This window comes from Pantoea sp. GL120224-02 (assembly GCF_900215395.1).
In the GTDB taxonomy this organism is placed as follows: Bacteria; Pseudomonadota; Gammaproteobacteria; order Enterobacterales; family Enterobacteriaceae; genus Pantoea; species Pantoea communis.
Genome location: NZ_OBEC01000005.1, coordinates 227,643 through 285,313, shown reverse-complemented (window position 1 = coordinate 285,313; position 57,671 = coordinate 227,643). Strand labels below are relative to the sequence as shown.

General features: G+C 54.4%; 46 protein-coding genes and 1 riboswitch (2 of these 47 cut by a window edge). Of the genes, 19 read left to right on the top strand and 27 right to left on the bottom strand.

The features are described 5' to 3' along the window. From murF to ilvI, 9 genes are all read right to left on the bottom strand, one after another. Positions 1 to 846, bottom strand: partial view of a UDP-N-acetylmuramoyl-tripeptide--D-alanyl-D-alanine ligase gene (murF, locus tag CRO33_RS12390; RefSeq protein WP_097118337.1) — the 5' portion only. The gene continues 516 nt to the left of window position 1, outside the view; 846 of the gene's 1,362 nt are visible here — the first part of the coding sequence; the start codon lies at positions 844 to 846; the stop codon falls past the left edge of the window. Then, on the bottom strand, positions 843 to 2,330 hold the full coding sequence (murE, locus tag CRO33_RS12385; RefSeq protein ID WP_097118336.1) for a UDP-N-acetylmuramoyl-L-alanyl-D-glutamate--2,6-diaminopimelate ligase: 1,488 nt from the start codon (positions 2,328 to 2,330) through the stop codon (positions 843 to 845). Before murE ends, murF begins: the two co-directional genes overlap by 4 nt. Then, positions 2,317 to 4,083, bottom strand: coding sequence for a peptidoglycan glycosyltransferase FtsI (locus CRO33_RS12380; protein WP_058960906.1), 1,767 nt, complete (start codon positions 4,081 to 4,083; stop codon positions 2,317 to 2,319). Before CRO33_RS12380 ends, murE begins: the two co-directional genes overlap by 14 nt. 20 nt (positions 4,084 to 4,103) lie before the next feature. After that, positions 4,104 to 4,424 (bottom strand): cell division protein FtsL, encoded by a 321-nt coding sequence (gene ftsL, locus CRO33_RS12375; RefSeq protein WP_034825986.1) that lies wholly within the window; start codon positions 4,422 to 4,424, stop codon positions 4,104 to 4,106. Continuing rightward, on the bottom strand, positions 4,421 to 5,362 hold the full coding sequence (rsmH, locus tag CRO33_RS12370; RefSeq protein ID WP_034825988.1) for a 16S rRNA (cytosine(1402)-N(4))-methyltransferase RsmH: 942 nt from the start codon (positions 5,360 to 5,362) through the stop codon (positions 4,421 to 4,423). The genes ftsL and rsmH overlap by 4 nt, the downstream gene beginning before the upstream one ends. A gap of 2 nt (positions 5,363 to 5,364) precedes the next feature. Continuing rightward, a complete protein-coding gene (gene mraZ, locus CRO33_RS12365; RefSeq protein WP_038649082.1) occupies positions 5,365 to 5,823 on the bottom strand; it encodes a division/cell wall cluster transcriptional repressor MraZ in 459 nt (152 codons plus the stop codon). A gap of 492 nt (positions 5,824 to 6,315) precedes the next feature. Next, a complete protein-coding gene (cra, locus tag CRO33_RS12360) occupies positions 6,316 to 7,326 on the bottom strand; it encodes a catabolite repressor/activator (protein WP_097118335.1) in 1,011 nt (336 codons plus the stop codon). 198 nt (positions 7,327 to 7,524) lie between these two features. Then, positions 7,525 to 8,016, bottom strand: a complete 492-nt coding sequence (gene ilvN / locus CRO33_RS12355; protein WP_034825997.1) for an acetolactate synthase small subunit — start codon at positions 8,014 to 8,016, stop codon at positions 7,525 to 7,527. A 2-nt stretch (positions 8,017 to 8,018) separates the two neighbouring features. After that, positions 8,019 to 9,743, bottom strand: a complete 1,725-nt coding sequence (gene ilvI / locus CRO33_RS12350; protein WP_034825999.1) for an acetolactate synthase 3 large subunit — start codon at positions 9,741 to 9,743, stop codon at positions 8,019 to 8,021. 732 nt (positions 9,744 to 10,475) lie between these two features. Between ilvI and leuL the strand changes: the two genes are divergently transcribed. The 5 genes from leuL to leuD all read left to right on the top strand — a co-directional run bounded on the left by leuL (position 10,476) and on the right by leuD (position 15,334). Next, positions 10,476 to 10,559, top strand: a complete 84-nt coding sequence (leuL, locus tag CRO33_RS24965; protein WP_101749442.1) for a leu operon leader peptide — start codon at positions 10,476 to 10,478, stop codon at positions 10,557 to 10,559. A gap of 98 nt (positions 10,560 to 10,657) precedes the next feature. Continuing rightward, positions 10,658 to 12,220, top strand: a complete 1,563-nt coding sequence (leuA, locus tag CRO33_RS12345) for a 2-isopropylmalate synthase (RefSeq protein ID WP_097118334.1) — start codon at positions 10,658 to 10,660, stop codon at positions 12,218 to 12,220. A 2-nt stretch (positions 12,221 to 12,222) separates the two neighbouring features. Next, positions 12,223 to 13,314 (top strand): 3-isopropylmalate dehydrogenase, encoded by a 1,092-nt coding sequence (leuB, locus tag CRO33_RS12340; RefSeq protein WP_097118333.1) that lies wholly within the window; start codon positions 12,223 to 12,225, stop codon positions 13,312 to 13,314. A 4-nt stretch (positions 13,315 to 13,318) separates the two neighbouring features. After that, positions 13,319 to 14,725, top strand: coding sequence for a 3-isopropylmalate dehydratase large subunit (gene leuC, locus CRO33_RS12335; protein ID WP_034826009.1), 1,407 nt, complete (start codon positions 13,319 to 13,321; stop codon positions 14,723 to 14,725). 3 nt (positions 14,726 to 14,728) lie between these two features. After that, positions 14,729 to 15,334 carry a 3-isopropylmalate dehydratase small subunit gene (gene leuD / locus CRO33_RS12330; protein ID WP_038649091.1) on the top strand — a complete coding sequence of 202 codons (606 nt, stop codon included), beginning with the start codon at positions 14,729 to 14,731 and terminating at the stop codon, positions 15,332 to 15,334. A gap of 83 nt (positions 15,335 to 15,417) precedes the next feature. Here leuD and CRO33_RS12325 read toward each other — a convergent pair whose 3' ends face one another. Continuing rightward, positions 15,418 to 16,599 (bottom strand): MFS transporter, encoded by a 1,182-nt coding sequence (locus CRO33_RS12325; RefSeq protein ID WP_097118332.1) that lies wholly within the window; start codon positions 16,597 to 16,599, stop codon positions 15,418 to 15,420. Between the two features lie 253 nt (positions 16,600 to 16,852). On the opposite strand from CRO33_RS12325, the gene sgrR reads away from it, so the two are divergent. The 4 genes from sgrR (at position 16,853) to thiQ (ending at position 21,949) form a co-directional block, all read left to right on the top strand. Next, positions 16,853 to 18,514 (top strand): HTH-type transcriptional regulator SgrR, encoded by a 1,662-nt coding sequence (gene sgrR, locus CRO33_RS12315; protein ID WP_097118330.1) that lies wholly within the window; start codon positions 16,853 to 16,855, stop codon positions 18,512 to 18,514. Between the two features lie 35 nt (positions 18,515 to 18,549). After that, positions 18,550 to 18,644: riboswitch (TPP riboswitch) on the top strand. Between the two features lie 47 nt (positions 18,645 to 18,691). Continuing rightward, a complete protein-coding gene (gene thiB / locus CRO33_RS12310; RefSeq protein ID WP_097118329.1) occupies positions 18,692 to 19,678 on the top strand; it encodes a thiamine ABC transporter substrate binding subunit in 987 nt (328 codons plus the stop codon). After that, positions 19,678 to 21,264 carry a thiamine/thiamine pyrophosphate ABC transporter permease ThiP gene (gene thiP / locus CRO33_RS12305; protein ID WP_097118328.1) on the top strand — a complete coding sequence of 529 codons (1,587 nt, stop codon included), beginning with the start codon at positions 19,678 to 19,680 and terminating at the stop codon, positions 21,262 to 21,264. Before thiB ends, thiP begins: the two co-directional genes overlap by 1 nt. Then, positions 21,248 to 21,949 (top strand): thiamine ABC transporter ATP-binding protein ThiQ, encoded by a 702-nt coding sequence (gene thiQ, locus CRO33_RS12300; RefSeq protein ID WP_097118327.1) that lies wholly within the window; start codon positions 21,248 to 21,250, stop codon positions 21,947 to 21,949. The genes thiP and thiQ overlap by 17 nt, the downstream gene beginning before the upstream one ends. Here the strand turns inward: thiQ and CRO33_RS12295 are convergent. After that, the gene (locus CRO33_RS12295; protein ID WP_097118326.1) at positions 21,946 to 22,710 is read right to left on the bottom strand and encodes a DedA family protein; all 765 of its coding nucleotides are present in this window, start codon (positions 22,708 to 22,710) and stop codon (positions 21,946 to 21,948) included. The two genes, thiQ and CRO33_RS12295, sit on opposite strands and share 4 nt — an antisense overlap. Before the next feature lie 166 nt (positions 22,711 to 22,876). Between CRO33_RS12295 and polB the strand changes: the two genes are divergently transcribed. The 3 genes from polB to rluA all read left to right on the top strand — a co-directional run bounded on the left by polB (position 22,877) and on the right by rluA (position 28,976). Further along, positions 22,877 to 25,237, top strand: coding sequence for a DNA polymerase II (gene polB / locus CRO33_RS12290; protein WP_097118325.1), 2,361 nt, complete (start codon positions 22,877 to 22,879; stop codon positions 25,235 to 25,237). Positions 25,238 to 25,389: 152 nt separating this feature from the next. Next, entirely contained in the window at positions 25,390 to 28,296 is a 2,907-nt protein-coding gene (gene rapA, locus CRO33_RS12285) for an RNA polymerase-associated protein RapA (RefSeq protein WP_097118324.1), read from the top strand. A 20-nt stretch (positions 28,297 to 28,316) separates the two neighbouring features. After that, positions 28,317 to 28,976, top strand: coding sequence for a bifunctional tRNA pseudouridine(32) synthase/23S rRNA pseudouridine(746) synthase RluA (gene rluA, locus CRO33_RS12280; protein WP_097118323.1), 660 nt, complete (start codon positions 28,317 to 28,319; stop codon positions 28,974 to 28,976). A 67-nt stretch (positions 28,977 to 29,043) separates the two neighbouring features. On the opposite strand, the gene djlA is transcribed toward rluA, so the two are convergent. Beyond that, entirely contained in the window at positions 29,044 to 29,856 is an 813-nt protein-coding gene (djlA, locus tag CRO33_RS12275; RefSeq protein WP_058959353.1) for a co-chaperone DjlA, read from the bottom strand. A gap of 181 nt (positions 29,857 to 30,037) precedes the next feature. Here djlA and lptD point away from each other — a divergent pair, with 181 nt between their 5' ends. From lptD to apaH, 6 genes are read left to right on the top strand one after another with little or no spacing between them, the layout of a single operon-like run. Next, complete coding sequence (gene lptD / locus CRO33_RS12270) at positions 30,038 to 32,416, top strand: LPS assembly protein LptD (protein ID WP_097118322.1); 2,379 nt, start codon at positions 30,038 to 30,040, stop codon at positions 32,414 to 32,416. 54 nt (positions 32,417 to 32,470) lie between these two features. Beyond that, positions 32,471 to 33,766 carry a peptidylprolyl isomerase SurA gene (gene surA / locus CRO33_RS12265; RefSeq protein ID WP_097118321.1) on the top strand — a complete coding sequence of 432 codons (1,296 nt, stop codon included), beginning with the start codon at positions 32,471 to 32,473 and terminating at the stop codon, positions 33,764 to 33,766. After that, positions 33,756 to 34,748: a 4-hydroxythreonine-4-phosphate dehydrogenase PdxA gene (pdxA, locus tag CRO33_RS12260; RefSeq protein ID WP_097118320.1), complete on the top strand. Its 993-nt coding sequence runs from the start codon at positions 33,756 to 33,758 to the stop codon at positions 34,746 to 34,748. Before surA ends, pdxA begins: the two co-directional genes overlap by 11 nt. Then, on the top strand, positions 34,741 to 35,565 hold the full coding sequence (gene rsmA / locus CRO33_RS12255) for a 16S rRNA (adenine(1518)-N(6)/adenine(1519)-N(6))-dimethyltransferase RsmA (protein WP_034826076.1): 825 nt from the start codon (positions 34,741 to 34,743) through the stop codon (positions 35,563 to 35,565). The genes pdxA and rsmA overlap by 8 nt, the downstream gene beginning before the upstream one ends. A 4-nt stretch (positions 35,566 to 35,569) precedes the next feature. After that, positions 35,570 to 35,947 carry a Co2+/Mg2+ efflux protein ApaG gene (gene apaG / locus CRO33_RS12250; RefSeq protein ID WP_034826077.1) on the top strand — a complete coding sequence of 126 codons (378 nt, stop codon included), beginning with the start codon at positions 35,570 to 35,572 and terminating at the stop codon, positions 35,945 to 35,947. Positions 35,948 to 35,998: 51 nt separating this feature from the next. Then, positions 35,999 to 36,868, top strand: a complete 870-nt coding sequence (gene apaH, locus CRO33_RS12245; RefSeq protein ID WP_097118319.1) for a bis(5'-nucleosyl)-tetraphosphatase (symmetrical) ApaH — start codon at positions 35,999 to 36,001, stop codon at positions 36,866 to 36,868. Positions 36,869 to 37,010: 142 nt separating this feature from the next. On the opposite strand, the gene folA is transcribed toward apaH, so the two are convergent. The 10 genes from folA to ribF all read right to left on the bottom strand — a co-directional run bounded on the left by folA (position 37,011) and on the right by ribF (position 50,753). Next, positions 37,011 to 37,490 carry a type 3 dihydrofolate reductase gene (folA, locus tag CRO33_RS12240; protein WP_034826087.1) on the bottom strand — a complete coding sequence of 160 codons (480 nt, stop codon included), beginning with the start codon at positions 37,488 to 37,490 and terminating at the stop codon, positions 37,011 to 37,013. A gap of 287 nt (positions 37,491 to 37,777) precedes the next feature. Continuing rightward, positions 37,778 to 38,920, bottom strand: coding sequence for a porin (locus CRO33_RS12235; RefSeq protein ID WP_160833562.1), 1,143 nt, complete (start codon positions 38,918 to 38,920; stop codon positions 37,778 to 37,780). Positions 38,921 to 39,160: 240 nt separating this feature from the next. Further along, positions 39,161 to 42,385 (bottom strand): carbamoyl-phosphate synthase large subunit, encoded by a 3,225-nt coding sequence (carB, locus tag CRO33_RS12230; RefSeq protein ID WP_034826091.1) that lies wholly within the window; start codon positions 42,383 to 42,385, stop codon positions 39,161 to 39,163. A 13-nt stretch (positions 42,386 to 42,398) separates the two neighbouring features. After that, complete coding sequence (gene carA, locus CRO33_RS12225) at positions 42,399 to 43,547, bottom strand: glutamine-hydrolyzing carbamoyl-phosphate synthase small subunit (protein ID WP_097118317.1); 1,149 nt, start codon at positions 43,545 to 43,547, stop codon at positions 42,399 to 42,401. A 471-nt stretch (positions 43,548 to 44,018) separates the two neighbouring features. Then, a complete protein-coding gene (gene dapB, locus CRO33_RS12220) occupies positions 44,019 to 44,834 on the bottom strand; it encodes a 4-hydroxy-tetrahydrodipicolinate reductase (protein ID WP_097118316.1) in 816 nt (271 codons plus the stop codon). Positions 44,835 to 45,056: 222 nt separating this feature from the next. Further along, complete coding sequence (ispH, locus tag CRO33_RS12215; protein ID WP_034826097.1) at positions 45,057 to 46,010, bottom strand: 4-hydroxy-3-methylbut-2-enyl diphosphate reductase; 954 nt, start codon at positions 46,008 to 46,010, stop codon at positions 45,057 to 45,059. Then, positions 45,991 to 46,461, bottom strand: a complete 471-nt coding sequence (fkpB, locus tag CRO33_RS12210; protein WP_034826099.1) for an FKBP-type peptidyl-prolyl cis-trans isomerase — start codon at positions 46,459 to 46,461, stop codon at positions 45,991 to 45,993. The genes ispH and fkpB overlap by 20 nt, the downstream gene beginning before the upstream one ends. A 3-nt stretch (positions 46,462 to 46,464) precedes the next feature. After that, positions 46,465 to 46,968, bottom strand: coding sequence for a signal peptidase II (gene lspA / locus CRO33_RS12205; RefSeq protein ID WP_097118315.1), 504 nt, complete (start codon positions 46,966 to 46,968; stop codon positions 46,465 to 46,467). Beyond that, complete coding sequence (gene ileS / locus CRO33_RS12200) at positions 46,968 to 49,787, bottom strand: isoleucine--tRNA ligase (protein ID WP_097118314.1); 2,820 nt, start codon at positions 49,785 to 49,787, stop codon at positions 46,968 to 46,970. The genes lspA and ileS overlap by 1 nt, the downstream gene beginning before the upstream one ends. A 27-nt stretch (positions 49,788 to 49,814) precedes the next feature. Beyond that, a complete protein-coding gene (gene ribF / locus CRO33_RS12195) occupies positions 49,815 to 50,753 on the bottom strand; it encodes a bifunctional riboflavin kinase/FAD synthetase (RefSeq protein ID WP_058959365.1) in 939 nt (312 codons plus the stop codon). Positions 50,754 to 51,071: 318 nt separating this feature from the next. Between ribF and rpsT the strand changes: the two genes are divergently transcribed. Next, entirely contained in the window at positions 51,072 to 51,335 is a 264-nt protein-coding gene (gene rpsT / locus CRO33_RS12190; RefSeq protein ID WP_034826107.1) for a 30S ribosomal protein S20, read from the top strand. 52 nt (positions 51,336 to 51,387) lie between these two features. Here rpsT and nhaR read toward each other — a convergent pair whose 3' ends face one another. The 5 genes from nhaR to CRO33_RS12165 form a co-directional block, all read right to left on the bottom strand. Beyond that, a complete protein-coding gene (gene nhaR, locus CRO33_RS12185; protein WP_058959366.1) occupies positions 51,388 to 52,290 on the bottom strand; it encodes a transcriptional activator NhaR in 903 nt (300 codons plus the stop codon). A gap of 34 nt (positions 52,291 to 52,324) precedes the next feature. Beyond that, positions 52,325 to 53,503 carry a Na+/H+ antiporter NhaA gene (gene nhaA / locus CRO33_RS12180; RefSeq protein WP_034826111.1) on the bottom strand — a complete coding sequence of 393 codons (1,179 nt, stop codon included), beginning with the start codon at positions 53,501 to 53,503 and terminating at the stop codon, positions 52,325 to 52,327. A 167-nt stretch (positions 53,504 to 53,670) separates the two neighbouring features. Next, positions 53,671 to 54,804, bottom strand: a complete 1,134-nt coding sequence (dnaJ, locus tag CRO33_RS12175; RefSeq protein ID WP_097118313.1) for a molecular chaperone DnaJ — start codon at positions 54,802 to 54,804, stop codon at positions 53,671 to 53,673. Positions 54,805 to 54,907: 103 nt separating this feature from the next. Beyond that, the gene (dnaK, locus tag CRO33_RS12170; RefSeq protein WP_097118312.1) at positions 54,908 to 56,818 is read right to left on the bottom strand and encodes a molecular chaperone DnaK; all 1,911 of its coding nucleotides are present in this window, start codon (positions 56,816 to 56,818) and stop codon (positions 54,908 to 54,910) included. A gap of 212 nt (positions 56,819 to 57,030) precedes the next feature. Beyond that, positions 57,031 to 57,671: the 3' end of an MFS transporter gene (locus CRO33_RS12165; RefSeq protein ID WP_097118311.1), read on the bottom strand. Its footprint extends 661 nt past the window's final position; 641 of the gene's 1,302 nt are visible here — the last part of the coding sequence; the start codon falls outside the window, past its right edge; it ends in the stop codon at positions 57,031 to 57,033.

Here is a 57,671-nt window from a genome sequence, read left to right as displayed (position 1 = left end):
GTGGCGACCAGGCAGCGGAAGCGCAACAGCAATGTCTCCGCGCGGCGTATGCAAGGTAAACAGCGTGGCGTCGGCGCGTAGCACGATCTCGCTGGCACGGAATTCTGCATCTGCCATCGGCTGTGGCGAGAAGCGCCACAGAGTCTTATCGCCAAACTGCGACTGCCAGTTAGCGAGGTCGTTGCTGTCAGCATTGACGATGGCGGTGCCGTGTACTGGCAATCCACCAAAAATTTCGCCTTTGGCTTTCGCTACACCGGCCAGTGAACCAAAGCCTTCCAGATGCGCTGCAGCGAGATTATTCACCAGCGCCGTTTCAGGACGCACTAAATCGGTGGTGTAAGCAATCTCGCCCTGATGATTGGCACCCAGCTCAATCACCGCGAACTCGTGTTCTGGGGTCAGACGCAGCAACGTCATCGGCACGCCGAAGTCGTTGTTCAGGTTGCCAGCGGTATAGAGGGTTTCACCACACTGACGCAAAATGGCAGCGGTCATCTCTTTGACGGAGGTTTTACCGGATGAACCGGTCAGGGCTACCACGCGCGCCTTCGATTGCTGACGCACCCAGGCGCCGAGCTGACCAAAGGCAATGCGGGTATCTGCCACCACCACTTGCGGCACATCTAAAGGCAAGTGCTTACTCACCAGCAGCGCTTTGGCACCCTGGGCAATAGCATCCTGAGCAAAGTCATGCGCATCAAAACGCTCACCGACCAGTGCGACAAACAGGCTGCCATCAGCCACTTTACGCGTGTCGCTGGTCACATCATTCAGCGTCAAATCAGCGCCGTGCAGTTGACCACCACTGATTTCAGCCAGTGTTTTCAAAGAAACCGGGATCATGCTATCACCCCCAGTAAACGGGCGACGGTGTCGCGATCGGAGTAATCCAAACGACGGTTACCAATGATTTGATAATCTTCATGGCCTTTACCAGCCACCAGCACGATGTCATCGACATTGGCCTGCATCACGGCGTTAGTGACCGCTTGCGCACGTCCCGCGACCACGCGGGCGCGACCGGGATCAAGCAAGCCAGTCAGAATGTCATTCACAATCGCGGCAGGTTCTTCGCTGCGCGGATTGTCATCGGTGATGACCACGATGTCAGAGAACTGTTCGGCAATCGCGCCCATCAGCGGACGTTTGCCTTTGTCACGATCGCCGCCGCAGCCAAACACGCACCAAAGTTTGCCTTTGCAGTGCAGGCGGGCAGCTTCCAACGCTTTTTCCAGCGCATCGGGGGTGTGAGCATAATCCACCACCACTGTGGGTTTTTCTGGCGCCGTGAACACTTCCATGCGACCGCATACCGGTTGCAGCTGAGCAGCGCTTGATACCAGCGCCTCCAGCGGATAATCGAGCGTCAGCAAGGTGGCCAGTGCCAGCAGCAGATTGCTGACATTGAATGCGCCCATCAGACGGCTATCAAATTCCCCGTCGCCCCAGCTGGAGCTGAACTGGATATGCGCACCGCCATCGTGATAATTCACCGCTGTGGCTTTCAACCAGCGTCCACGACAGCCAGGCTGCAAGTTGTCAGCCAGGGTGACGGCAACGGCATCCGGCAGTTTCTCCAGCCAGCGGCGTCCGACCTCGTCATCAGCGTTGATAATGGCTTCGCCAACCTGATGCTCAGAGAACAGCAGCCATTTGGCGGCTTCGTAGCCCTGCATATCACCATGATAATCGAGGTGGTCGCGGCTCAGGTTGGTGAATACGGCAGCCGCGAAGGGCAGCGCCGCCACGCGATGCTGCACCAGGCCGTGAGAAGAGACTTCCATCGCGGCCAGCGTGGCGCCCTGCTCCACCAAATCATTCAACACATGTTGAACATCTACCGCGGAACCGGTGGTGTTTTCGGTAGCCACCAGTTGGCCATATAAGCCATTACCCACCGTGCCCATCACGGCACCGGTTTCACCCAGCAGATTGGCCCACTGCGCCATCAGCTGCGTGGTGGTGGTTTTTCCGTTGGTGCCGGTGACACCGATTAATTTAAGTTTTTCAGCAGGCTGCTGATAAAAGCGCCCGGCCAGTGCAGAGAGACGCTGCTGCAACTGCGCCAGGTAGATAACCGGGACGCCGTGCATCTCGCGGATATCTCCATCGCTGGCTTCACCCTCGGCTTCGGCAATCACTGCCGCCACGCCTTGAGCAATAGCCTGCGGAATAAAACGACGTCCATCAGCATGATGGCCCGCCACGGCGATAAACAGATCGCCAGCAGCCGCTGAGCGGCTGTCTAGTGTCATGTCACGGAGTGGACGCGCCGGCGCACCCGGCACCCACGGGGCCAGTAAATCGCGCAGGTTACGATCGGTCACTTGATTCCTCACTTCTGTTCTTCACCAACTCGTCTTTATCAATTGTCGGCAGCGCATCTGGTTCAATGTTCATGGTGCGTAATACACCGCCCATGATGGCGCCAAACACCGGTGCAGAAACCGCACCACCATAATATTTACCGGCCTGGGGATCGTTGATCACCACCACCAGCGCAAAACGAGGGCGACTGGCAGGTGCAACACCTGCCGTGTAAGCAATGTATTTATTGACGTAGCGTCCATCCGGTCCCACTTTTTTCGCAGTACCGGTTTTAATCGCGATGCGATAACCCTTGATGGCGGCTTTAACCCCACCGCCACCAGGCAGCGCAACGCTTTCCATCATGTGCATCACCGTTTTCACCAGGTCTTCCTGGAAAACGCGTTCACCCGCCACTGGCGGGTCAACTTTGGTGATCGACAGCGGGCGGTTGATGCCGTAGCTGCCAATGGTTGCGTAGACTCGCGCTAACTGTAACGGTGTTACCATTAGCCCGTAGCCGAAAGAGAAGGTGGCCCTCTCTATGTCAGACCACCGTTGTTTTTGAGGGTATAAGCCACTACTTTCCCCGACCAGCCCCAAATTGGTCGGTTTACCCAGTCCAAAGCGCGCGTAAGTATCTACGAGTGCTGAGGAGGGCATCGCTAACGCCAAACGTGAAACCCCGACGTTACTCGACTTCTGTAAAACCCCGGTAAGGGTCAATTCGTTGTAGCGTGCCACGTCCTTGATCTCATGACCATTGACGCGGTACGGCACGGTATTCAGTACGCTGTTCTCTTTCACCACGCCACGCTGCAGCGCGGTCATCACCACCATCGGTTTGACGGTGGAGCCTGGCTCGAAGATGTCGGTAATGGCACGGTTGCGCATCACATCTTTCGGCGTGTTGGAGAGATTGTTTGGGTTGTAAGCCGGGCTGTTGGCCATTGCCAACACTTCACCGGTGTTCACATCCACCAAAACGGCAGTGCCCGACTCCGCTTTGTTGAAAGCCACGGCATTGTTCAGCTCGCGGTACACCAGCGCCTGCAAGCGTTCGTCGATGCTGAGCGTCAGGTTGTGCGCCGCGCGGCTGTCTACAGAGGAGATATCTTCAATCACGCGACCGTAGCGGTCTTTACGCACCGTACGCTCGCCTGGCGCGCCGGTCAGCCACTTGTCGAAGCTCTTTTCGATGCCCTCAATGCCCTGACCATCAATGTTGGTAAAGCCGATCAGATGTGCAGTGACCTGACCGGCTGGATAGTAACGACGCGACTCTTCACGCAGGTAAATGCCGGGCAGCTTGAGTTTTTTGACGTATTCGCCGATCGCTGGATTCACCTGACGCGCCAGATAGATAAAGCGCCCTTTGGGATTGGCATTCACGCGCGCGGCGAGTTGATCGAGTGGGATGGACAACGCATCTGAAAGGGCTTTCCAGCGGCTGTCGAGTGACACACCGCCATGTTCCATCAGCTCTTTAGGATCGGCCCAGATGGCATTCACTGGCACGCTAACGGCCAATGGACGGCCAGCACGATCGCTGATCATGCCACGTGCAGTGGGAACAGATTGAACACGCAGCGAACGCAAATCCCCTTCTTTGACCAGCTTATCCGGGCTGATGACCTGTAACCACGCCACGCGTGACAGCAATCCGCCCAAAGCCAGTAAAATACAGCCGCACAGCAACGCAAAACGCCAGCTTATAAAGCTGGCCTTATCTTCCTGTTTTTTTAACTTCAGCGTTTTGCCTGCGCCGCTCATTGAGGTCTGCGATTCCTTATTTATCTCTGCACCACGATATTTTCCTGTGAAGGATCAACATGCTGCATCTGCAGCTTATCGGTTGCTATTCGCTCAACCCGGCTATGATCGCCGAGCGCATTCTCTTCCAAAATCAGGTTACGCCACTCGATATCGAGCGCATCACGTTCTAACACCAACTGTTCGCGCTGCGCCGTTAACAGGCGCGTTTTATGCGTGGTGGTCACCACCAACACCGAGGACACAAGTACTGCAATCAGCAGCAACACCGGGATCTTGCCGAATCGCAGCAGGTCACCGCCGATGACGCCGGGCAGGCTGTGTCGCTCGTTGCCAATCATGTCGCGGTCCTCTCAGCAATACGCAGTACCGAACTGCGCGCGCGTGGGTTCTCGTTGACTTCCGCTTCACCCGGAATCAGCTTGCCTAAGGTTTTCAATTCACGTCCACCTAGCGCTTTAAGCTGGCTTTCGGTCATTGGGATACCCGCTGGAACTTGCGGGCCTCGGCTCTGATCGCGCATAAAACGCTTCACCAAACGGTCTTCCAGCGAATGGAAGCTGATAACCGATAACCGCCCGCCAGGTGCCAGCACCGACATTGCCCCTTTCAGTGCAGTATCGATCTCTTCCAGTTCGCTGTTGATCCAGATGCGAATCGCCTGGAAGGTGCGCGTGGCCGGATGTTTAAACTTGTCCTTCACCGGCATCGCAGCAGCGATCACGGTGGCTAACTCTTTGGTGCGCGTCATTGGCTGTTCACGATTACGCTCGACGATGGCGCGTGCGATACGTTTGCCAAATTTCTCTTCACCGTAGGTCTTGATGACGAAGGCGATATCGGCTTCCTCGGCGTTCATCAGCCACTCTGCTGCAGACTGGCCCCGTGTCGGGTCCATACGCATATCCAGTGGCCCATCACGCATAAACGAGAAACCGCGCTCTGCGTCATCCAACTGCGGTGATGACACGCCAAGATCGAGCAATACGCCATCGATCTTACCGGTGAGACCACGCGCTTCGACATACTCTGCGAGCGCCGAAAAGGGTCCGTGCACGATCGAAAAACGTGGATCCTGAATTTCAGCTGCAGCGGCTATGGCTTGCGGATCGCGATCGATCGCCAGTAACTGCCCTTTCTCGCCCAGTTGCGAAAGGATCAGACGTGAGTGACCGCCGCGCCCAAAAGTGCCGTCAATGTAAATGCCGTCTTCCCTGATATTGAGGCCGTTAACCGCCTCATCCAGTAGCACTGTGGTGTGTTTAAAATTATCCTGCATAGCTATAGCGACAAGTCCTGCAACCGCTCAGATAAAGGCTCCTGAGCCGACTGTTCTGCGTCAATATCGTCCTTAACTTGTTGATACCAGGTCTGTTCATCCCACAGCTCAAACTTATTGAACTGTCCAACCAGCATCACTTCTTTGGTCAGGCTCGCATGTTGCCGTAGCGTATTCGCCAGCAACAAACGACCTGCATTATCCATCTGGCATTCACTGGCATGTCCTAACAGCAGTCGCTGCACGCGACGTTCGTTCGGATTCATGCTGGATAAGCGCGCCAGTTTTTTCTCGATGATTTCCCATTCGGGCAGGGTATAAAGCAACAGACATGGCTGGTGGAGGTCAATGGTGCACACCATTTGCCCCTGAGACTCCGCGACAAGCAATTCACGATAGCGTGTTGGTACCGCCAATCGGCCTTTGCCGTCGAGATTGACTAACGTTGCTCCTCGGAACATGTCAGTCCTACCCCCCAATCACCCGTTTTCACCACTTTATCCCACTTTTTACCACGAAACGAGTTTACGGAGCCTATGAAATCCTTGTCAAGCCGCAACGACAAGTGAATATCACTCTTTACAAGGGTAAGAATTATTTAGTGGAGGGTAATTTAGGGGAATGAATGGCAAAATAAAAAATTAACCTGATGAATAATGGAATAAAAATTTTCACGATTTGAAAAATGGCGAAAAATAAAGCGTTTTAATCGCAAAAGATAATTATCCCGGGATATGCGACAGCGGCTGCATTTTAGGGGATTTCTGAAAGGAAGCCCAGCACCATCGCGCCAGCTCTGCTACGCGTCATTGCTGAAGATGTAAACAAATAAGAAAATTCAGCGCAGTTAATTCGTTAGGGAAAGTGGTGACTATTTACGCTTTTTTACCCCAGTCCTATGGCAAAAAATATCTGGATGATTAATAAGTGCGGGCAGCGATCTGCCCGCGATTTCATTTAGTGCGGCGACTTAACTGACCACGGCGAAATAAATTGCGGCGAATACGGGTTAATCCCGGCTTCGGTTTGCGCGGTTCATCCAGCGAGGCCAAAACTAATTCCAGCACGCGCTCGGCGACATCGCGATGTCGCTGCCCCACCGCCAGTACCGGGCACTCTAAAAAGTCCAGTAATTCGTGGTCGCCAAAGGTGGCGATAGCCAGGTCAGTGGGCAGGCGGCCATCCCGCTTTAGGGTAATGTCCATCACGCCCTGAAGCAGACCGAATGAGGTGGTAAACAACGCATCCGGCATCGGATGATCTTCGAGATATTTCTCGAATAGTGTGGCAGCCGCAGTGCGATCAAAGCTGTTGCAGTAGAGGTAATCCACCGTGCGTTCATCGTCTTTCCACGCATCGCGAAAGCCCATTTCACGCAGGAAACTGACTGAAAGCTCAGGCAAGGCCCCAAGGAACAGCACATTTTTCACCGGAAGCTGACGCAATTCAGCCGCCAGAGCATGCGCATCGTCCTGATCGGCACCGACCACACTGGTGAAGTGTTCACGATCCAGCGCACGGTCCAGCGCGATAATCGGCAGCGGATCGTTGATCCAGCGCTGATAAAACGGGTGTTCTGGCGGCAACGAGGTCGAAACAATGATCGCATCCACCTGGCGCTGCAGCAGATGTTCAATACAGCGCATTTCATTGTCAGGCTGATCTTCCGAGCAGGCAATCAGCAGCTGATAGCCACGTTGACGTGCCTGGCGCTCCAGATAATTGGCAATGCGCGTGTAACTGGTGTTCTCAAGATCCGGGATCACCAGACCAATTGAACGCGTACGTCCGGCGCGCAGGCCTGCCGCAACAGCATTGGGGTGATAATTATGTTCACGCACCACCGCCATCACTTTTTCGACGGTTTTGTCGCTGACACGATACTGCCGCGCTTTGCCATTGATAACGTAGCTGGCCGTGGTGCGCGACACGCCCGCCAGGCGCGCAATTTCATCCAGTTTCACGATGACACCTTAATTCTGATAAGCCAGGGCTGGGCAAATGTCCGCAGAGTAGCTATGGGTAAAACATTTGTAACATCTAACCGCAGAACACTACGCTGAGCAACCGCTTTTATCGGGCAGCACTCACAAGCGCATTAAATAAAAAAAACCCGGCATTACGCCGGGTTAGCTTGGAAGCAGGATGATAACTCTGCGGAATTAACGCATCACACGATCGCCACGTGACACGCCCACAATCCCTGATCGCGCCACTTCAACGATCTCAGCAACATCGCGTACCGTGTTGAGGAAGGCGTCGAGTTTATCGCTGGTGCCTGCCAGCTGAACCGTGTACAGCGTTGGCGTCACATCGATAATCTGGCCACGGAAAATTTCCGCGCTGCGCTTCACTTCTTCACGGCCATACCCGCTTGCCTGAATCTTCACCAGCATGATTTCACGTTCAACGTAAGCCCCCTGCCCCAGCTCGCTGACACGTAACACGTCCACCAGCTTGTGCAGTTGCTTCTCAATCTGCTCCAGTACTTTTTCATCGCCGACCGTCTGAATGGTCATGCGTGACAGCGTTGGATCATCGGTCGGCGCAACGGTCAGACTTTCGATGTTGTAGCCGCGCTGTGAGAACAAGCCCACCACGCGAGACAATGCGCCGGATTCATTTTCCAGCAGTACCGATAACACACGACGCATAATTAAGTCCTCTCCGTTTTGCTCAGCCACATCTCATCCATCGAACCGCCGCGAATCTGCATCGGGTAAACGTGCTCGCTGCCGTCGATATTCACATCAACAAACACCAGACGCCCTTTCGCCAGGGTATCCAATGCCAGCTGCAGCTTCTCTTCCAGCTCAGCGGGGTGCGCGATGGAAATACCCACGTGTCCGTAGGCTTCGGCTAAACGCACAAAGTCAGGCAGAGATTGCATGTAGGATTGCGAGTGGCGGCCGGAATAAATCATATCCTGCCACTGTTTCACCATACCGAGGAAACCGTTGTTGAGGTTCAGCACCAGCACCGGTAAATCGTACTGCAGTGCGGTCGACAGTTCCTGGATGTTCATCTGAATACTGCCATCACCGGTCACGCAGATGACGGTTTCATCCGGCAGCGCCATTTTCACCCCCAGCGCAGCCGGTAAGCCGAAGCCCATGGTGCCAAGGCCACCGGAGTTGATCCAGCGACGCGGCTTATCAAACTGATAATAGAGCGCGGCGAACATCTGATGCTGGCCGACATCAGAGGTAACGTACGCATCCCCCTTAGTCAGACGCCAGATGGTTTCGATCACCGCCTGCGGTTTGATCTTGTCGCTGGTGCGATCAAATTCAAGGCACTTACGGCTACGCCAGCCATCAATGGTCTGCCACCAGTCGCGCAGGCTATCCAGCTCTTGCTTCGCATCGCTTTGCGCCAGCAGTTCCAGCATCTGCGACAACGTCTGCTTCGCATCACCGACAATCGGGATATCGGCGCTGACGGTCTTGGAAATCGAGGTCGGATCGACGTCGATATGCATGATGGTGGCGTTCGGGCAATATTTCGCCAGGTTGTTGGTAGTACGGTCATCGAAGCGCACACCAATGCCGAAAATCAAATCGGCATTGTGCATGGTCATATTGGCTTCGTAAGTCCCGTGCATACCCAGCATGCCTACACTCTGGCGATGCGTGCCAGGGAACACGCCGAGGCCCATCAGTGACATGGTGACCGGAATATTCAGCTGTTCAGCTAACTGCAGCAGCTCCGCCTCACAGCCGGACATAATCGCACCGCCACCGGCATAAATCACCGGCTTATGCGCGGCCAGTAGCGTTTGCAGTGCACGCTTAATCTGTCCTTTATGCCCCTGAATCGTCGGGTTATAAGAGCGCATGCTGACCGACTCAGGATAGACGTACGGCAGTTTGTTCGCTGGGTTAAGAATGTCTTTTGGCAGGTCGATCACCACCGGGCCTGGGCGGCCGCTTGCTGCCAGCCAGAAGGCTTTTTTCAGCACGGTTGGGATCTCTTCGGCGTTTTTCACCAGGAAGCTGTGTTTGACCACCGGACGGGAAATCCCGACCATGTCGCACTCCTGGAACGCATCGTAGCCGATCAGTGAAGACGGCACCTGACCCGACAGAATCACCATCGGAATCGAATCCATATAGGCCGTCGCAATACCGGTAATGGCATTGGTGGCGCCTGGACCTGAGGTGACCAGCACCACGCCGACTTCGCCGGTCGCGCGTGCCAGACCATCTGCCATATGCACAGCGCCTTGCTCGTGACGCACTAATACGTGGTCAATACCACCGACCGTTTGCAGCGCATCGTAAATGTCGAGCACTGCTCCGCCCGGATAGCCGAATACCTGCTTAACGCCCTGATCGATTAACGAACGGACGACCATTTCGGCTCCTGACAACATCTCCATTTTCTGCCTCCAGGCTTGAGGAACCGGATCCCGTGACGCGCATTGCCCCTGCGCCACTGGCACCCAGCCCCGTATTCGCCAGTTAAGATCAAAACCTTATGTTTATGCTCAGATGACAGAATTCATTTCTGCCTTCCAGGTACAGGGAATCTACTTGAGTTGATTCTTTTAAGAGTAGGTCGATTACCATAACCGCAGAAAACCCGGCCTGCAAACGACAGGAGGCTGCGACAGGCTTATTTCGGCACAAAAGGCACTGACACGTGATAATCGCTCGCGAGGATTAAACTAATGCCATCCCACAACCACAGATGAAAATGCTGGTTTCATGATTATTTGCAGCGTGTTCTAAGAAATATGATTTTCATATTGCCTGGCCGGTTAGCCCACAATTTTTCCTGAATATTACTTTCTGGCGTGATTAACTTCAAAATCCGCTTCTTGCATGACATTGTGCTAAGCTACCCGCCAAATCTTGTTTTTAAAATTGTGCCAAAAATCAGATTAAATACATTAAATTCAACAACTTAAAATTAATTCGTTTTTATAAAAAATTTTTAGGCTGTTTAAGCCATTATGCATGCAGCTAATTAATGCCAAAGCTCTGTATAGCGGGATATTCGCAGCAGATCGCCCTTAAAGGACAAAAGAAATACCCTTTCACTTAGGGTTGACTTCCCACAGTAATCCCAGTATCAATATGTGCAGCACAAAATTTACGAGGTTTGATTCATGTTCCATTCTTTCCGCCTACTCGGTCTACTACTAAACGCATTCAGTTTGCGCGGTAGACTTGTGGGTGGAATCAATCACTGATTCGAACCTGAAGAAGTTTAAAGAACCCGCGCCGATGCGCGGGTTTTTTTATGCTCGTTACACCGGCGAAGTTGAGTTAAAGCAAAAGGAAGATGACCATGAGCCAGCAAGTTATTATTTTCGATACCACTCTGCGCGACGGCGAGCAGGCATTACAGGCCAGCCTGAGTGTTAAAGAAAAACTGCAGATCGCCCTGGCGCTGGAGCGTATGGGCGTGGATGTAATGGAAGTCGGTTTCCCTATCTCTTCGCCTGGCGATTTCGAATCGGTGCAAACCATCGCGCGCTCGGTGAAAAACAGCCGCGTTGCTGCCCTGGCCCGCTGCGTGGATAAGGATATTGATGCCGCCTACGAGGCTTTGCGTGTGGCTGAAGCATTCCGCATTCATACTTTCCTCGCCACTTCGCCAATGCATATCGCCACCAAATTGCGCAGTACCTTGCCAGATGTGATTGACCGCGCAGTAGCCTCGATTAAACGTGCGCGCAACTACACCGATGACGTTGAGTTCTCTTGCGAAGACGGTGGCCGTACGCCGATCGACGATCTGTGCCGCGTAGTGGAAGCCGCGATCAACGCCGGCGCGACCACCATCAACATCCCGGATACGGTTGGTTACACCTTGCCGCACGAGTACGCCAACATCTTCAGCCAGTTGCGCGAACGCGTACCGAACATCGATAAAGCTATCTTGTCTGTTCACACCCATGATGATTTGGGCATGGCAACCGGCAATGCCGTAGCAGCGGTGTTAGCAGGTGCGCGTCAGGTTGAAGGCACCATCAATGGCCTGGGCGAACGTGCCGGTAACTGTGCGCTGGAAGAAGTGATTATGGCGATTAAAACCCGTCAGCAGATCATGAACCTGCGCACCAATATCCATCATCAGGAAATCTACCGCACCAGCCAGTTGATCAGCCAAATCTGCAACATGCCGATTCCAGCCAACAAAGCGATTGTGGGTACGGGTGCGTTTGCTCACTCCTCTGGTATTCACCAGGATGGCGTGTTGAAGAACCGCGAAAACTACGAAATCCTGACGCCAGAATCGATCGGCTTACACAAAATTCAGTTGAACCTGACTTCACGTTCAGGCCGTGCTGCGGTGAAACATCGCATGGAAGAGATGGGCTACAAAGATTCCGACTACAACGTCGATGCTCTGTACGATGCCTTCCTGAAGCTGGCCGACAAGAAAGGCCAGGTATTTGATTACGATTTGGAAGCGCTGGCGTTCATCAACAAACAGAATGAAGAGCCAGAATATTTCCAGCTGAACGAATTTAATGTACAGACCGGTTCCAGCGTCACTGCCACCGCGTCGGTGCAGTTGGGCTGTGGCGAAGAGACCAAAGCCGATGCCGCGACCGGTAACGGCCCGGTGGATGCCGTATATCAGGCCATCAACCGCATCACCGACTTTGAAGCAGAATTGGTGAACTACAAGTTGACCGCGAAAGGCCACGGCGAGAACGCGCTGGGCCAGGTTGATATCGTGGTGAACTACAACGGTCGTAAATTCCATGGCGTTGGCCTGGCGACCGATATCGTCGAATCTTCTGCTAAAGCGATGGTGAACGCCCTGAACAACATCTGGCGCGCCAAACAGGTAGAAAAAGAATTGCAGCGTAAATTTAAAGATCAGAAGGAAACGGTGTAACTATGACTCAGTCTTATCATATTGCGGTAATGCCAGGCGACGGAATCGGCCCGGAAGTGATGGCGCAGGCTATCAAGGTTCTCGACGCCATTCGCGGGCGCTTCGACATGCGTATCACCACCAGCGAATATGATGTTGGCGGTATCGCCATCGATCGTCACGGTGAACCGCTGCCGCCTGCCACCGTTGCCGGTGCAGAGCAAGCGAATGCGATTCTGTTCGGCTCTGTCGGTGGTCCAAAATGGGAACACCTGCCGCCAGCGGGCCAGCCTGAGCGTGGTGCACTGTTGCCACTGCGTAAGCACTTCAAGTTGTTCAGCAACCTGCGCCCCGCTTCCTTATATAAAGGCCTGGAAGCGTTTTGCCCACTGCGCAGCGACATCGCCGCACGCGGTTTCGACATCCTGTGCGTGCGTGAATTAACCGGCGGCATCTACTTTGGTCAGCCGAAAGGGCGCGAAGGTAGCGGTCCACATGAGCGTGCATTTGATACCGAGGTGTATCACCGTTTCGAGATCGAGCGTATTGCACGCAACGCCTTTGAAGCCGCACGCAAGCGTCGTAACAAAGTGACGTCAGTGGATAAAGCCAACGTGCTGCAGACCTCAGTGATGTGGCGTGAAATCGTTAATGAAGTGGCAAAAGATTACCCGGATGTGCAGTTGAGCCACATGTACATCGATAATGCCACCATGCAGTTGATTAAAGATCCATCACAGTTTGACGTGCTGCTCTGTTCTAACCTGTTCGGTGACATCCTGTCAGACGAATGCGCGATGATCACCGGTTCCATGGGCATGTTGCCTTCTGCCAGCATGAATGAAGAAGGTTTCGGTCTGTATGAGCCTGCGGGCGGTTCTGCGCCCGATATCGCCGGTCAGAACATTGCCAACCCAATTGCTCAGATTCTCTCGTTGTCTCTGCTGTTGCGCTTCAGCCTGAATGCCGCTGAAGCTGCAGACAGTATCGAGCGTGCGGTCAGCCGTGCGCTGGAAGCGGGCCATCGTACCCGCGATTTAGCCGGTAACGGCCCAGCTGTGAGCACAGATGAAATGGGCAGCATCATTGCCGGTTTCATCGCTGAGGAAAAATAATAAAATGAAAAGCTTATACCAGAAGTTATTTGATGCACATGTCGTCCACGAAGCACCAAACGAAACCCCGTTACTGTACATCGATCGCCATCTGATCCATGAAGTGACGTCACCGCAGGCCTTCGATGGCCTGCGCGCTCACGGCCGCAAAGTGCGCCAGCCGTCGAAGACGTTCGCCACCATGGACCACAACGTTTCTACCCAGACCAAAGACATTAACGCGTCGGGTGAGATGGCGCGTATTCAGATGCAAGAGCTGATCAAGAACTGTGCTGAATTCGGCATTCAGCTGTATGACCTGAATCACCCGTTCCAGGGCATCGTGCACGTGATCGGGCCTGAACAAGGGATGACGCTGCCAGGCATGACCATCGTCTGCGGTGATTCCCACACCGCGACCCACGGCGCATTCGGTTCGCTGGCATTCGGTATCGGCACCTCCGAAGTTGAGCATGTGTTTGCCACGCAGACCCTGAAGCAGGGCCGTGCCAAAACCATGAAGATTGAAGTGCTGGGCGAAGCGGCCCCGGGTATTACGGCGAAAGATATCGTGTTGGCGATTATTGGTAAAACCGGCAGCGCCGGCGGTACCGGCCACGTGGTGGAATTCTGTGGCCCGGCGATTGAAGCGCTGAGCATGGAAGGCCGCATGACGTTGTGTAACATGGCGATTGAGATGGGTGCCAAAGCGGGCCTGGTCGCGCCGGATGACACCACTTTCGCTTACCTGAAAGACAAGCAGTTCGCACCTAAGGGCGAGCAGTGGGATGAAGCCGTCGCTTACTGGCGTACGATGAAGTCCGACAGCGATGCCAAATTCGACACCATTGTCACCCTGAACGCGGCCGATATCGCGCCGCAGGTCACCTGGGGCACCAACCCAGGCCAGGTGATGGCGGTGGATCAGGCGATCCCCAACCCGCAATCCTTTGCCGATCCGGTTGAGCGTGCTTCTGCCGAGAAAGCGTTGGCTTACATGGATTTGCAGCCGGGTATTAAACTGACTGAAGTCGCTATCGACAAAGTCTTTATCGGCTCTTGCACCAACTCACGAATTGAAGATTTGCGCGCTGCGGCAGCCATCGCTAAAGGCCGCAAAGTCGCACCTGGCGTTGTTGCCATGGTCGTCCCTGGCTCAGGCCCAGTGAAGGCGCAAGCCGAAGCAGAAGGTCTGGATAAGATTTTCCTCGAAGCCGGTTTTGAATGGCGTCTGCCGGGTTGCTCCATGTGTCTGGCGATGAACAATGACCGTCTGAACCCAGGCGAGCGTTGTGCCTCCACCAGTAACCGTAACTTTGAAGGTCGTCAGGGCCGTGGCGGTCGCACTCACTTAGTGAGCCCGGCGATGGCTGCAGCGGCGGCAGTAACCGGTCGTTTTGCCGACATTCGTGAATTGACTCAGGGAGCTTAAGCCATGGCGAACAAATTTACCCAACACACCGGAATTGTGGCGCCACTGGATGCGGCGAACGTCGATACCGATGCCATCATTCCAAAACAGTTCCTGCAGAAAGTGACGCGCACCGGTTTTGGCGCGCACCTGTTCCACGACTGGCGCTTCGAAGATGATGCGGGCACCGTGCCTACCCCAGGTTTCGTGCTGAACAAGCCGGAATTTAAAGGCACCAGCATCTTGCTGGCGCGTGAAAACTTTGGCTGCGGCTCATCACGTGAGCACGCCCCATGGGCCCTGACCGATTTCGGTTTCCACGTGGTGATTGCACCCAGCTTCGCGGATATTTTCTATGGCAACAGCTTTAACAACCAGCTGCTGCCGGTGAAGTTGAGCGATGAAGAAGTGGATGAGATGTTCAAACTGGTGGCCGCGCAGCCAGGCGTGACCTTTACCGTGGATCTGGAAGCCCAGACCGTCACGGCCGGTGATAAGTCTTACAGCTTTGAAATCGACAGCTTCCGCCGTCACTGCATGATTAACGGTCTCGACAGCATTGGTTTAACGCTGCAACACGAAGCGTCCATCTCCAACTACGAGACCACTCAGCCAGCATTCCTGCGTTAATGCCCTATTCGGTGCGTTTGAATGCGCACCGAATAGAGACGCACTGGATGTTTATAAAGTCGCCTTTGCGGGCGACTTTTTATTTATTGGGCATCACGCACGCGCGACGCCAGCCCCAACGCCACCACCGCCATCGCTAATGCCAGCCAGTACACCGATTCATGGCCAAAGCGCTCGCTCAGCGTGCCCTGTATCAATCCCGCGATAATCAGACCGGTCGATATCGAGGTGGTAAACATCGTGGTCGCTGCGCCCGCGCGTCCCGGCATCAAATCCTGAAACCACAGCATGCCAATTCCCGCGACGATGCCGATAAACGCCGCGTTGAACAGCTGAAGCACCATCAATGCCATGCGCGACTGGAACAACACCAGTCCGAGATAGAACAGGATCGCCGCCACCAGCGCTAACAGCACCAACTTGCGCTTACCAAAGCGCTTGGCGTAGTGTCCAGCCAGCAGCATGATGGGAATTTCCAATCCTGCGGCCGTCCCCATTAGTAAGCCCGCCAGTTTTTCCGGCAGCCCCAACGTGGAGCTGATATACAGCGGCATATCGATGATATACATGGTGTTGCACGCCCACATCACCACCGAGGCGATAAACAGCATTCGCACCTGGCTATCTTTCCACGGACTGAGCTGGGTCAGCACCTGCTCTGGCGTCGCGGCCACGCGCGGCACTGAAGGCAGAGTGCGCCAAATCAGCAGCATACTGAGCAGGAAAATCGCCGCCGCCACGCAGAACAGCGTCACGAAGCCATAGTTAAGCGCTAAGGCGAACGACAGCGGCGGGCCAATCACCCATGCCAGCGACAGTTGCGCACGCATCACCGAGCTGAACATCAACACTTCACGCGCCGACTGATCCGCATACTCGCGTGCCAGCGCAAAGATCTGCGGAATCGCCACGCTGGCCAGCGCTGACAGCAACACGCCCACACTGATCAACGTCAGGTAATGACGATTAAAGGCGAATAGCAGCGCATTCAGTACCGCCATCAGGCAGCAAAACAGGATCAGATTGCGACGATCGCCGCGATTGTCCGAACGTTTCGCCATCAGCAGGCTAATCACAATCCCGGCAATCGCGTTGATGGTAAAAAATAGCCCGACCCAAAACGGTCGCACCTGCACTTCGCGCGTCAAAAACAGACTCAGCGTGGGTGCCTGCAACGCACCGGCGACACCGGTCATAAACGACACCGCCATAAAAGAGAGATAAACCGGATTGATACGACGCTGGCGCGTTAACAGCGATTTCATGCAGAAATCCCTTTGCGGAGAAATGAGGCTAAGACAAAGAGGGTAGAAGATTTCACAGCAAAACGAAAAAAGCCAGCAGAGAAAACGCTGCTGGCGGTGAAATGCACCCTACTCAGAAAAGGCTCCACGTCGGTGGAACCGCTGGCAGAGCGCCATTCATTGCTGAATGCCTCCCGCTCTTCCATTGCCTTGCAGTATGCCTCTAATATGGGGCAGGAAAAACTGAGCGATTCTGAGAAGGAGTTCCCCTTTTATGTCCTCTGCGCGACTGCAACAGCAGTTCATCCGCCTGTGGCAAAGCTGCCAGGGGCTGGATCAGGAAACCACCTTAAGCGCTCTGGCTGAACGACTGCACTGCTCGCGGCGCCATATGCGTAACCTGCTGAATGCCATGCAGGATGCGGGCTGGCTGATTTGGCAGGCAGAAGCCGGGCGCGGTAAGCGTTCGACCCTGAGCTTCAATTACACCGGCTTAGCACTGCAGCAGCAGCGCGCCGAGGATCTACTGGAGCAGGACCGCATAGATCAGTTGGTGCAACTGGTGGGCGATAAGAATCAGGTGCGGCAGATGATTGCGGCGCATCTCGGGCGCAGTTTCCGCCAGGGCAAGCACATCCTGCGCGTGCTCTATTACCGTCCGCTGCCCAATCTGCTGCCGGGCTCGCCGCTGCGTCGTTCGGAAACCCATCTGGCGCGACAAATCTTTAACGGCCTGACGCGAATAAATGAGGAAAAGGGGGAAATCGAAGCGGATATCGCCCATCACTGGCAACAAACCTCCCCACTCCACTGGCGCTTCTTTTTACGACCCGCGATTCGCTTCCATCACGGACGTGAACTGGAGATGGAAGACATCATCGCTTCACTGGAACGTGTACGCAGTCAGCCGCTGTTCTCGCATATCGACAAACTGCACTCTCCCGCGCCCTGGACGCTGGATATTCATCTGTCACAGCCCGATAGCTGGTTGCCTTGGCTGCTGGCCAGCGTCAGCGCGATGATCCTGCCGCGCGAATGGCCGACGTTGCGCCATTTTGCCCGTCAACCCATCGGCACCGGTCCTTACAGCGTGGTACGCAATCAGCAGACGCAGCTGAAAATCGCCGCCTTTGATGACTATTTTGGCTATCGCGCGCTGATTGATGACGTGTCGATTTGGGTGCTGCCGGAAATCAGCGACGAGCTGGTGTATGCCGGCGTTAAGCTGCAGGGGGAAACCGCCGATGAGAAATCCGAAGAGAGCCGTCTGGAAGAAGGTTGCTATTTCCTGCTGTTCGACCAGCGCTCAGAGCGTGGTAAGGATGCCCATTTTCGACGCTGGGTGAGCTATCTGCTTAACCCGATTGCCCTGCTCAACCATGCGGGTGTGGGCTATCAGCGCTACTGGTTCCCTGCATACGGTTTCTTACCGCGCTGGCATCATCGCCGCGATCTCACCCCAGCCGAAAAGCCCGATGGACTCACGCAACTGACCATCAGCTGGTACAGCCATCATGTTGAGCATGAAGGGATTGCTAACGCCCTGCGCCCGCTGCTGGCTGAACAGGGCGTTGAGCTGATCACGCGCGAGCTGAGCTACGAAGAGTGGTTCGAAGGTGAAGGAGAGAGTGACATCTGGCTCGGCAGTGTGAACTTCACGCTGCCACTGGAGTACGCGCTGTTTGCCCAACTCTACGAGCTGCCGCTAATGCACCACTGCGTCCCGATTAACTGGCATGCCGATGCGGAGCAGTGGCGGCAAAAAAACTTATCCTTAGCCGATTGGAGTAAGCAGTTGGTGAACAGCGACTTTGTTCATCCGCTCTTCCATCACTGGTTACTGCTGGAAGGCCAGCGCAGTATGCGCGGTGTGCGGCTCAATACGCTCGGCTGGTTTGACTTCAAATCGGCCTGGTTTGCACCACCGGAGCTGTGACACTTTCGCGCTGTCACAGAAGTGTCTAAAATAAGCCGTTCTCAACGGGGTGCCCTGGTATTGGGCTGAGAGAAACCCGTCGAACCTGATCCGGCTCATACCGGCGTAGGGATTTGAGATGAGCGATAACTCAGATCCTTTGCGACTCAACTTTATCTTCTCCTCAAGGAGCGCAAAGTGTTAAACAAAGTCTTGCCCGTGTTGCTGTTGATCTCTGCCCCGGCGTTGGCTGTCAAGCCTGTTCTTACCGTTTACACCTACGACTCGTTCTCTGCAGATTGGGGCCCCGGCCCTGCCGTCAAAAAAGCCTTTGAAGCCGAGTGCGGCTGCGAACTGAACTATGTGGCGCTGGAAGATGGCGTGTCGCTGCTCAACCGCGTGCGGATGGAAGGCAAAAACAGCAAAGCCGATGTGGTGCTGGGCCTCGATAACAATCTCGTGCAAGCCGCCGAAAAAACCGGCCTGTTCGCGAAAAGCACCGTCGACACCAGTCAATTGCAACTGCCTGATAGCTGGCATAACGACACCTTCGTTCCGTTCGATTACGGCTACTTCGCCTTCGTCTACGATAAAAACAAGCTGAAGAACCCACCGAAGAGCCTGAAAGAACTGGTTGAAAGCCCGGAAAAGTGGCGTGTGATCTATGAAGATCCACGCACCAGCACACCGGGATTAGGCCTGCTGCTGTGGATGCAAAAAGTGTATGGCGATAAAGCACCTGACGCCTGGCAGAAGCTGGCACAGAAAACGGTCACCGTCACTAAGGGCTGGAGCGAAGCCTATGGCCTGTTCCTGAAAGGCGAAGGCGATCTGGTGCTGAGTTACACCACCTCTCCGGCATATCACATCATCGAAGAGAAGAAAGATAACTACGCCGCTGCGCCGTTTAGCGAAGGCCATTATCTGCAAGTGGAGGTGGCTGCACAGCTCGCTAGCAGCAAACAGCCCAAACTGGCGCAGCAGTTTATGCAATTTATGGTATCGCCAGCCTTCCAGCAGACCATTCCGACCGGCAACTGGATGTATCCGGTGATCAAAAGCGATCTGCCTGCCGGTTATCAGTCTCTGACCGTGCCGGCGAATGCGCTGCAATACAGCTCAGCCGAAGTGGCCGATCATCGCGCGGACTGGATTCGTACCTGGCAACAAGCCGTTAGCCGTTAATGCCAGCCTGGTTAATTCCTGGAAGTGCCGTTGCGCTGCTATTGTGCGCAGTGGCACTGCTGGCGTTTGGCGCCTTAGTGATGGCGGCGCCGGTCACTGACTGGCGCGCCCTGCTGTCAGACAATTATCTGCACCACGTCCTGGCCTTCTCGTTTGAGCAGGCGCTTTTATCTGCCCTGCTCTCGGTGCTGCCGTCGATTCTGCTGGCACGTGCGTTGTATCGTCGCCGCTTTCCGGGACGTAATCTGCTGCTGCGCCTGTGTGCCATGACGCTGGTATTGCCGGTTTTAGTGGCCGTATTTGGTTTGCTCAGTGTTTACGGTCGCAACGGCTGGCTGGCGTACCTCTGTAGCCTGCCTGGCATTGATTACACCTTCTCGCCCTATGGCTTGCAGGGCATTTTACTGGCACATGTGTTCTTCAATCTGCCCCTCGCCACCCGCATGCTGTTACAGGCGCTGGAAAGTATTCCCGGCGAGCAGCGTCAGTTAGCCGCCCAACTTGGTATGCGCGGCTGGAATCTGTTTCGTTTAGTCGAATGGCCATGGCTGCGGCGCCAGATTCTGCCCACCGCAGCCCTGATTTTTATGCTGTGCTTCGCCAGCTTTGCCACGGTACTGGCATTAGGCGGAGGACCGCGTGCCACCACGCTGGAACTGGCCATCTACCAGGCGCTGAGTTTTGATTACGATCCCAGCCGTGCGGCGCTACTGGCACTGTTACAACTCGGATGCTGTTTGCTGCTGGTGCTGCTCAGCCAACGTTTCAGTGTAGCCATCCCTACCGGCAGCCAAAATATTCGTCGCTGGCGTGATCCGCAGGATTGCTGGCATGCCCGGATCGGCGACACGCTACTGATTGTCTGTGCGCTACTGCTGTTGCTGCCGCCGCTCGCTGCGGTGATCGTTGATGGCTTGCGCGGTGGTGTTGCAGGTGCCCTGCAACAGCCCGCGTTATGGCAAGCGACCTTCACTTCACTGCGCATCGCCATCGACGCCGGATTGCTGTGCGTGGTGCTGACCATCATGTTGCTATGGAGCAGTCGCGAGCTGCGTCAGCGTCAGCGCAACGTTGCGGCACAGGCAATGGAGCTAAGCGGTATGCTGATCCTGGCGATGCCCGGCATCGTGCTGGCCAGCGGCTTTTTCCTGCTGTTCAACGCCACCATCGGCCTGCCGCAGCGCGCCGATGGCTTAGTGATTTTCACCAATGCGCTGATTGCCATCCCCTATGCGATGAAGGTACTGGAGAACCCGATGCGCGATATCAGCGCTCGCTACACCCCGCTCTGCGCATCACTGGGCATTGCTGGTATTAATCGCCTGAAACTGATTGAACTGCGCGCGCTGAAGCGGCCCATTGCACAAGCGCTGGCGTTTGCCTGCGTGCTGTCGATTGGTGATTTCGGCGTGGTGGCCCTGTTTGGCAGCGCCGATTTCCGTACGCTGCCGTTCTATCTGTTCCAGCAAATTGGTGCCTATCGCGGCGCAGACGGTGCCGTAACCGCACTGCTACTGTTATTGCTGTGCCTGTTGCTCTTTACTCTGATGGAAAAACTGCCGGGTCGTCATGCTGACACTGAATAATCTCACTTACCTTTACCAGCATCTGCCGATGCGCTTCCGTTTTGAAGCCCAGGCGGGTGAACGTCTGGCAATCCTTGGTCCCAGCGGCGCAGGCAAAAGCACCTTGCTCAGCTTGATCGGCGGGTTTCTGCCAGTGAGTCAGGGAACCCTGATAATGAATGGCGTCGATCACACGCGCAGCGTGCCGTCGGCGCGGCCGGTGTCGATGCTGTTTCAGGAGAACAACCTCTTCCCACACCTGACGGTGCAGCAAAATATGGGATTAGGCTTGCATCCAGGCTTGAAACTGACGTGGGAACAGCAGCAACTGCTGGCCGCCATCGCTGAGCAGACCGGATTAGCCGAGATGCTGAACCGCTTGCCAGCTGAGCTTTCCGGCGGTCAACGCCAGCGCGTGGCCTTAGCGCGCTGCCTGCTGCGCGATCGGCCGATCCTGCTGCTCGATGAGCCCTTCTCTGCGCTCGATCCGGCGCTTCGCGGTGAGATGCTGCAACTGGTGCGTACGGTGTGTGAAAGCCGCAATATCACGCTGCTGATGGTGTCGCACAGCCTGGAAGACGCCCAGCAAATTGCGCCGCGCAGTCTGGTGGTGGTCGATGGGCGGATTTACTGGGATGGCAGCACGGCGAGCTTGATCAGTGGAGAGAGTGAAGCGGCTACCATCCTTGGCGTGAAAAAGCCTTAAGCGAAGAACACCTTCCACAATAGCTGGCGGAAGATAGGCATCATCGGGTGATACTGAATGGCGATAAATGCCGCCACGCCGATAGCCGCCGCCAGCGGTGCCAGCCAGCGCAAACGCGCCTGCGGCAGATATTTCGTCGCCCAATCAGTGGTTTTGCCACTGCGCCACCAGCGCCACATCAGCCAGAATCCCATCCACACCAGCAAAGCCACCAGCAACAGCAGCCACTTAAAATGGCCGCCTTGCGAGGCCTGCGGCACATCAATCGCCACACCGGCGAGGATACCCGGCATCAGATAAGCCGGCGGCCAGAGAATACAGCCAATCAGATTAGGTGGCAGGAACTTGCGCACCGGCAGCTCCAGCATGCCCGCCGCCAGTGGAATCAACGGACGCGTCGGGCCGACGAAGCGCCCCACCAGAATGGTAAACATGCTGTGTTCATGCAGCGCGTGCTCAGTTTTATTCAGCAGGCCCTGATACTTTTTCAGATATTTCCAGCGGTGTAATGGCCCCTGAAACTTCCAGCCGATGCCATACGAGACCCAATCACCAATCAGGCAACCGGCAAAACCCGCCGCCCAGGCAGGATAAAGGCCAATCTGTCCGCTGCCCACCAGCGCCCCAAGGCTGGCCATTAATACGGTTCCTGGCAACAGCAATCCCACGAACGCCAGTGACTCAAGGAAGGTCACCAGCGCCACGGCCATCAGCGCGTACTCCAGCGATTGCGAAAACAGATGTTCAATCCAGGCTTCCATAACTATCCTCTGCGGAATATAGAGGCTGGATTGTCCGGAGCCAGCGCCAAACCGTCAAGGCAAGAATTGTAGGACGATGTTGACAGAGTACTGACAATGTCGCCACACACAGGCACTGTATAAACATCCATGGTATACTTCAGGCAATTCATTTCCCGGAGTTCACGTGACCGAACCACGCGCAGGTTTTTTGCTTACCCGCCACTGGCGAGATACCCCAACCGGCAGCGAAGTGGTGCTGTGGCTGGCGACTGATGAGGGTCCACAGCGGCTGGTGCTACCGGCACAAGAGTCCGTGGCTTTCATTCCAGAAGAGTTCCGCCAGCAAACCGAAGCGTTGATCCGTGACGAGCGGCATATTCGTGTGCAATCACTCGAGCTGAAAGATTTCCGCCGTCGTCCGGTCTTTGGTCTCTATTGCCGCAGCCATCGCCAGTTGCAATACCTGGAAAAGCGACTGCGAGAAAATGGCATCGCGCTGTATGAGGCCGATATCCGCCCGCCAGAGCGCTATTTGATGGAGCGTTTCATCACTGCGCCGGTGTGGTTCAGCGGCGAGGTGCGCGGCGATAGCGTGGTCAATGCTCGCCTGAAACCGCATCCAGATTACCGCCCGCAGCTAAGATGGGTTTCGCTGGATATCGAAACCACGGAACACGGTGAGCTGTATTGCATCGGGCTGGAGGGCTGCGGTCAGCGCCAGGTTTACATGCTGGGTCCGCCCAATGGCGACGCCAGCACCCTCGATTTCGATCTCATCTATGTGGATAACCGCCCGCAGCTGCTGGAACAGCTCAATGGCTGGTTCGCCCGCCACGACCCTGACGTGATCATCGGCTGGAGCGTAGTGCAGTTCGATCTGCGCGTCCTGCAAAAACACGCCGATCGTTATGGCATTCCGCTGCGCTTAGGACGCCAAAATCAGGCGCTGGAGTGGCGCGAGCACGGCTTTAAGCCTGGCGTCTTCTTCGCACAAGCCACCGGGCGGTTGGTGATTGATGGTATTGAAGCGCTGAAATCCGCATTCTGGGACTTTCCCTCTTTCAGTCTTGAGGCGGTGTCACGCCAGCTCCTCGGCGAAGGAAAAGACATCGACAACCCGTGGCAGCGCATGGAGGAGATCAACTGGCGTTTTGCCCATGACAAACCCGCGCTGGCGAAGTACAACCTGAAAGATTGCGAACTGGTGACGCGTATTTTCCAGCACACTGCCATCATGCCGTTCCTGCTGGAACGCGCCACGGTCAATGGCCTGGCGGTCGATCGTCACGGCGGTTCGGTGGCGGCGTTTGGTCATCTTTATATTCCGCGTATGCATCGCGCAGGATTCGTGGCACCTAACCTTGGTGAAGTGGCACCCGAAGCAAGCCCCGGCGGTTATGTGATGGACTCACGGCCCGGCCTGTACGACTCGGTGCTGGTGCTCGATTACAAAAGCCTTTATCCCTCCATTATTCGCACCTTTCTGATCGATCCCGTCGGTTTGGTGGAGGGGCTGGCGCATCCAGACGATGCCGATTCCGTGCCCGGGTTTCGCCATGCGCGCTTCTCACGCCAAACCCATTGCCTGCCAGCGATTGTGGAGCAGATTTGGCAAGGGCGTGAAGCGGCTAAACGCAACGGCAATCAGCCTTTGTCACAGGCGCTGAAAATCATCATGAATGCCTTTTACGGCGTGCTTGGCACCAGCGCCTGTCGCTTCTTTGATCCACGCCTTGCGTCTTCTATTACCCTGCGTGGCCACGCCATCATGCAGCAAACACGCGAGCTGATTGAAGCCGAAGGGTTTGATGTGATTTATGGCGACACCGACTCCACCTTTGTCTGGCTCAAAGGCGCGCATAGCGAGGCGGAGGCCGCCGCCATTGGTCATCGTCTGGCTAAACAGGTCAATGCGTGGTGGCAGCAACATCTGCAGCAGACTTACGGGCTGGAGAGCGCACTGGAATTAGAGTACGAAACCCATTTCAGTCGCTTCCTGATGCCCACCATTCGCGGTGCTGAACAAGGCAGTAAAAAGCGCTACGCCGGCATGATTCGCAGCGACGGAACAGAACGGCTGGTGTTTAAAGGGCTGGAGTCAGTGCGCACCGACTGGACACCGCTGGCGCAGCAGTTCCAGCAAAATCTGTATGGCCGAATTTTCCGTGGTGAGCCATGGCAGGATTATATCCGTGAGACCGTGGCGCAGTTGCTGGCGGGCGAACTGGATGAATTACTGGTCTACAAAAAGCGCCTGCGCCGCCCGTTAAAAGATTATGAAAAAAACGTGCCACCCCATGTACGCGCGGCTCGCCTCGCCGATGAGCAAAATCGGAAATTACAGCGTCCATTACAGCATCAAAATGGCGGGTACATTCGCTATGTGATGGCGACCGCTGGCCCGGAACCGCTGGAAGCGCGCACCACGCCGCTCGACTATGATCACTATGTCACCAAACAGTTACAACCGGTGGCAGATGGCATTTTACCCTTCGTCGGCGATGACTTTGCTACACTTATCACCGGGCAGCTGGGGCTTTTTTGACAGGTGACGAATGCCCTGCCATCCAGTACCATAGCGCCCTTCCTGTTTCTCACCGCATAGACACTCTGACCAAACTCTCGTTTGGCGGTGATGTATTGCCTGAGAGCAGGTGAACTTCTTTATGGCATGTCAGAGAGTCGAGCTAAAAATATATGGTTTTTACACTGGGTCAGCGCTGGATTAGTGATACGGAAAGTGAACTGGGATTAGGAACGGTGGTGGCGATCGATACGCGCATGATCACCATGATGTTCCCGGCAACCGGCGAAAACCGCCTGTATGCCCGTAATGATGCTCCCGTCACCCGTGTGATTTTCAATCCGGGCGACACCATCACCAACCACGAAGGTTGGCAGATGAGCGTCGATGAAGTCCGCAACGATAACGAATTAATGACTTACATCGGCACGCGTCTCGACACCGAAGAAAGCGGCGTGGTGATGCGCGAAGTGATGCTGGATAGCAAACTGGTGTTCAGTAAGCCTCAGGATCGCCTGTTCGCCGGTCAGCTCGACCGTATGGACCGTTTTTCCCTGCGCTTCCGTGCGCGTAAATACCACAGTGAGCAGTATCGCCTGCCGATCAGCGGCCTGCGCGGCATGCGCACCAACCTGATTCCGCATCAGCTGCATATCGCCCATGATGTTGGCCGTCGTCATGCGCCACGCGTGTTGCTGGCGGATGAAGTGGGCCTGGGTAAAACCATTGAAGCCGGGATGATTATTCAGCAACAGTTGCTGGCCGGTCGTGCCGATCGCGTACTGATCGTGGTGCCGGAAACGCTGCAGCACCAGTGGCTGGTAGAGATGTTGCGCCGCTTCAACCTGCGCTTTGCCCTGTTTGATGACGACCGCTACACCGAAGCCCAGCACGACAGCGATAACGCCTTCGAAACCGAACAGCTGATTATCTGTTCACTGGATTTCGTACGCCGTAACAAGCAGCGTCTTGAATTGCTGGCCGATGCCGACTGGGATCTGCTGGTGGTCGATGAAGCCCACCATCTTGCCTGGAGCGAAGATGCGCCAAGCCGTGAATATCAGGTGATTGAACAGCTGGCGGAAAAAACGCCGGGCGTGCTGCTGCTGACGGCCACGCCGGAACAGCTGGGTCTGGAAAGTCACTTTGCCCGTTTACGTCTGCTCGATCCAAATCGCTTCCACGACTTCAGCCAGTTCGTGGCTGAGCAGCAGAATTATCGCCCGGTGGCCGATGCGGTGAGTTCGCTGCTGGCCGATCAGGCGATCACCAATGAAGAGATGAACCTGATCAATGACCTGATCGGTGAACAGGACATCGAGCCGCTGCTGCAGGTGGCGAACAGCGATCGTGAAGGCAAAGAAGACGCACGCAAAGAGCTGGTCTCGATGTTGATGGACCGCCACGGCACCAGCCGCGTGCTGTTCCGTAACACCCGTAACGGCGTGAAGGGCTTCCCGAAACGCGAACTGCACCAGGTTCGTTTGCCACTGCCTGCGCAGTATCAAACCGCGATTAAAGTTTCCGGCATTATGGGCACACGCAAGAGCGCAGAAGAACGCGCGCGTGACATGCTGTATCCGGAAAAGATTTATCAGGAATTTGAAGGTGATAGCGGTACCTGGTGGAACTTCGACCCGCGCGTAGAGTGGCTGATGGGTTACCTGACCAGCAACCGTAAAGAGAAAGTACTGGTGATTTGCGCTCAGGCTGCCACTGCGCTGCAACTGGAGCAGGTGCTGCGCGAGCGCGAAGGTATTCGTGCTGCAGTGTTCCACGAAGGATTATCCATTCTGGAACGCGACCGCGCTGCGGCGTTCTTCGCCTCAGAAGAAGAAGGCGCACAGGTACTGCTGTGCTCGGAGATCGGTTCTGAAGGCCGTAATTTCCAGTTCGCCAGCCGTCTGGTAATGTTCGACCTGCCGTTTAACCCGGATCTGCTGGAACAGCGTATTGGCCGTCTCGACCGTATCGGCCAAATGCACGACATTCAGATCCTGGTGCCATGGCTGGAAAAAACCGCCCAGGCGGTGCTGCTGCGCTGGTACCACGAGGGCCTGGATGCGTTTGAGCATACCTGTCCAACTGGACGCGCCATTTATGACAGCGAATACAGCAAGTTAATCGAATACCTCGCCGCACCTGAGAATCCACAGGGGCTGGATGAATTTATTGCAGAGAGCCGCAAACAGCACGACACGCTGAAAGCGCAGCTGGAGCAGGGTCGTGACCGCTTACTGGAGCTGAACTCCAACGGCGGCGAAGCAGCGCAGGCGCTGGCGAATGCTATCGGCGAACAGGATAACGACACCGACCTGGTTAACTTCGCGCTGAACCTGTTCGATATCGTCGGCATCAACCAGGAAGACCGCAGTGACAGCCTGATCGTGCTGACGCCATCCGATCATATGCTGGTGCCGGATTTTCCAGGTTTACCGGAAGATGGCTGTACCGTGACCTTCAACCGTAACCAGGCGCTGTCGCGTGAAGACACCCAGTTCATCACCTGGGAACATCCGCTGATCCGTAATGGTCTCGATTTGATCCTGTCCGGCGATACCGGCAGCTGTGCATTGTCACTGCTGAAGAACAAAGCGCTGCCGGTTGGGACGCTGCTGGTTGAGATGGTGTACGTGGTTGAAGCGCAGGCTCCGAAAAGCCTGCAACTCACCCGCTTCCTGCCGCCAACGCCGGTGCGTCTGCTGATGGATCGTGCGGGCAACAACCTGGCAGGCAAAGTGGAGTTTGAAAGCTTTAACCGCCAGTTAAACGCCGTGAATCGTCATACCGGTAGCAAACTGGTTAACGCAGTGCAGCAGGAAGTGCACGAGATTCTGACCCAGGCCGAAAAAGTGGTGATTCCGGAAGCACAGGCGATCATCGCAGCGGCGAAAGTCGAGGCGGATGAGAAGCTGAGTGCCGAGCTATCACGTCTTGAAGCGCTGCGAGCGGTCAACCCCAACATCCGTGATGATGAGGTTGAAGCGCTGGAAAGCAATCGCGAGCAGGTGCTGGCGAGCCTCGGTGATGCGGGCTGGCGTCTGGACGCGCTGCGTCTGATCGTTGTCACGCACCAATAATTGCTGAAGGCCACTACGACATGTTGATGGAAGCCTACAATCCGCCGCTCGACCCCTGGCTACATATTCTGTATCAGGACGAGCACATTATGGTGGTCAACAAGCCAAGCGGCTTGTTGTCGGTGCCTGGTCGCCTGGAGGAGCACAAAGATAGCGTGATGACGCGCATTCAACGTGATTTCCCTCAGGCGGAATCGGTGCATCGCCTGGATATGGCCACCAGCGGCGTGATCGTGGTGGCGTTGAATAAGGCTGCGGAAAGAGAGCTCAAGCGGCAGTTCCGCGAGCGTGAGCCGTCAAAGTATTATGTGGCACGCGTGTGGGGCCATCCTGCGGCGGAAGAGGGATTGATCGATCTGCCGCTGATTTGCGACTGGCCTAATCGCCCTAAGCAAATGGTATGCTTCGAGAACGGTAAAGCCGCTCAGACCGAATATCAGGTGCTGGAATACGAAGCGAGCAACAGCGCCCGCGTGCGGCTCAAGCCGATTACCGGCCGCTCGCACCAGCTGCGCGTGCATCTACTGGCGCTGGGTCACCCGATTTTGGGCGACCGCTTTTATGCCCATGAAGAAGCACTGAGCATGGCGCCGCGTCTGCAACTGCACGCGGAGTCATTAACCATTACCCATCCGGCGTTTGGCAACAGCATGACGTTTAAGCAGCCAGCAGATTTTTAATCTGCAGGTCATAAAAAAGGGCCGTCAGTCATGACGGCCCTTTCAAATTCAATCTTAACGTTCCAGGCTATTTAAAACCTTTCTCCTTACGAATCAAATCGTAAGCCGCCTGAATCTCCTGCGCTTTCTGCTTCGCCATCTCCATCATTTCTGGCGGTAACCCTTTCGCCACCAGTTTGTCCGGATGATGCTCACTCATCAGCTTACGGTAAGCGCGTTTAATGGTGGTGCTGTCATCGCTGCTTTTTACCCCCAGCACACTACAGGCATCATCCAGCGTCGGTCCGCGTTTCGCCTGTTGATAAGCACCACCATAAGAGGAGCCACCGCCACCAAATTGTTGCCCACCTTCCATCATGCGAAGGAACTGATCGAACTGTGCCCGCGAAATGCCCAGCTCTTCCGCGATTACATACAGCACCTGGCGTTCATTGGGATGCAGCGAACCGTCAGCAAATGCCGCCTGAATCTGAATTTCCAGAAACATCCGAATCAGATCAAAACGACCAAAACAGGCGCTGCGCAGTTCACGCAATTTATTCCGCAGCGGATAGTCACTTTGCTTGCCTTCGCGGAAAGCACGCTGCGCAGCCATGCGGGCATCGCCATGCAGTTGCATACGATCCATAAATAAGGAAGCAATCTGGATATCTGCCTCGGTGACGCGCCCTTTTGACTTGGTCAAATGACCCATCACCTGAAAAGTGGTACTGAAAAACAGCGTCTGTCGCGCCTGATTATTGGCGAAATAGCCCTGTCCTTTTACGCTGCGCACTTTGTCAAACATATGACCAATGATCAGACCCAGTACAATGCCCCAGAAGCCTGCTCCGGAAAGTAAGCCGAGAGCCAGACCAATAACTTTTCCCCAGTAGCGCATAAACTCCTCAATTCGCCATGCTTGCGGCTGAAAATTGCATTATCATACCTTTCATTTACTTCAGTGCCTAACAGCAACGCGATCAGACAAGGATTAACACTGGCACAACGCCGGGCAGTAAGTTAGTCTCTGAGCCGATTGTCGGCATGATGCCCGTTCTCATGGAAATCCCGAACCGCGTATGAAAAAACAGATACCTACCCTGCTGGCAACCATGATTGGTGCAGCGCTCTACAGTCAGCAGTCATTCGCCGACGATCTTATGTCGCAATGTATGCTGGGCGTGCCGAGCTATAACCGTCCGCTGGTCAGCGGCGACACCAATTCCCTGCCTGTCACCATCAACTCTGACTCGGCCAAGGGTAACTACCCGAATGACGCGGTATTCACGGGCAATGTTGATGTGCAGCAGGGCAACAGCCGCTTACGTGCCGATGAGATGCAACTGCATCAGCGTCAGCAGGATGGACAGACCACGCCAGCGCGTACCGTGGATGCGCTGGGTAATGTGCACTATGACGACAACCAGGTCATCCTGAAAGGTCCGAAAGCGTGGTCCAATCTGAACACCAAAGACACCAACGTGTGGAACGGTGATTACCAGATGGTGGGCCGTCAGGGCCGTGGCGTTGCCGATCAGATGAAACTGCGTGGCGACAACCGTTATACCATTCTGGAAAACGGCAGCTTCACCTCTTGCCTGCCCGGCTCTAATAGCTGGAGCGTGGTCGGTTCTGAAGTGATCCAGGACCGTCAGGAAGAAGTGGCGGAGATTTGGAACGCCCGCTTTAAACTCGGCAATGTGCCGGTGTTTTACAGCCCATATTTGCAGTTACCGATTGGCGATCGCCGTCGCTCCGGTTTCCTGATCCCGAATGCGAAGTACGGTAGTAACAACGGCTTCGAATTTATGCTGCCGTATTACTGGAACATCGCGCCACAGGCCGATGCCACCATTACGCCGCATTACATGAGCAAACGTGGTCTGCAATTGCAGAACGAATTCCGCTATCTGACCGTGTTTGGTGCCGGTTTGATGGAACTGGATTATCTGCCGTCCGATAAGCAGTACGACAACGACAAAGCGGTGCGTGGCATCGCCGAAAATGATAACTCAGATCGCTGGCTGTTCTACTGGCAGCATGCTGGTGTCTATGAGCAGCACTGGCGCTTCAATGCCAATTACACCAAGGTAAGTGACCCGTATTACTTCAACGATCTCGACTCGAAGTATTACAACTCTACTGACGGTTATGCGACGCAGAAATTCAGCTTTGGCTACGCGGACACCAACTGGGACGCCACGCTGTCGACCAAAGATTTCCAGGTGTTTGGTAACACAGATTCGACCAACGTCTATCGTGCCATGCCACAGCTCGACCTGAACGCCTATCAGAACGATATTGGACCATTTGATGGCCACATCTACGCTCAGGCAGTGAAATTCACCAACGTGAATAGCAAAATGCCTGAAGCAACGCGTCTTCACATTGAACCGACGTTAAATTTACCGCTGTCAAATGGCTGGGCCAGCCTGGATACCGAAGCAAAGTTCCTCGCTACGCACTACCAGCAGGACAATATTGATCGTTATAACAATAACGAAATCTCTAATATTTCCAGCAACGGTAATCAATTAGATAGCTCCGTCAACCGCACTCTGCCGCAGTTCAAAGTGGATGGCCGTCTGATATTTGACCGCGATATGGATTGGGAACCAGGTTACACGCAAACGCTGGAACCGCGTGTGCAGTACCTTTATGTCCCGTACCGTAACCAGAGCAATATCTATCCGTACGACTCAACGCTGCTGCAAACTGACTACACCGGCCTGTTCCGCGATCGTACCTATAGCGGCCTGGATCGTATCGCGTCGGCTAACGAAGTCTCAACCGGTGTGACCACACGAATTTATGATAACGATCTGGTTGAACGTTTTAACGTTTCTGTGGGTCAAATCTACTCGTTTACCCCGTCTCGTACCGGCGTAAACCAGACGAGTGATGAGGATGATACCGGCAGCCTGGTGTGGGCCGGGGATACCTATTGGAAAATCAGCGATCGCTGGGGCGCGCGTGGCGGTCTGCAGTATGACACCCGTCTCGATAACGTTGCACAAGGCAACGCCATCCTGGAATACCGTCAGGATGCCGATCGTATGGTGCAGTTGAGCTATCGCTACAGCAGCCCGGAATACGTGGCGCAGGCGTTGAACAACTCCAGCTTGCTGACGAACCCGATCTACAAAAACGGGATTTCACAAGTTGGCGCAACCGCGAGTTGGCCAATTGCCGATGCCTGGTCACTGGTGGGCGGATATTACTACGATACCCGCAACAGTCGCCCTGCTGAGCAGTTAGTTGGCCTGCAGTACAGCTCGTGCTGCTACGCCATTCGTCTGGGTTACGAGCGCAAGATCAACGGTTGGGAAAACAACGACAGTAAGTACGACAACCAAATCTCATTCAACATTGAGCTACGTGGTCTGAGTTCTAACTATGGCTTAGGCACCAATGAAATGCTGCGTCAGGGCATCATCCCTTACCAGCGCGCTTTCTGATGTTGTGATGTTTGACAGGCTATCCCGCAGTGCGGAAACAACAATGGATAAAGTATGAAGAACTGGAGAATGCTGATTCTTGGTGTAGCGATCACCGCTAACACTGCGTTCGCAGCCCCACAAGAGCTTGATAAAGTTGCTGCCGTCGTGAATAACGGCGTGGTACTGGAAAGTGACGTTGATAACATGATGCGCACCGTGAAATCACAGGCGCAGCAAGCTCATCAACAGTTGCCTGATGACAAAACCTTGCGTCATCAGATCCTTGAGCGTCAGGTCATGGATGCCATCATTCTTCAGATGGGCGAGAAAGCCGGCCTGCAGGTCAGCGATCAGCAGTTGGATCAGGCAATCCAGAATATTGCCGCACAAAATAAGATGAGCATGGATCAGTTGCGCAGCCGCCTGGCCTATGACGGAATGAACTACAACGCCTACCGTGCGCAGATCCGTCAGGAAATGCTGATCTCTGAAGTGCGTAATAACGAAGTGCGCCGCCGTGTCACCATCCTGCCGCAGGAAGTCGATACGCTGGCAACGCAGATTGGTTCACAGAATACTCAGGGCACTGAACTGAACGTGAGCCAGATCTTGCTGCCACTGTCAGAAAACCCTACGCAGCAGCAGGTTGACGATCAGGAAGCGCTGGCGCGTCAATTGGTCGGTCAACTGAAAAGCGGTGCCGATTTCGGCAAAATGGCAGTGACCTACTCTGCCGATCCGCAGGCGCTGAAAGGCGGCAACATGGGTTGGGCGAAAATTGAAGAGTTGCCGACCCTGTTCTCGCAAGCGTTAAGCACCGCGAAGAAGGGCGACATCGTCGGCCCAATACGTTCTGGTGTTGGCTTCCATATTCTTAAAGTGAACGATCTGCGCGGTGAGAGTAAAAACATCTCTGTCACCGAAGTGCATGCACGCCATATTCTGCTGAAGCCTTCTCCGATCCTCACTGATGCGCAGGCACAAGCGAAGATCGAGCAGATCGCGGCTGACATCAAGAGTGGCAAAACCACCTTTGCTGCGGCGGCAAAACAGTTCTCTGACGATCCGGGTTCTGCTAACCAGGGTGGTGATCTCGGCTGGGCAACGCCTGAAATCTACGATCCTGCCTTCCGTGATGCGCTGCTGAAGCTGCAAAAAGGCCAGGTCAGTGAGCCGGTACACTCCTCCTTCGGCTGGCATCTGATTCAGTTACTGGATACCCGTCAGGTTGATAAAACCGATGCGGCGCAGAAAGAGCGTGCTTATCGTCTGCTGTTTAACCGTAAATTTGCCGAAGAAGCACAAACCTGGATGCAGGAACAACGCGCCAGTGCTTACGTGAAGATTCTGGACAACAATGGTCAGTAATTATCGTGTCGTGATCACCCCCGGCGAACCCGCCGGGATTGGTCCTGATCTCACCGTTCAACTGGCTCAGCTCGACTGGCCAGTTGAACTGGTGGTCTGTGCCGATGGCCATGTGCTGCGTCAGCGAGCCCAGCAACTGGGCTTACCGCTTACGCTGCGCGATTACCAACCGGGTGTTGCGGCACAAGTACAGCAGGCCGGTACGTTAACGCTGCTGCAGGTTGATACCGCGCAGCCGGTCACGCCTGGTGAATTAACCGTAGCGAATGGGCATTACGTATTGGAAACGCTGGCGCGTGCCTGCGACGGTTGCCTAAACGGTGAATTTGCTGCGTTGATTACCGGACCCGTGCACAAAGGCGTCATCAATGACGCCGGCATTCCGTTTACCGGTCATACCGAATTCTTCGCCGAGCGTGCCGGTGGCGATCGCGTGGTGATGATGCTGGCCACCGAAGAGTTACGCGTCGCGCTCGCCACTACGCATTTGCCGTTAAAAGATGTCGCTGATGCGATTACTCGCGACAGCCTGCATGAGGTGATTACGATTCTGCATCAGGATTTACAGCAGAAGTTCGGTTTACCCCATCCGCATATCTTTGTCTGCGGCCTGAATCCGCACGCGGGCGAAAGCGGCCATATGGGCCGTGAAGAAATTGATACTATCATTCCGGCGCTCGACGAACTGCGTCAGCAAGGTATACAGCTTACCGGCCCATTACCGGCTGATACGCTGTTCCAGCCGAAGTACCTACAGCATGCCGATGCGGTCCTGGCGATGTATCACGATCAGGGCTTACCGGTGCTAAAATTTCAGGGGTTTGGTCGCGCGGTGAATATCACCCTTGGCCTGCCCTTTATCCGGACTTCTGTCGACCATGGTACCGCGCTGGAATTAGCCGGCCAGGGCAAGGCGGAACCGGGCAGCTTTATCACGGCGCTTAATCTCGCCATCACTATGATCAAGAGCAGTAATGAATAATCGCGTCCATCAGGGGCATTTTGCCCGTAAACGTTTCGGGCAGAACTTCCTGAACGATCAGTACATTATCGACAGCATTGTCTCCGCTATTCACCCGCAGAAGGGAGAAGCGATTGTGGAGATTGGTCCCGGCCTGGGTGCCTTAACTGAACCGGTGGGCGAACGCCTCGATGAACTGACCGTTGTAGAGCTGGACCGCGATCTGGCTGCACGTTTGCAGACCCATCCGTTCCTCGGACCGAAGCTGACCATTTATCAGCAAGATGCCATGACTTTCGATTTCTCGGCGCTGGCGCAAGAGAAAGGTCAGCCACTACGTGTCTTTGGCAACCTGCCGTACAATATTTCGACCCCGCTGATGTTCCACCTTTTCAGCTATACTGGTTCGATTAAAGACATGCACTTCATGCTGCAGAAAGAAGTGGTAAACCGTTTGGTTGCCGGACCAGGCAGTAAAGCGTATGGCCGCCTGAGCGTGATGGCGCAGTACTATTGCCAGGTGATTCCGGTGCTGGAAGTTCCACCCGAATCCTTCACGCCTGCGCCAAAAGTTGATTCCGCCGTGGTGCGTTTGATGCCTTACCCAGAACCACCTTATCCGGTGAGCGATATTCGCCTGCTGAGCCGCATCACCACTGAAGCCTTTGGTCAACGCCGTAAAACCCTGCGTAACAGCCTTGCACATATGTTTACTGCGGGTGCGTTGGATGAACTGAACATTGATGCCTCGCTGCGTGCTGAGAATGTCACCGTGGCACAGTATTGCCAACTGGCGAACTGGCTGGGCAATCATCAGGCTGAAACCCCGGAGAAATAAGTGTATGAGTGAACTGGCCCGCGTCTGTATTCATGTATTGAGTCAATATGTGGAATCACAATCCTTGCCCGACGAGGATCGTTACGTGTTTGCCTACACCATCACCATACGTAATCTGGGACGAAATAGCGTTCAACTGCATAGTCGCTACTGGCTTATCACCAATGGCAACGGTCGTGAGACTGAAGTTCAGGGGGAAGGTGTGGTTGGCGAGCAACCGCACATTGCCGCTGGCGGTGAGTATCAGTACACCAGCGGTGCGATTCTGGAAACCCCTATGGGCACCATGCAAGGTCACTATGTGATGATCGACGATGAAGGTGAAGAATTTCACGTCGACATTCCGGTGTTCCGACTCGCCGTGCAAACCCACATACATTAATCCCCCTCCGCCCGGCCAGTCCGGGCGGCGCGTTTTGATCGGACTGACGTAATGAGTACATACCTGATTGGCGATATTCACGGCTGTTATGACGAGCTACGTGCGCTGCTGGCGCAGGTTGATTTCGATCCGCAGCAAGACGAGCTTTGGCTAACCGGCGACTTAGTGGCGCGTGGCCCGGGTTCGCTGGATGTGCTGCGCTATGTGAAATCGCTGGGAGATTGCGTACGACTGGTGCTCGGCAATCACGATCTGCATCTGCTGGCGGTTTATGCGGGCATCAGCCGTAACAAACCTAAAGATCGTCTGACGCCATTGTTAGAGGCGCAGGACGCGGATGAGCTGATCAACTGGTTACGTCGCCAGCCGCTGCTACAAGTGGATGAAGAGAAAAAGTTGTTGATGGCTCATGCGGGTATCACACCGCAGTGGGATCTCGACACGGCAAAACTCTGTGCGCGTGAAGTTGAAGCCGTGCTGGCCAGCGACACCTACCCGCTGTTCCTGGATGCGATGTACGGCGACATGCCGAACAACTGGGCGCCGGAATTGAGCGGCTTGGCGCGTCTGCGCTTCAGTACCAATGCCCTGACGCGTATGCGCTTCTGCTTCCCCAACGGTCAGTTGGATATGATCTGCAAAGAAGCCCCCAACTCTGCTCCACCGCCGCTGAAACCCTGGTTCCTTGTTCCCGGCAAGATCGGCAGCGACTACACGCAGGTGTTTGGTCACTGGGCTTCACTGGAGGGCAAGGGGACGCCTGAGCACATTATCGGCCTGGATACCGGTTGCTGCTGGGGCGGCACGCTGACGCTGCTGCACTGGGAATCGCAACGCTATTATTTGCAGGCCTCCAACCGCGAAAAGGCGATGGCAGAGAGTGCCGCCAGCGTACATCCGCCATTGAGCGATATGTCATAAACAAAAAGCCCCGCAACGTGCGGGGCTTTTTTTGTTCGCCATAAAGGGTGGTTCTGAGATTTCCCGGTCGCCCTGTAGGGCAACACCACGACGAAATGAGACGATTTTCTCAGGGGCACATTGATGGGTGCCGGGATAAACATCAACGGCGATCTAAAATCTCAAAGCAGTAGCTGTGCGAGTTTTGTGCATCGGCGTCATGAAACTCGCTAAAGGTCGATTGCCACTCATCCGGCTCGTAATCCGGGAATTGGGTGTCACCTTCGACTTCGGCATCAATGTGTGTGAGATACAAACGATCGGCGCGCGCCAGCATCTGTTCGTAAATGCGACCGCCACCGATCACCATGACCTCTTCCACGTCTCCCGCCGCTTTCACTGCTTCGTCCAGCGAAGTCACCCAGGTCACGCCTTCATGGGTGCCCGGCTGGCTGCTCACCACAATATTTAAACGTCCCGGTAGCGGGCGGCCGATTGATTCAAAGGTCAGACGCCCCATAATCACCGGCTTATTCAGCGTATTACGTTTAAACCACGCCAAATCAGCGGGCAGGTTCCATGGCATGGCATTTTCCATACCAATAATGCGATCGGCTGCCAGTGCTGCGATCAGACTAATCATGTTAAAAGACCTACAGGAAAAAAATTGGCGCAATGATACGTAAAGGCGAAAGTTTCGTCGATAGGCCGCCCCCGCTATTTGCGTAAAGCTCCTATGCGACCGCATTTTTGTTATTGGACAGAGTTTTACACCGACTTTCCCACCATACTTGGGAATAGACGCCATATTAGTCCGGCAGGACGCTATAACTCAGGGTGAAATGAGGCTTTAACGTGATGGAGTGTAAAGAAAACCGCACTGTCTGCGACAAAGAAAAACGGCTCCCGCAGGAGCCGTTGTAACGTCGATTAGAAATCGTAGCGCAGACGCACCAGGTTCATGTTACCCAGTGATTTGTCGGTGCTTGAGGTGATCACGTATTCGTAGTCCACCTGGAAGCCGTAATCCAGTTTAGTGCTGATACCAACGCCATTGTCGATACGTTTGTAGTTACGTCCATTGACGAACTCCAGACGGTCGCCCATGAAGTAAGGCTGGATAGATTTGACCGCGTACTGGCCAATTGGGAATTTGTAACCGGCGAAGTATTCCACGCCCCACGCATCATCCGCGAAGTAATTGTTAACCGTATTCTTCTTGGTTGGTGAGAAGTTCTGATACCAGCCTGCACCTGCAGACAGCGTCCAGTTATCCGGGGTCCAACTCAGCGCGGTACCGTAGATGTTCTGGTCATAGTCTTTGCTTTCACCGGTGCCTGGGTTATGGATATCTGCACGGGTGTAGTTCCATGCCGTGCCCCATGCCAGATCTTTGGTGATGTGATAGTTCACACCCAGTGAGCCGCCGCCTTTACGCTTGTAACGCAGGCCGTTGCCTGGCAGGTAGTTGTTATCTTCAAACAGGTATGAAGCGTAAACATCAACGTCGCCGAAGGTGTTTTTGTACTTCAGCATCTTACGTGAACGGTATGAACCGTCGTAGTCACCGTTGATACCGTTGCCCGGTGCCTGAGCCAGCATGTCGTAGTCCCAGATATCGGTCTTCGCGCCGACCACATCATAGTAAACGCTGTTCTGCTGACCAAAGGTCAACTGACCCCAGGTTTTGCTCTTCAGACCCGTGTACAGCTGACGACGCGTGGTGTTGTTCTGGCCATCGGCATAGTGGTTATCCCAACCCCACCAGGCCGGGAAGTTCACGCCCAGCTCGTAGTAGCTGACCCAGCTGATGTCATCAAACAGGTAGTAATCCGCGGAGAAACGGAAACGTGAACCACCATCGTAGCCGTTACGCTTGTACGATTGATCACTGACGCCAGCCTGATGCTGGAACTGAGGACGAATACTGCCGCCGACTTTGAAATCAAGACGACTAAGTGGATCGCCTGCCTGCGGATCCTGCTTCAGCAGGGTAATTTCCGCCTGGCTGGCGAGAGGCGCAGCAACTAATAACGCAGCCACTGCGCTGAGGGTGAAAGCACGCATTTTCATTTTTATATCCCAGTTAAGGTGAGCGCTCTATTGATGAGCGCTCAAGATAGTACGGTGCGCTTACCGGGATCGTATTTATAATTTTGTGCGGATAATCCGAGGTGTAACCGTTATCGCATCAACTGATAAAAACTATGTCAAATCAATATATTTTTCACACATAACCTTATTCAACCAATGATAAACAGGCGAAAAAAAACGGCTCCCAAAGGAGCCGTTTTCAGTCGGTCAACTTATTGATTAACCTTTGATTTGCGCATGCATTTCCTGCACTGAAATCACTTTCTCTGTCGGATCTGCATTCAACGCCATCGCGGTAGCAAATCCACCATTCAGCGTGGTGTCATAATGCACTTTATATTGCAGTGCACTGCGGCGAATCAGTTTGGAATCTTCAATCGCCTGACGACCTGCGGTGGTATTGACGATGTAGGTGTATTCGCCATTCTTCAGACGGTCCTGAATGTGTGGACGACCTTCATGCACCTTGTTAACCAGACGTGGGTTGATACCGGCCTCACCCAGCACCACAGCGGTGCCGTGTGTGGCGTCCAACTCGAAGCCAAACTTCTGCAGCTTCGCCGCCAGGTCAACGATACGTTTCTTATCGCCTTCGCGCACAGACAGTAACGCACGACCGGTTTTCTTCATGTTGCTCTGCGCACCCAGCATCGCTTTGGCGAACGCTTCCGCAAAGGTACGACCGACACCCATCACTTCACCGGTAGAACGCATCTCTGGACCAAGAATCGGGTCAACACCCGGGAACTTGTTGAACGGTAGCACCACTTCTTTCACCGAATAATACGGTGGAATGATTTCTTTCGTGACGCCCTGCTCAGCCAGGGTTTTACCTGCCATCACGCGTGCAGCCACTTTCGCTAAAGGTACGCCGGTCGCTTTAGACACGAATGGCACGGTACGCGCCGCACGTGGGTTCACCTCAATCAGGTAAACCTCGTTGTCCTTCACTGCAAACTGCACGTTCATCAAACCGCGTACGTTCAGCTCGAAAGCCAGTTTCTCGACCTGTTGACGCATCACGTTCTGGATTTCAGTGCTCAGCGTATAAGCCGGCAGTGAACAAGCGGAGTCACCTGAGTGAACGCCGGCTTGTTCGATGTGCTCCATGATGCCGCCAATCAGCACACGTTCACCGTCGCAAATCGCATCCACGTCGACTTCCACTGCATCATCCAGGAAGCGGTCCAGCAGAACCGGTGCATCATTGGAAACCGAAACCGCGGTCTGGAAGTAACGCTTCAGGTCGATTTCATCATAAACGATTTCCATCGCACGACCGCCCAGCACATAGGAAGGACGTACCACCAACGGATAACCGATACCTGCCGCTTTCTCAACAGCTTGCTCCAGCGTAGCCACGGTGGCGTTAGCCGGTTGCTTCAGGCTCAGGCGATCAACCGCCTGCTGGAAACGTTCACGGTCTTCAGCACGGTCAATCGCATCTGGGCTAGTGCCTATCACGGGCACACCTGCTGCTTCCAGCGCACGAGCCAGCTTCAGCGGGGTCTGGCCGCCGTACTGCACGATGACGCCTTTAGGCTTCTCGATGCGCACGATTTCCAGCACGTCTTCCAGCGTCACCGGTTCGAAGTACAAACGATCGGAGGTGTCGTAGTCAGTCGATACGGTTTCCGGGTTACAGTTCACCATAATGGTTTCGTAACCGTCGTCGCGCAGCGCCAGTGCCGCATGTACGCAGCAGTAATCGAACTCGATACCCTGACCGATACGGTTTGGACCGCCGCCCAAAATCATGATTTTGTCACGATCCTGGTTTGGATTGGCCTCGCACTCTTCTTCATAAGTGGAGTACATATAAGCGGTATCGGTGGAGAATTCTGCCGCACAGGTGTCTACGCGTTTGTAGACTGGGTGCAGGTTGAACTGCTGACGCAGTTTGCGAATTTCACTCTCTGCCACGCCCGCCAGGTTTGCCAGACGCACGTCAGCAAAGCCTTTGCGCTTCAGTGCACGCAGGAAATCAGCATTCAGTGAGTTGACACCTTCACGCGCAACCTGCTCTTCCAGACGTACCAGCTCTTCGATTTGCACCAGGAACCAGCGGTCAATGTTAGTCAGGTTGAACACGCCATCCACCGACATACCGGCACGGAACGCATCCGCGATGTACCAGATACGGTCAGAACCGGCATCTTTCAGCTCACGGCGGATGCGGGTCAGGGCTTCGGCATCATCCAGATCCACTTTCGGGTCGAAGCCGTTTGCCCCCACTTCCAGACCGCGCAGCGCTTTCTGCATTGATTCCTGGAAGGTGCGGCCAATCGCCATCACTTCACCCACAGATTTCATCTGCGTGGTCAGGCGGTCATTGGCACCAGCGAACTTCTCGAAGTTGAAGCGAGGAATCTTGGTCACAACGTAGTCGATTGAAGGCTCAAACGACGCCGGCGTACGACCGCCGGTGATGTCATTCATTAGCTCATCGAGAGTGAAGCCCACCGCCAGTTTCGCGGCGACTTTTGCAATCGGGAAACCGGTCGCTTTGGAAGCCAGCGCCGAGGAGCGCGACACGCGCGGGTTCATTTCGATAACCACAAGACGGCCGTCTTTTGGGTTAACCGAGAACTGCACGTTAGAACCGCCGGTTTCCACGCCGATTTCACGCAGTACCGCCAGCGAGGCGTTACGCATGATTTGGTATTCTTTATCCGTCAGGGTTTGCGCCGGTGCCACGGTGATCGAGTCGCCGGTATGGATACCCATCGCATCGAAGTTTTCGATCGAGCAGACGATGATGCAGTTGTCGTTTTTATCACGCACCACTTCCATCTCGTACTCTTTCCAGCCAATCAGCGACTCATCAATCAGCAGCTCATTGGTAGGGGAAAGATCCAGGCCACGCTCGCAAATCTCTTCGAACTCTTCGCGATTGTAAGCGATACCGCCACCGGTGCCGCCCATGGTAAAGGAAGGACGAATGATGCACGGGAAGCCTACATCTTCGGCCACGGCCAGTGCTTCTTCCATGGTATGCGCGATACCGGAACGCGCGGTGCCGAGGCCGATGCTTTTCATCGCCACGTCGAAACGGCGGCGGTCTTCGGCTTTATCGATGGCATCCGCGGTCGCACCGATCATGGTGACGCCGAACTCAGCCAGCACACCCTGACGCTCCAGCTCCAGCGCACAGTTCAGTGCAGTCTGGCCGCCCATGGTCGGCAGAACGGCATCCGGACGCTCTTTTTCGATGATCTTACGTACTACTTCCCAGTGAATCGGCTCAATATAGGTCGCATCGGCCATTTCCGGGTCGGTCATGATGGTGGCCGGGTTGGAGTTGACCAGAATGACGCGGTAACCCTCTTCACGCAGCGCTTTACACGCCTGTGCACCGGAGTAGTCAAATTCACATGCCTGGCCGATAACGATCGGGCCAGCGCCAAGGATCAGGATGGATTTTATGTCTGTACGTTTTGGCATCGTGGGCTCCTGATTACTTCGCGTTAGAACGGTAAGCTTCGATCAGTTCGATAAAGTGATCGAACAGCGTCGCCGCATCGTGCGGGCCTGGGCTCGCTTCAGGGTGTCCCTGGAAGCTGAAGGCCGGTTTATCTGTGCGGTGAATACCTTGCACCGTCTGGTCGAACAGCGACACATGCGTGACACGCAGATTCGCTGGCAGCTGGCTGTCATCAACCGCGAAACCGTGGTTCTGCGCGGTAATCATCACCACATTGTTGTCGAGATCTTTGACCGGGTGGTTGCCGCCGTGATGACCGAGTTTCATCTTCACGGTTTTTGCACCGCTTGCCAGCGCCAGCAGCTGATGGCCGAGGCAAATACCAAATACCGGAATATCAGTTTTCAGGAAGGCCTGAATGGCGTTGATGGCGTAATCGCAAGGCTCCGGGTCACCAGGACCGTTCGACAGGAAAATGCCGTCTGGATTGAGTGCCAGCACCTCTTCTGCGCTGGTCTTTGCCGGGACAACCGTCAAACGGCAACCGCGATCCACCAGCATTCGCAGGATGTTGCGCTTAGCGCCGAAGTCATAGGCGACAACGTGGAATGGCAGCTCTGCAGCCGTTTTCTGCTCAGGCAAATCCCCTTCCAGTGTCCAGCTACCCTGCTGCCACGCGTAAGTTTCCGCCGTGGTCACTTCTTTCGCCAGGTCCATGCCTTTCAAGCCCGGGAACGCCTGCGCTTTTTGCAGCGCCAGTGCCGCATCCGGATTATCACCCGCGATAATGCAGCCGCTCTGAGCGCCCTTCTCGCGCAGCAAACGGGTCAGTTTGCGCGTGTCGATATCGGCGATGCCGACAATGTTATTGCGCTGCAAGTAAGCTGACAGGCTTTCTTCACTACGGAAGTTGCTGGTGATCAGCGGCAGGTCGCGAATAACGAGGCCTTGAGCATGGATTTGGCTGGATTCTTCATCGGCGGCGTTAACGCCAACATTGCCGATATGGGGATAAGTGAGGGTAACGATTTGGCGGGAATAGGAAGGATCAGTGAGGATTTCTTGATAACCAGTCATTGACGTGTTGAAAACGACTTCCCCCACTGCCGACCCCGTTGCCCCGATGGCCCGACCGTGGAATTGGGTTCCGTCTTCCAGAACCAAGAGCGCTGACTTAATCAAAACATCCTCCAGGGAATAAACAGTCACAATATTTGCATATTAATTCAAAATACATGCCCGAATCAATGCAAAATCCGCCTGAATGCTCGAATTTTGGCAAATTGCGCGCATTCTAATGATCGACCTTCAGCTTGTCTACCCTGAGTGGCTATTTTTTTGTATTTTTAAGGCTGTTGAATGTTAAAAAGCGAGAAAGGCGATAAAAGAGTGAGATAAGTGAGGAAAATAAACGGTTGCTAAGCGGCAATAATCGCAAACACGTGCTACCGCGCATAAATTTTTGACCAAATGGTCAAAAATCGCATCTTACTGACCTCCTGATAGAACTAAACATTGAAAAATAGACATCAAAAGACAAAAATACAATTAAGCCATCATTTTAATAAGTAAAATAAAGGGCAATGATCACATTGCCCTATTCAATCATCATCTTACCGATTGAAATAACCACATCACGATGGTTCACAACACTCACAACATCGATAAATCCAGCACATCCCGCATATCATAGAGGCCAGATTTCTTGTTCTTCAACCAACTTGCCGCCTTAACTGCGCCATTAGCAAAGGTCATGCGGCTGGAAGCCTTATGGGTAATCTCTACACGCTCGCCAATATCAGCAAACATCGCGGTATGTTCACCAACAATATCGCCTGCGCGTACGGTAGCAAAGCCGATGGTCTGTGCTTGACGCTCGCCGGTATGGCCTTCGCGTGCGTAAACCGCGTGCTCGTCCAATTTCCAGTTCATCGCATCGGCAATTGCTTCGCCCATCGCTAACGCTGTACCTGATGGTGCATCAACTTTATGACGGTGGTGCGCTTCCACAATTTCAATATCAGCATAGTCACCCATCACTTTGGCTGCTTGCTGCAGCAGATTCAGCACCAGGTTCACACCAACACTAAAGTTAGCGGCAAACACAATGCCAATTTCTTCGGCAGCGGCGCGAATCGCTTCTTTACCTGCCTCATCAAAGCCGGTGGTGCCAATTACCATCGCCTTTTTATGCTTGCGGCAGAATGCCAGGTATTCCAGCGTACCTTCCGGCCGAGTAAAGTCGATCAGCACATCAAAATCATTGACCACTTTCAGCAAATCATCGGTAACGTTAATATCGGTTTTACCGATACCAGCCAGTTCACCTGCGTCAGCGCCCAGCAGTGAAGAACCGCTACGTGCCAGTGCTGCGCCTAACGCGACACCTTCCGCTTGCTGCACAGCCTGAATTAAATTGCGTCCCATGCGGCCTGGCGCACCAACGATAGCAATGCGGATATCACTCATAATTATTCATTCCTGATACAAATCTATGCATGCAAAGCGTAAACAGGTTAACGGTCAGATAACAGTCACGCCACAATAAAAAAGGGATAATAAGAATTTTATGCCAGCCGCCAAACATTATCAGTAAAAGCAATCCCACCTGCTGGAAGTGGTCTATTTGGCGACGACAGATAAAGAAAAGGCCGAACGATGTCGGCCTGATTCTGTTTCGATAGCAAACGCTTACTGGACGTTGCGCACTTCGACACGCAACTCTTTTGGCACTTCAAACACAATGTTCTCTTCACGGCCAATCAGCTCAATCGCTGCTTCGCCGCCATACTCTTTCAAGCGCTGAATCACCTGCTGCACCAGAATATCCGGTGCCGAGGCACCCGCCGTCACACCGATGATCTGCTTGCCTTTAACCCACTCTTCCTGAATGTCATCTGCTGAATCGATCAGCTTCGCCAGTTTCCCCGCACGCTGTGCCAGTTCGGCCAGACGGTTGGAGTTAGAGGAGTTTTTCGAGCCCACCACCAGCACCACTTCCGCATCACGCGCCAGAACACGCACGGCTTCCTGGCGGTTAGTCGTGGCGTAACAGATATCATCTTTGCGTGGGCCAATAATTGCCGGGAAGCGCTGACGCAGTGCATCAATCACATCTGATGTATCATCAACCGATAAAGTTGTCTGCGTCATGAAGCACAGATTGCCTTCGTCCTTAACGCTCAGCTTGAACACATCTTCCGGTGACTCCACCAAATACATGCCACCATTGGGGTTGTTGTACTGCCCCATGGTGCCTTCTACTTCAGGGTGTCCGGCATGACCAATCAGAATGGCCTCCACACCTTTACGGCTGGCGCGCGCCACTTCCATATGTACCTTGGTCACCAACGGACAAGTGGCGTCAAACAGCATGGTGAGATTGCGCGCTTTCGCTTCCGCCCGCACCGCCTGAGAAACGCCGTGAGCAGAGAAGATCAGGATGGCATCGTCCGGCACTTCGCTGATCTCTTCAATGAAGATCGCTCCCCGATCGCGCAAGCTGCTCACCACGTAGCGGTTATGTACCACTTCGTGACGCACGTAGATCGGTGCACCGTACATCTCCAGCGCGCGCTCCACGATGCTGATGGCGCGATCCACGCCTGCACAGAAACCGCGAGGGTTAGCTAACAGGATTTGCATCGCTGGCCTCCAGCACCGGATCAATCTCCAGCACTTCAATTTCAAACTGAATGCGCTGGCCAGCCAACGGATGGTTAAAATCAACGGTGATCGAGTCACCGGAAATTTCACGGATCACACCCGGCATCTCGCTACCACCTCTGCCGCTGAACAGCATGATGGAACCGACTTCCGGTTCGCCAGCATCTTTAAAGTCACGGCGCGAAAAGTACTGAACCAGGTCCGGACTGGTGCCGCCAAAGGCATCTTCCGGTGCCAGCGTAAAGGCATGCTTATCGCCGACTTTACGTCCTAACAGTTCCTGTTCCAATGCACCAGACAAGCTGCCATCTCCCAGACGGAACAGCGCTGGTTTGCCGTTGGCGCGTGTTGATTCCGCTGTTGAGCCATCTTCCAGCTTCAGCGTGAAATGCACCAGCAACGCGCTATCGCGCTGTACGGACTCAGTCATTTGTTACCCTTTCTCTTTGACCTGTTTGTCTTTCGGCGTGAGGAATCCTTCCAGCACCACCAACGCCGCACCAATACAGATGCCGCAGTCAGCGATGTTGAAGGTGGCGAAATGCCAGTCACCAACGTAGAAGTCGATGAAATCCACCACGAAGCCGTGATATGCACGGTCAAACAGGTTACCCAACGCCCCGCCGATAATCAGCGCGTAGGCAATATTGGTTAATTTGTGACTTGCACGGTTGCGATACATCATCATCACCAGCGCGACCACAATCGCAATCGCGATGCCGGCAAAGAACCAACGCTGCCAGCCACCTTTATCCGCCAGGAAGCTGAACGCCGCGCCATAGTTGTGCGCGTAGAACAGATTCAGGAACGGTATCAGCGGCTGAGTTTCATGCAGCATCATGTTGTTCATGATCCACTGCTTGCTGGCGAAATCGACCACGATCACCACCAGCACCAGCCACAACCAGCGCAATCCGGTAGAGCAGAGTTTACTCATCAGGCAAATTTCCGCACTTCACCGTTGCCGGCTACGTTGGTGTAACAACGTCCACAGACCGCAGCATGCTCCGGATTCTGGCCAACGTCAGTAGTGTAATGCCAGCAACGCGGACATTTCTCGCCTTCTGCTTTGTGCAGTGCGATTTTCAGACCTTTCAGTACTTCGCTCTGCTGCGCTTCATCGCTGGCAGTGGCGTAATCCGCCACCGTCGCGCCGGAAGTCAGCAGGACAAAACGCAACTCATCGCCCAGCGCCTGCAGTTTAGCGGCCAGTTCAGCATCCGCGTAAAGCGTTACTGTGGCTTCCAGTGCGCCACCGATACGTTTATCGCTGCGCGCCTGCTCGATCACTTTGTTGACTTCACCGCGCACTTTCAGCAGCTCATCCCAATAAGCGTCGTTCAGTGCTTCGTTATCCGCCAGACCAAACAGGCCTTCATACCACTCTTCGGTGAATACGTATTTAGCACGTTCACCCGGCAGGTAGCCCCAGATTTCATCAGCAGTGAAGGACATGATTGGCGCCATCCAGCGCACCAGCGCTTCAACAATGTGCCACAGCGCGGTCTGGCAACTGCGACGCGCCAGGCTGTCACCTTTCGCGGTGTACTGACGATCTTTAATCACATCAAGATAGAACGAGCCCATTTCGATGGAGCAGAAGTGCATCAGACGCTGCACCACTTCATGGAAATCGTAGTTCTCGTAAGACTGGACGATGTCCTGCTGTGCAGCCAGCGCACGGCCAACCGCCCAGCGATCTACCACCACCATCTCTTCGGGTTTCACGCAATCGGTCGCCGGGTTGAAGCCCGCGAGGTTAGCCAGCAGGAAACGCGCGGTGTTACGGATACGACGATAGCTGTCCGCTGCACGCTTCAGGATTTCGTCGGACACCGCCATTTCACCGGAGTAATCCGTTGAGGCGACCCACAGACGCAGAATGTCCGCGCCCAGTTTGTCCATTACGTCCTGCGGTGCCACGGTGTTGCCGATGGATTTCGACATTTTGCGGCCCTGACCGTCCACGGTGAAACCGTGCGTCAGTACCTGACGGTAAGGCGCTTTGCCTTTCATCGCCGTCGAGATCATCAGCGAAGACATGAACCAGCCACGATGCTGATCTGAACCTTCCAGATACATATCCGGCGCATGGCCGCCAAATTCTGGACGCGCATCGACCACAGAGTAGCTGGTTGATCCTGAATCGAACCACACATCCAGCGTATCTGGCACTTTGACATAGTGATCAGCGTCATCGCCCATCAGATCGCGCGGATCAAGATCCCACCATGCCTGAATGCCATCCTGCTCTACGCACTTCGCGACTTTTTCCATCAGCTCCAGTGTATCCGGGTGCAGCTGCTCGGTCTCTTTATGTACGAATAGCGCCATTGGCACGCCCCACGTACGCTGACGCGAGATACACCAATCTGGACGGTTCGCCACCATCGCTTCGATACGCGCCTGGCCCCAGTCTGGGATCCACTGCACGCCTTTAATCTCTTTCAGCGACTGCGCACGCAGGCCCTTCTGATCCATGCTGATGAACCACTGCGGGGTGGCACGGAAGATAATCGGGGTTTTGTGACGCCAGCAGTGTGGATAGCTGTGCAGCAGTTTCTCTACGTGCAGCAGCGCGCCTTTCTCTTTCAGCAGCTCAACGATCATGTCGTTGGCTTTAAACACGTTTACACCATCCAGCGTAGGATAGGTGCCTGGCAGGTACGCGCCATCCGGGCCGACCGGGTTAGCGGTTTCCAGACCGTATTTCTGGCCGATCACATAGTCATCTGGGCCGTGGCCAGGTGCGGTATGCACTGCACCGGTACCCGCTTCCAGCGTAACGTGCTCGCCCAATACGACTTTGGATTGGATCTGCTCAAGGAACGGGTGCTGGAACAGCTGCAGCTCAAGTGCCGCACCGTTGCATTCGCCCAGTACTTTCCACTCAGTGATGCCCGCGCGCTTCATCACACCCTCAACCATCTCTTTGGCGAGGATCAAGCTGCGGCCTTCGATTTGCAGCAACTGGTATTCGAACTCAGGATGCAGTGAGATACCGCGGTTGGCCGGCATGGTCCACGGGGTAGTGGTCCAGATCACCAGAGAAACCGGGCCTTCAGAGGCGGCAACGCCAAACTTCGCACGCACCGCATCGGCATCAACGGCGTTAAACATCACGTCGATAGATGGGGAAGTTTTGTCGTAGTACTCGACTTCTGCTTCAGCCAGCGCCGAGCGGCAATCCATGCACCAGTGCACCGGCTTGGCGCCTTTGTGCAGGTGGCCGTTGCCAATGATTTTACTCAGCGCACGAATGATGTTGGCTTCGGTTTTGAAGTCCATGGTCAGGTAGGGACGATCCCAGTCGCCCAGCACGCCGAGACGGATGAAGTCTTTCTTCTGGCCTTCAACCTGTTCAGCAGCGTAGTTGCGGCAGGCGGCACGGAATTCCGCGGCGGAGACTTTCTCGCCTGGCTTACCGATCATCTGCTCAACTTTGTGCTCGATAGGCAAACCATGGCAGTCCCAACCCGGCACATACGGCGAGTCATAGCCCGCCATGCCTTTCGACTTAACGATAATGTCTTTCAGAATCTTGTTAACGGAGTGACCAATATGAATGCTGCCGTTCGCGTAAGGAGGGCCATCATGCAAAATAAAGGTTTTTTTCCCTTTTTTGGCTTCGCGGATGATGCCGTACAGGTTGTCATCAGTCCAACGTTGCAGCATTCCCGGTTCGCGTTTGGCCAGATCGCCACGCATCGGGAACCCCGTTTCCGGCAAATTCAGGGTAGATTTATAGTCACTCATCAGATTCTCGGTTCCGTATTTCGGTCATTAAGCCGGTGCGTTAAGCCCAAAAAATTGGCGGGCCGTCACCACATCTTTCGCAATTTGTTCTTTCAACGCGTCCAGCGAAGCGAAACGCTGTTCGTCGCGAATCTTCTGTTTCAGCACCACCTCAATGTGGTGGCCATAAAGATTCATATGTGTGTCAAGCAGGTGAACTTCAAGCTGCTGACGCAGACCTTTTACCGTCGGACGTGTGCCAATGTTGGCCACGCCAGCGATGGGCTTGTCGCCCAGGCCTAACACTTCTACCGCAAACACCCCTTTCACCGGCGTTACTGTGCGGCGCAATGGAATGTTAGCGGTGGGGAAACCAATGGTGCGCCCCAGTGCATCACCGTGCACCACGCGCCCTGAAATGCTGAATGGATGGCCCAGCAGCGCTTCCGCCTGCGCAAAATCATCCTGTGCCAGTGCCTGACGTACCGCCGTGCTACTGATACGCGCACCGCCATCACAATAGGTCTGGGTGCTGATGACGTCGAAGCCATACTCGACACCGGCTTTCTGTAATAACAGGAAATCTCCCTGGCGACCAGCGCCAAAGCGGAAATCATCACCCACTGCGAGAAACTTCACGTTGAGTTTATCGACCAGCAGTTCTGCGATAAAACTTTGTGCGGAGTGTGCCGCAAAACGGCGATCAAAGCGGACGCAGAGCACCGCATCAACACCCGCCAGCTCGAGATACTTCAGCTTCTCGCGCAAACGCGTCAGGCGTGCCGGGGCTTTGTCACCGGCAAACAATTCAAGTGGTTGCGGTTCAAACAGCATCACCACCACCGGCAGATTGCGTTGACGTCCTTCAGCAATCAACTCCGCCATCAATGCCTGGTGGCCGCGATGTACGCCGTCAAAATTGCCAATGGTCAGGACGCAGCCGCGATGCTGCTCTTTCAGATTATAAATACCGCGGATAAACTTCATGGCTGACTCAAACCGGTGGAAATCGGCGGATTATACCCTTGAATGGCCTTCAGGTTAACCCGTCTGCGTGCCTTTCCTGCGTATGGTGCGGCTTAATGCGCACGCAACCCATTGCTCAGGCAGGTAATGAAGATTTTTAATGCGAAATACTGTATTCAGCGACGTGTTGCTGGTAGAATCCTGCGCCATCAATTACGTAATCAAGCGCCGTTGCTAAAACGACGCTTATTTGCACAAATCCATTGACAAAAGAAGGCGCAAAAGGCATAGTCCTCGGCCTTTGATTTGTCCATATAGATCACATTTGGGAGTTGGACCTTGGCTAATATCAAATCAGCTAAGAAACGCGCCGTAACATCTGAGAAACGTCGCAAGCATAACGCAAGCAACCGTTCAATGATGCGTACTTTCATCAAGAAAGTATACGCGGCTATCGCAACAGGCGACAAAGCTGCTGCGCAGAACGCATTCAACGAAATGCAACCAATCGTGGACCGTCAGGCTGCTAAAGGTCTGATCCACAAAAACAAAGCTGCACGCCATAAAGCAAACCTGGCTGCACAGATCACCAAACTGGCTTAATCGCCTGTTAGGTTATCGCTTTGTCGAAAAAACCGGCGCTTAGCCGGTTTTTTTATGCCTGCGATTTAGCATTAAAGAGTGCGCTGAAATCACGATTGCAGATGCGCTGCACCGCCGGATGTTGAATCATACGCTCGGCAAAAATCACGTGATACTCCTCCATCACCGCCTCCAGACGCCCTATTTCACGGATCGTATCATCGCGATAGATCTCAGCGCCATAGAGTGTCGGCGCGACAAAAATCGCATTGTTCTGCGCACCAAAGGCCTTCATCAAAGCCGCATCATCAAACTCGCCCAGAATATCCACCTGCAACCCCTGGCTGTGAATCCAGTTCAGCAACTTGCGGCCGAGCATCGAGCGACGCCCGGGAATGAGCAGGCGACGCTGCTCTAAACATGCCGGGAAAGGACGATCGGGCAGCGGTGCATTGCACCAGAAACTGACTGGGCATTCGCCGAGTTTCACTGAGAACAAACCTTCCTGCTGAGTGGAGTCGATTGGGCAATCCGAGACAATCATGTCGAGCTTGTGCTGGCTCAGTTGCTCCAGCAACATCTCGTGCGTTGACTCGAAACAGCGCAGATGAATTTTCTCCTCCGACACCACGGCCGCTTCCAGCACTTTGCTCACCAGTGGCTTCGATAATGCATCCGCCACCCCCACGTCGAACAACAGATGCGACTCTTTGCGATAGTTAACGATATCCAGCATCTCCTGGCTGAGCATGAACATGCGATCGGCGTAGCGAAACACCAGTTGTCCGAGTTCATTAGGCACTAAACCCCGTCCCTGCCGACGAAACAGCGCGCCACCCAATTGCTCTTCCAGTGCTTTAATCTGACCCGTCACCGTTTGGGGCGTCAGGCACAGGACATCAGCGGCGCGTACCACGGAGCCGGTTTTGCACACCTGCCAGAAATAATAGAGATGATTGAAATTGAGCTGATTCATTATAAAAAAAGGAGGCTTACGCCTCCTTCCCTGTTTATCGCAGTTTGATACGCAGCAGCGTGTAACCAATTACTGCCGACAGCAGCGAGCCACTGAGGATACCGAGTTTCGAGAAGGTCACCAACTGCTCATGTGCGGCGTCAAAGGCCAGTGAACTAATGAAGATCGACATGGTGAAGCCAATACCACACAGTACACCGATCGCCATGATATCGCGTATTGCGGTGCCGTTCGGCAACACCGCCAGTCGCCACTTCACTGCCAGCCAGCAGAACAAAGTAATGCCCAGCGGTTTACCGATCAACAGGCCGAGGATAATGCCCAGTGGCTCCGGTGACAGCACGTCGCCAAAGGTAATGCCACTTAAAGAGATACCGGCGTTAGCGAAAGCGAACAGCGGCAGAATCAGCCAGTTCACCCAGGGCATCAAACCGTGTGCCAAATGTTCTGCAGGCGAATGGCCATCCTTCTCTTCCAGCGGCACGAAGAAGCCCACGATCACCCCTGCCAGCGTGGCATGCACGCCGGATTTAAGCACAGCGGTCCACAGCACCACACCCACCAGCATGTAAATCGCAATGTTACGCACTCCGCAGCGGTTCAATATCGCCAGCAATACGATAGCGCCAGCTGCGACGCTCAGCGACAGCACCGAGAGATCGCTGGTATAGAACAGCGCGATGATCACGATAGCGCCGAGATCATCAATAATCGCCAGTGCCATCAGGAACACTTTCAGTGCGGCAGGTACGCGGCTGCCGAGCAGTGCCAGCACACCTAGAGCAAAGGCAATGTCAGTGGCAGTTGGGATCGCCCAGCCGTTGCGAGCGATTTCATCAGCATGATTGAAACCAAAGAAGATCAGCCCGGGAACCACCATACCACCGAGCGCTGCAATCACCGGGAAGATGGCACGGTCGCGACTGGCTAATTCACCAATCATCAGCTCACGCTTCACTTCAAGGCCGATTAACAAGAAGAACAACGCCATCAACGCATCGTTGATCCACAGCAACAGGTTTTTGCTGATATCCAGTGCGCCAAAACGAATTTGCACCGGCTCAGCGAGGAACGATTGATAACCTTGCGCGGTTTCTGCACTGTTGGCAAGGATCATTGCCGCAACAGCGGCAAGAATCAGCACGATGCCGTTGCTGGCATCGCTCGCGATAAAGCTCTTCAGTAAGCTTCGAATACTACGGGGTTTGTTCACAACTCCTCCTGAGCAGGACAATTTTTAGCGGCTAGTTTAGCGGCGTAAATACCTCGTTAAAAGCAGCTTATGTCTCGTTTATAGATCGGTAATAACGATCTATTAAATCACAGTCATAAAAAAAGCGGAGAGTCGCCTCTCCGCTTCATTGTGAACCACTTACCCGATTAGCGGGTCAGATCGTCAAAGAACTTTTTCACACCATCGAAGAAGCTTTTAGAGCGCGGGCTGTTTTTCTCACCCGTTGGGCCGCCAAAGCTCTCTTCCAGCTCACGCAATAACGCTTTCTGTTTGTCGTTGAGGCTAACTGGCGTTTCCACCACCACACGGCACAGCAAATCGCCAACGGCTCCGCCACGAACCGACTTCACACCTTTACCGCGCATGCGGAACAACTTGCCGGTTTGCGTTTCAGACGGCACTTTCAGCTTCACACGACCATCAAGAGTAGGCACTTCGATCTCGCCACCCAATGCCGCCATCGCGAAGTTGATCGGCACTTCACAGTACAGATTGTTATCTTCACGCTCGAAGATCGGGTGTTTCTTCACCGAGACCTGAACGTACAGATCGCCTGCTGGTGCACCATGCTCACCCGCTTCACCTTCGCCACTCAGACGAATGCGATCGCCGGTATCCACGCCTGCCGGGATTTTCACCGACAAGGTTTTCTGGCGTTCAACGCGACCATGTCCATGACAGGCATTGCACGGATCTTTGATCACCGAACCACGACCGTGACAGGTCGGACACGCCTGCTGTACGGTGAAGAAGCCCTGGCGCATCTGCACCTGACCCGCACCATGACAGGTTGAACAGGTCTGTGGCTGCGTACCCGCTTTAGCCCCGCTGCCGTGGCAGACATCACACTCTTCCAGGGTAGGAATGCGGATCTCTTTGGTCACGCCGCGTACCGCTTCTTCCAGCGACAGCTCCATGTTGTAGCGTAAATCGGCGCCACGGGCAGCACGCTGACGGCGTCCACCACCAAAAATATCGCCAAATACGTCGCCAAAGATATCGCTGAAGTCAGCACCGCCGCCGCCACCGAATCCACCACCGCCCATGCCACCCTGTTCAAAGGCTGCATGGCCGTACTGGTCATAGGCCGCACGCTTCTGCGCATCGGTCAGGACTTCGTAGGCTTCTTTAATCTCTTTAAACTTAGCTTCGGCTTCTTTATTGTCCGGGTTACGGTCCGGATGGTATTTCATCGCCAGGCGCTTGTAAGCCTTTTTGATTTCACGCTCATCTGCGGATTTAGAGACGCCTAAGATCTCGTAAAAATCACTCTTAGCCATTTTGTTCTGCCCTTAACATGATCGCACGGGCGTGGAGAGATCTCCTACGCCCGTGCTGGTTTCAACGGCTGTCAGGCCAGCCGTCGCGCCCGGTCAGGGGCAATTATTTTTTATCTTTAACTTCTTCGAATTCAGCGTCGACAACATCGTCATCTTTCTTCGCTGAAGCGTCGCCAGCATCTGCTGCGCCCGCCTGGCCTTGCTGCTGCGCCAGTTCCATCAGTTTGCTTGAGACTTCCATCAATGCCTGCATTTTGGCTTCGATTTCTGCTTTATCTTCGCCTTTCAGCGCGGTGTTCAGCTCGGTCAGCGCAGACTCGATCGGTGCTTTGTCTTCAGCAGACAGTTTGTCACCGGCTTCGTCCAACTGCTTACGGGTGCTATGCGCAATCTGGTCACCCTGGTTGCGCGTCTGCACCAGCTCTTCGAACTTACGGTCAGACTCGGCATTCGCTTCTGCGTCACGCACCATTTTTTCGATCTCTTCTTCGTTCAGACCTGAAGAAGCTTTGATGGTGATCTTCTGCTCTTTACCGCTGTTTTTGTCTTTCGCAGACACGTGCAGGATACCATCGGCATCGATATCGAAGGTCACTTCGATCTGCGGCATACCGCGCGGTGCAGCCTGAATACCGTCGAGGTTGAACTGGCCCAGTGACTTGTTATCACCTGAACGCTTACGCTCACCCTGCAGCACGTGAATGGTCACGGCAGACTGGTTATCTTCAGCCGTCGAGAACACCTGGCTGTGCTTAGTTGGGATGGTGGTGTTCTTGCTGATCAGCGAAGTCATCACGCCACCCATGGTTTCGATACCCAGCGACAACGGGGTTACGTCCAGCAGCAGAACGTCTTTCACTTCACCGGCCAACACACCACCCTGAACCGCAGCACCTACAGCAACGGCTTCATCCGGGTTCACGTCTTTACGTGGCTCTTTACCAAAGAACTCAGTGACTTTGGCCTGAACCATTGGCATACGCGTCTGGCCACCAACGAGGATTACGTCGTTGATATCAGAAACAGACAGACCAGCGTCCTGCAGAGCAACTTTCAGTGGCTCGATAGAACGGGTCACCAGATCTTCAACCAGTGATTCCAGCTTCGCACGGGTCACTTTGATGTTCAGGTGCTTAGGACCGGTTGCATCTGCAGTGATGTACGGCAGGTTAACGTCGGTCTGCTGCGCTGAAGACAGTTCAATCTTCGCTTTTTCAGCCGCTTCTTTCAGACGCTGCATCGCCAGCGGATCGTTATGCAGATCGATGCCCTGATCTTTCTTGAATTCCGCGACTAAGTAGTTGATCAGACGGCTGTCGAAGTCTTCACCACCGAGGTGAGTATCACCGTTGGTCGCCAGTACTTCGAAGGTTTTCTCGCCATCAACTTCATCGATTTCGATGATAGAGATATCGAAAGTACCACCACCCAGGTCATATACCGCGATAGTACGGTTGCCCTGACCTTTATCCAGACCGTAAGCCAGTGCGGCTGCGGTAGGTTCGTTGATGATACGTTTTACGTCCAGACCCGCGATACGGCCGGCATCTTTGGTTGCCTGACGCTGTGCATCGTTAAAGTAAGCTGGAACAGTGATAACCGCTTCGGTTACCGCTTCACCGAGGAAATCTTCCGCGGTTTTCTTCATCTTTTTCAGCACTTCAGCAGAGATCTGCGGTGGTGCCATTTTCTGGTCTTTCACGTTCAACCATGCGTCACCGTTATCAGAACCGATGATTTTGTAAGGCATGATTTTAATATCACGCTGCACTTCTTCGTCCTGGAAACGACGGCCAATCAGGCGCTTGATCGCGAACAGGGTGTTCTGCGGGTTAGTCACCGCCTGACGTTTAGCCGGCTGACCGACCAGAGTTTCGCCATCTTGTGTATATGCAATGATTGACGGTGTGGTGCGATCGCCTTCGGCGTTTTCAAGCACACGTGCTTTACCACCATCCATAACCGCAACACATGAGTTGGTTGTACCCAAGTCAATACCAATAATCTTACCCATCTAAACGTCTCCCACTTAAATTCTTTGTCAATTAGCGTTGTTAGCAGATGTGCGGTCAAACTGACCCTTTTCAACTGCTGTGACAGCCTTTTTTTGCTGCCTGACATCACTCGATGACAACTAAATGGGGCCGCTTCAGAGCGCATCAAGGGTTAAAACTAAAATAATTTTAAAAAAATGCGGAAAAGAAAAAGGCGCTTACGCGCCTTAGGTTAGACATTCACCTGATTGAGCAGCGTCGATCGCTGTTTTTCGCTCTGCAGCCACAGGCCAACCAGCAAGCCAATCAGCGCCAACGCCAGCACATACCAGGCCGGCGCCATCGGCGTGAGTTGCATCATCAGCGTCACGCTAATCGGTGTCAGACCGCCAAAAATCGCATAGGCCACATTGTATGAGAAGGAGATGCCGGTGAAACGCACCGCCGCCGGGAACGCTTTGACCATTACAAAGGGCACCACACCCACCACGCCCACGCTCAATCCCGCCAGGCCATACCAGACGAACAGCATCTCAGGCGAACCATCCAGTTGATGGAAGAAGTTCCAGCTGAAGATGGCCAACAGCAACGAACCGCCCATCAGCGTTAATGCCGCGCCGAAGCGATCCACCAGCCAGCCAGCGACGACGCAGCCGATCAGCAACATGATGGTAGCAACGCTATTCGCCTGCAGACTTAACGCTGCGGGAATCGCATGCTGCTTCTGCATTAACGTGGGTGCCATCAGGATCACCACCACAATGCAGGCCGAAAGCAGCCAGGTGACCAACATCGACACCACAATCCCGCGCTTATGGCTGGTCAGAATGGTTTGCAGCGGGAGTTTCTCGGATAATGCTTTACGCTCCTGCA

What these genes read in the sequence shown, in the direction of transcription:
- rsmH (WP_034825988.1), bottom strand. Translation starts at nt 5,362, where the DNA reads ATGCAGGATAATTTTAAACACACCACAGTGCTACTGGATGAGGCGGTT.
- leuD (WP_038649091.1), top strand. Translation starts at nt 14,729, where the DNA reads ATGGCGAACAAATTTACCCAACACACCGGAATTGTGGCGCCACTGGAT.
- CRO33_RS12325 (WP_097118332.1), bottom strand. Translation starts at nt 16,599, where the DNA reads ATGAAATCGCTGTTAACGCGCCAGCGTCGTATCAATCCGGTTTATCTC.
- leuL (WP_101749442.1), top strand. Translation starts at nt 10,476, where the DNA reads ATGTTCCATTCTTTCCGCCTACTCGGTCTACTACTAAACGCATTCAGT.
- thiQ (WP_097118327.1), top strand. Translation starts at nt 21,248, where the DNA reads ATGCTGACACTGAATAATCTCACTTACCTTTACCAGCATCTGCCGATG.
- ilvI (WP_034825999.1), bottom strand. Translation starts at nt 9,743, where the DNA reads ATGGAGATGTTGTCAGGAGCCGAAATGGTCGTCCGTTCGTTAATCGAT.
- CRO33_RS12380 (WP_058960906.1), bottom strand. Translation starts at nt 4,083, where the DNA reads ATGAGCGGCGCAGGCAAAACGCTGAAGTTAAAAAAACAGGAAGATAAG.
- dnaK (WP_097118312.1), bottom strand. Translation starts at nt 56,818, where the DNA reads ATGGGTAAGATTATTGGTATTGACTTGGGTACAACCAACTCATGTGTT.
- lspA (WP_097118315.1), bottom strand. Translation starts at nt 46,968, where the DNA reads ATGAGTAAACTCTGCTCTACCGGATTGCGCTGGTTGTGGCTGGTGCTG.
- rluA (WP_097118323.1), top strand. Translation starts at nt 28,317, where the DNA reads ATGTTGATGGAAGCCTACAATCCGCCGCTCGACCCCTGGCTACATATT.
- djlA (WP_058959353.1), bottom strand. Translation starts at nt 29,856, where the DNA reads ATGCGCTACTGGGGAAAAGTTATTGGTCTGGCTCTCGGCTTACTTTCC.
- rsmA (WP_034826076.1), top strand. Translation starts at nt 34,741, where the DNA reads ATGAATAATCGCGTCCATCAGGGGCATTTTGCCCGTAAACGTTTCGGG.
- CRO33_RS12295 (WP_097118326.1), bottom strand. Translation starts at nt 22,710, where the DNA reads ATGGAAGCCTGGATTGAACATCTGTTTTCGCAATCGCTGGAGTACGCG.
- thiP (WP_097118328.1), top strand. Translation starts at nt 19,678, where the DNA reads ATGCCAGCCTGGTTAATTCCTGGAAGTGCCGTTGCGCTGCTATTGTGC.
- dapB (WP_097118316.1), bottom strand. Translation starts at nt 44,834, where the DNA reads ATGAGTGATATCCGCATTGCTATCGTTGGTGCGCCAGGCCGCATGGGA.
- CRO33_RS12235 (WP_160833562.1), bottom strand. Translation starts at nt 38,920, where the DNA reads ATGAAAATGCGTGCTTTCACCCTCAGCGCAGTGGCTGCGTTATTAGTT.
- dnaJ (WP_097118313.1), bottom strand. Translation starts at nt 54,804, where the DNA reads ATGGCTAAGAGTGATTTTTACGAGATCTTAGGCGTCTCTAAATCCGCA.
- ispH (WP_034826097.1), bottom strand. Translation starts at nt 46,010, where the DNA reads ATGCAAATCCTGTTAGCTAACCCTCGCGGTTTCTGTGCAGGCGTGGAT.
- ileS (WP_097118314.1), bottom strand. Translation starts at nt 49,787, where the DNA reads ATGAGTGACTATAAATCTACCCTGAATTTGCCGGAAACGGGGTTCCCG.
- leuA (WP_097118334.1), top strand. Translation starts at nt 10,658, where the DNA reads ATGAGCCAGCAAGTTATTATTTTCGATACCACTCTGCGCGACGGCGAG.
- ftsL (WP_034825986.1), bottom strand. Translation starts at nt 4,424, where the DNA reads ATGATTGGCAACGAGCGACACAGCCTGCCCGGCGTCATCGGCGGTGAC.
- ribF (WP_058959365.1), bottom strand. Translation starts at nt 50,753, where the DNA reads ATGAAGTTTATCCGCGGTATTTATAATCTGAAAGAGCAGCATCGCGGC.
- rapA (WP_097118324.1), top strand. Translation starts at nt 25,390, where the DNA reads ATGGTTTTTACACTGGGTCAGCGCTGGATTAGTGATACGGAAAGTGAA.
- leuB (WP_097118333.1), top strand. Translation starts at nt 12,223, where the DNA reads ATGACTCAGTCTTATCATATTGCGGTAATGCCAGGCGACGGAATCGGC.
- pdxA (WP_097118320.1), top strand. Translation starts at nt 33,756, where the DNA reads ATGGTCAGTAATTATCGTGTCGTGATCACCCCCGGCGAACCCGCCGGG.
- apaG (WP_034826077.1), top strand. Translation starts at nt 35,570, where the DNA reads ATGAGTGAACTGGCCCGCGTCTGTATTCATGTATTGAGTCAATATGTG.
- carB (WP_034826091.1), bottom strand. Translation starts at nt 42,385, where the DNA reads ATGCCAAAACGTACAGACATAAAATCCATCCTGATCCTTGGCGCTGGC.
- mraZ (WP_038649082.1), bottom strand. Translation starts at nt 5,823, where the DNA reads ATGTTCCGAGGAGCAACGTTAGTCAATCTCGACGGCAAAGGCCGATTG.
- folA (WP_034826087.1), bottom strand. Translation starts at nt 37,490, where the DNA reads ATGATTAGTCTGATCGCAGCACTGGCAGCCGATCGCATTATTGGTATG.
- sgrR (WP_097118330.1), top strand. Translation starts at nt 16,853, where the DNA reads ATGTCCTCTGCGCGACTGCAACAGCAGTTCATCCGCCTGTGGCAAAGC.
- nhaR (WP_058959366.1), bottom strand. Translation starts at nt 52,290, where the DNA reads ATGAATCAGCTCAATTTCAATCATCTCTATTATTTCTGGCAGGTGTGC.
- lptD (WP_097118322.1), top strand. Translation starts at nt 30,038, where the DNA reads ATGAAAAAACAGATACCTACCCTGCTGGCAACCATGATTGGTGCAGCG.
- ilvN (WP_034825997.1), bottom strand. Translation starts at nt 8,016, where the DNA reads ATGCGTCGTGTGTTATCGGTACTGCTGGAAAATGAATCCGGCGCATTG.
- fkpB (WP_034826099.1), bottom strand. Translation starts at nt 46,461, where the DNA reads ATGACTGAGTCCGTACAGCGCGATAGCGCGTTGCTGGTGCATTTCACG.
- surA (WP_097118321.1), top strand. Translation starts at nt 32,471, where the DNA reads ATGAAGAACTGGAGAATGCTGATTCTTGGTGTAGCGATCACCGCTAAC.
- apaH (WP_097118319.1), top strand. Translation starts at nt 35,999, where the DNA reads ATGAGTACATACCTGATTGGCGATATTCACGGCTGTTATGACGAGCTA.
- leuC (WP_034826009.1), top strand. Translation starts at nt 13,319, where the DNA reads ATGAAAAGCTTATACCAGAAGTTATTTGATGCACATGTCGTCCACGAA.